This window comes from Pedobacter gandavensis (genome assembly GCF_032677645.1).
GTDB lineage: Bacteria > Bacteroidota > Bacteroidia > Sphingobacteriales > Sphingobacteriaceae > Pedobacter > Pedobacter gandavensis_A.
This window is the reverse complement of the sequence record NZ_JAVTSB010000005.1, coordinates 230,687-288,357: the sequence shown is the minus strand read 5'-3', so window position 1 is coordinate 288,357 and position 57,671 is coordinate 230,687. Positions and strand designations below refer to the sequence as shown.

Genomic DNA, 57,671 nt, shown 5'->3' with positions numbered 1-57,671 from the left:
TGGTCAAAGGCCAATAGCTTATCTAATTCACCTCTATCCAACCATATCCCGCGACATTTCGGGCAGTAATCAATTTCTACATTATTTCTTACGGTCATTAATAAGGTTTCCTGGCAATTCGGACAATTCATAACTTTATTTTTCTTTTAGTATTAACAGATGGTTTAATTATTTTGGGAACTTCTCCTGATCAATAATAGCCAGAACCACAAATAGGGTAGGCTATACCAATCCTGCCTAACCTTTAGAGGTATGGGCGGATCATTTGATAAGGAAATCAATGGATAGCAGTGCTGATCAAATGATAATAACTAAAACGGAGTTAACCTGAAAAGAAAGGAATATTCACCATGTTGAGGCCAGTTCCAGGGTGCAAGGGCAATCTTTGTTGCTGCCTGCGGTACAATCGGACTAACAATAGTATCCTGATTGGTAAGACGAGGTTGGAAATACTTCGCCTTTTTAACAGGAGAAGTATAGCCCATCGATAAGGGGACATCTTCCAACAGCTCCCCCTGGAAATAAGAGCTGTAAAAGAAATCTGGATTTTCATTTGAGCAACCAGCAGAAAAAGCATTTGGTATAAAGCATAAACTCCATACAAAAATGACAGCGGCAAGAATGCCTTTTCTTAAACTAATCTTCTTTTCCAATGATATCCGGTATGAGTTTAAACAGTATCCCAAAATGGGATTTTACTCGCAGCAAGGTAACAACAATTCCAGTACAATCATGACCAATTCCGAAGGAAGAGGCCAAAGTAGCTAATTTTACGTCCTGATGAAATTTCGTTAACGCAAGAAATTAGCGGAAACTCCTGATGTAGTCATCACAACCGGTTTGATCAAACCATCTTTATCAAAATACATTTTATCAATACAAGTTTCTCTTGCATTTCCATTGGTCTGGTCTAAGGGTCTTCGGTGATACACAATGTACCAATCATCAGTTTTTTCATTTCTGATCACGGAATGATGACCTGCACCGTTGGCAATTTTTGCATCCTGTTGCAAAATCTTACCGACTCTTTTAAACGGTCCCATCGGAGAATCTGCAATCGCATAAGCCACACAGTAATCCGGACCTGTCCATCCGCCTTCCGACCACATAAAGTAATATTTATTATTCCTCATGAACATAAAAGGGCCTTCCACGTAGCTGTCTGGAGTGATTTCCTTAAATGTACTGCCATCTTTAAGTGGCGAAAAACCGGTAAACTGATCATTAAGCAAGGCAATGTTGCAATGTTTCCAACCCCCGTAAATCAGGTAATACTTTCCATCTTTATCTTTGAAAACAAATTGATCTATCGGTTGCGCCCCATTGTGGAATTTGTCGACTAAAGGTTTACCCAAATGGTCTTTAAATGGTCCGGCAGGGTGGTTTGCCACAGCTACTCCGATTCCTCCCGACTCCTTATCGCTTTGAATATCATTTGCCCCGAAAAACAAGAAGTACTGGTCTTTTTTCTTAATGATAGAAGGTGCCCAAATTGCCTTTTTTGCCCATTTAACACCTGCCGTGTCTAGTATCCGAGGATGCTTGGTCCAGTTGACCAAATCAGGGGAGGAGAAAGCATCAAAAAACACCTGTTTTTCATAAGGCGCTGAAAAAGTCGGGTAAATCCAATATTTCTTCCCAAATACCACAGCCTCCGGATCGGCATACCAGCCTTTAAATACTGGATTTCCGGAATGGGTCTTTTTTGGTGTAGTCTGAGCATTTGCGCTGTTTACAATTGGAAGTAAAATCAATGCGAGGAGTAATTTCTTCATTTTGGTTCTATAGTTGGTTGGTTTAAAGGCAAACAATCAGACCTCAGCCATTAATTGTCTATCTCTAAAGCATAGAAAAACAATTTAGCAAAGCCATTAAACAAGTATAATATAAAAATCATTAAGGAAGCGTAACAAGTATCCGACAAAACAAGAGAACCAAACCAAACTACCAAACAACCAAACAAATCCCGAAACCAGCTCAAACTCTGCTGTTAAGTAACAAAAACCATGAAATAAGCTCAGCCCGGGTTAAAACCGCGTTTAGTTTCGTCTTTTTTTTGCCATAAAATTATTAACCCTCATTTTTCTAAATCTCTCGGGTCATCTTTGTCGGAATTGATAAGGAACAGCTCCTTATGCTGGTGAACAAACCGGTACAAAAGAAAAAGAAAAACACACGAATGATTACAAGGTTAGGCAAAATTCTCTTTTCCACCCGAATGATGGGTGCTATGTTATTGTTATACGCTTTCTCCATGGCCATGGCCACCTTTGTTGAAAATGATTATGGGACGGCAGTAGCCAAAGCATTAATCTACAACTGCTGGTGGTTCGAGCTGGTGATGGTCATATTGGTCCTCAACTTTATCGGGAATATCGGTAGGTATCAATTGACACAACGCAAAAAATGGCCGCTATTGGTCTTTCACCTTGCATTTGTCATCATCTTTATCGGTGGATACATTACCAGATATGTGAGTTTCGAAGGATCTATGCACATCAGAGAAGGGGAGTCTACAGATGAAATCATTTCTGATGCAACATTTTTCAAAGTACAAATCGGAAAAGGTGATGAAGCATTAGCCTACGATGATCAACCGGCAATTCTAATCTCTAACCGCATTCCAAGCTATTTAAAGCCTTTCAAGAAAACTTTCAAAGGAGAATACGACTACCAGGGACAACGGGTTAAAATCAAAGTGATCGATTTTTACGCCAGAGCACAAGACTCTTTAGTCCGCACAGCTACCGGAAAACCGACTTTACACCTGGTGATTTCTGAGAATGAAAAGAGAGTAAATAAATACATTCCTTCAGGAACAGTACAACTGATTGCGAATATGTTGGTCAGCTATAATAAAGAAACAGCTGGCGCAATCAATATTTCTGATGCCAGTGGCACCTTGCAAATTTCAAGTCCTTTTGAAGGGAACTATATGATCATGGCCACTCAGCAAAGAAATACCGTACCTGCGGAAAGCCCTGCACAACCTTTCAATTTAAGAAGCTTATATACTTTCGGCCGATTAGGGTTCGTAGTTCCCGAAGCACCGATTCCAGGTAACATCATCTATCTGGAAGGCGATAAAATTAAACATGAACATGATCTGGACCTGGTTAAAGTACAGGTTACGACTGGAAATGTAGTTGATACCGTATCTTTTTATGGCGGTAAAGGAATCACGAATTTCCAACATCAAAGTGAAATCGGCGGACTAAGAATCTCGATGGCTTACGGTTCTAAAATCTACAAAACTCCGTTCTCCATTAAATTGGTTGACTTTAAAATGGAGAAATATCCAGGTAGTAACAGTCCTGCTTCTTACTCTTCTGATGTGTTAATTCAGGACGGTGGACAAGATACCCCATACAAAATATACATGAATCACGTGTTGGATAAAGCAGGTTACCGCTTGTTCCAGGCTAGTTTTGACGATGATGAGAAAGGAACAGTCCTTTCTGTAAATCATGATGAACTGGGCACAAACGTTACTTATATCGGTTATACCTTATTATTCCTGGGCATGTTCGTCACTTTATTCTGGAAAGGAACTCATTTTTCTAAACTAAATGAGCAATTGAGAGCACTCTCTAAATCAGCGAAATCAAAATCTCTTTTACTGGCGTTTTTATTCCTTCCATTAGGTGCTGCATTTAGTCAAAAGATCGATATGCACGGTAAGAACGGATCAACCGCGATTCCGGGGCTGGTAAAACCACAAGCGCAAATGCCGGCAGACGATGGTCATAATCATGCGCCTGGCGATGGACACAACCATTCTGCTGATGATGGTCACAACCATGCACCTGCGAGCACACAAACACAAATGCCTGCGGACGACGGTCATAATCATGCACCTGGCGATGGTCACGACCATTCTGCCGATGCAGCAGCACCTGTCGGACAAGCGCACAACCACTCACAACCAAGCAAAGCGGAAATGCAAATGCTGTTGTCTGCAAAATCTGTAGACCCGGTACAATTTGCTTCTTCTATAAAAATCGATCTGGCACACGCTGATAAATTCGGTCATTTGCCAGTTCAAAATATCGACGGAAGGGTAGAGCCAATCAATACGATGGCCTTAGAAATCCTGAGAAAACTCCACCGTAAAGATCGTTTCCACAGCTTAAATGCTAACCAATTCTTCCTTTCTGTTTCTACAACGCCTTTCATCTGGGTAAACGTTCCGATCATTAAAATCGGTGCAAAAGGTGGTCCTGGGTTGTTAAAAGCGGTTAAAGCTGATGAAGGTGGTTATACTTCTATGATTAACCTGTTACAGGTTGGCGAAGATGGAACGCTTCAATTTATCCTTAAAGACGATTATTCGAAAGCTTTTGCGAAGAAACCAGCAGAGCAAAATAACTACGATAAAGAGATTATCGACCTGAATGATAAGTTACAGGCGATGCAATCCCTGATCAACGGTCAATATTTACGCATCTTTCCTATTGCAGGTGACGCAAACAATACCTGGATTGCCATGCCTTCTGCATTGCCTGGATCTGCTTTAGTTGGGGAGTTAAATCCAATTGATCGCTATGCTAAAAGTATTAAAGACGGTCAGGAGACTGGAAACTGGGACGCAGCAAATGCAGCTTTAGATAAAATCAAAGATATCCAGTTGAAATTCGGTAAAGATGTAATGCCTTCTGACACGAAAGTATTCTGGGAAGTAAGCTATAATTCATGGAATATCTTCCTGAACTTAATGATTACTTACGCGATGTTAGGTGCAGTAATTCTTGGATTGGCATTCTTTAAGTTGTTTAAGAATTCCAAAATGCTGGACAAGCTGGTAACATTCGTATTGATTTTAATCAGTATTGCTGCATTCCTTCAAGGATTTGGATTAGCGACAAGATGGTATATTTCTGGTCACGAGCCATGGAGTAATGGTTACGAAGCGGTCTTGTTTATCAGTTGGATCGGTGTACTTTCTGGCCTTGGGATGTATAGAAACAGTAATGCTTTTATCCCTGCCGCAGGTTGTTTAATTGCCGTGATCCTGATGGGATTTGCACATGGTGGATCACAGATGAACCCGCAGATTACACCATTGGTTCCGGTACTTAAATCTTACTGGCTGATGATTCACGTTGCGATTATCACCTCTAGTTATGGTTTCTTCGGATTAAGTGCCCTGATGGGAACGGTAGTCTTAATTTTATACATTATTGACAATAATAAGATCTCTGCGAAAGTGAAATCTTCGATCACAGAATTGACGATTGTGAACGAGATGTCCTTAACTGTTGGTCTGTTTTTACTGACTGTAGGTACTTTCTTAGGCGGTATTTGGGCAAATGAAAGCTGGGGACGTTACTGGAGCTGGGACCCTAAAGAAACCTGGGCATTTATCTCTGTGATCGTTTACGCCTTCGTTTTACACGTTCGTTTGATTCCAGGATTAAGAACTAAATACCTGTTTAACTTGTTGTCGCTATTGGCTTTCTCTACGATTATTATGACGTATTTCGGCGTGAATTACTACTTAACCGGACTGCATTCTTATGCACAGGGTGATCCTGTTCCGATCCCATCATGGGTGTATGTAACAGTAGCGGTGATTTTTGTATTGGCCTTTATCTCTTACAAAAGATATAAGATGCGCAAAAAGTAGTCCAGACTACTCCATATATTTTAGGCTGATCATATGATCAGCCTTTTTTGTTTGCAGGTAAATTTTATTCCTGACTAAATCTTGCATCTTCTATTATGAAATGAGTCTTTTTATAATTTCGACACTGCGCGTTAAATCTTCCAGTGGGGAAGAGGCAAAGCCCAAACGAATGCCATTGCTTTGATACTCGGGATATTGGTGTCCTTTTCCATCAGATAAGTATAAACCTTCTTTAAACGCTCTTTTCGACAATTCTTCCAGGTTAATGGAAGGATCAAATTCAGCCCATACTGACATACCGCCTTCCGGAACACTAAACTTGATGATGTCTTTTAGTTCTGTTTGTAATAGATTACAAAAGAAGTCGCGCCTTTCTTCATATACCGAAAGCGTTTTCCGAAGGTAGCGCTGTACGGTGCCATCATTCAGTAAATCCGCCATGGCATTATCCAGCACATGATCACCCTGTCTGTCTAGCAAAATCCGGACTTTAGCCAGGTGCTCAATCACGTTTTCAGCAGCCACCAGATAGCCCATGCGAAAGGCTGGAGAAAAGCTCTTACTAAAGGAACCGCAGTAAATGACCATTCCATGTTCATCAGCACTAGCCAATGGCAGCAGCGGACGGTGTTTGAAATGGAAATCAAAATCATAGTCGTCTTCAAAAATGATAAAACCATACTCATTTGCGAGCCTGAGCAACTCCAGTCGGCGGTCTATTCTTAAAGATACAGTGGTGGGGTATTGATGGTGAGGAGTAACGTACACCATTCTCACTTTTTGCTGCTTGCAGATCTTGCGAAGCTCATCTACCAGCATCCCATGTTCGTCTACAGGAACCCCAATCAGTTTCGCCCCTGCATGCAGAAAGTTATGTTCCGCGCGTCTCCATCCCGGACGTTCAGAAACCACTACATCTCCAGGGTTGATCAAGGCATTGCAAACCAGGTTAATGCCCATTAAAGTGCCCCTTACGGAAAGTATGTGCTCTGGACTGGTTTTGAAACCCCTGCTGGTATTGAGATAGTCAGACAAGGCTTGTCGGTAGGGATATGGGCCCGCAGGATTTCCGTAACTGCCAAATTTAGGATACAGTCCACTTCTGCTCAGTTGATTGCGGTAAGCCCGGTAAAATTCCTTTAATGGGGCAAGCCTGGGATCCGGGTAACCGTCGTCTAAATGTAGATCTGGCAAAGCTGTTTCTAAAATAGGCTGGAGGTAATCATTAGCTTCAAAAGTAAATCCCGGGATCTTCGGGGGGCTCGCTGCAATGGCCTTTAATTTTTCAGGATCATGATCTGCCACATGACTGGAAACGAAGGTGCCACGACCTACAGCCGATTCCAGCCAACCTTGCGTCAATAGCTCTCCATAGGCTTTAGAAACAGTAATCCTGTTGATCTTTAAAAGATGAGCCAGTTCCCTGCTGCCAGGTAATTTCTGACCAGAACGGACTTGGCCATTCCGGATCATGGATAAAAGCGCATCTGCCAATTGGAGGTACACCGGCCTTTCCGCTGAACGGTCAAGGGATAGGTTTGCAAATATTGGGTTGATAATTGGACTATTCATTATCTCGTAATTGGACTACAAAGGTAATCCAATTGTTAGCTATTTTTGTTCCAGTAAAACATTAATCCATTAACAGATCGCAGGCAATGTATATACCTAAGCAATTCGGGTTTGAGGAGAAAGCAGAAAAGATCGCTTTCATGAAGCAATATAGTTTTGCCACGATAGTGACGGATAAAGATGGCCTTCCTATCGCTACCCAGCTTCCTTTTATCATCACAGATAGTAATGGGGATCTGGTCTTGACGGCCCATTTTGCTTTAGCGAATGAACAGGCCAAATACATCGGGGAAAACACTTCGCTGGTCATTTTTTCAGCACCTCATGCCTATATTTCGCCTGTTCACTATGATAAAGTGGAAAGTGTACCCACCTGGGATTATGTAACCGTACATGCCTATGGAAAGGCGAAAATCGTTCAGGAGGAAGCAGCAAAAATGAAGGCCCTGGAACACATGATCCTGTTTTATGAACCCGGTTACCTGGAACAATGGGATAGCTTGTCGGATAAGTTCAAAAAAGGAATGATACGGGGAATTGTAGCCTTTGATCTGAAAGTAAACGATCTACAGGCGCAGAAAAAAATAAGTCAGAATAAAACCGAAATTGAGCGCCGAAGAATAGCAGACCATTTGGAGAAAAGTGAGGACAGCGCAGAAAAAGCAATAGCAGACTATATCAGGAAAATATAATATGGAACCAATCGAAATCACTAAAGCCTCCCTGGAGGATTATAAAACCATACAGGTATTAGGGCGACAAACTTTTGAAGAAACCTTTGCAAACAGTAACACCGCTGCAGATGTGGCGAAATATCTGGAGGAAAACCTAAGCGAAGAAAAGATGAGAACCGAACTTGCAGACCCAAATTCCAGCTTCTTTATCGCCTGGGAAGGCGAAAAGCCTGTAGGATATTTAAAAATAAATCAGTGCAAGGCACAAACAGAATTGCAGGATGATAAGGCATTGGAAATAGAACGCATTTATGTAAAAAGCAGCCATCATGGTAAAAAGGTAGGTCAGCTGCTCTATGAGAAAGCGCTGGACTCGGCCCGATTGGAAGGGAAAACCTATCTGTGGTTAGGGGTATGGGAAAAAAATCCAAGAGCCATCCGATTTTATGAGAAGAATGGATTCGTCGCCTTTGATACGCATATTTTCAGAATGGGGGATGATGTGCAAACAGATATCATGATGAAAAAGACATTGAATCCTTTGATAGACTTTAGCATTCAGCCGCTGCTGGAGAACGAAAATATCCTGCTCATCCCATTGGAGGAAACTGATTTTGAAGCCTTATACAGCCTGGCTTCAGACCCAAAGATCTGGGAGCAGCACCCCAATAAGGATCGCTGGAAGAAAGATGTTTTCCAGAATTTCTTTGATGGGGCAATGCAAAGTAAAGGGGCCTTTAAAATTGTAGATAAAAACACCAACGCCCTGATGGGAAGCACGAGGTTTTATGATTATAGCGAGCAGGAAAACAAGATTTTCATAGGCTATACCTTTTATGGCACCGCTTATTGGGGGAAAGGAATCAATCCCGCGGTCAAGAGGATGATGATGGATTATATATTTCAGTTTGTATCAAAAGTCCAGTTTCACATCGGCGCTACGAATCTCCGCTCACAGATCGCCATCGGCAGAATTGGAGCAGTAAAAGTAGCGGAAGAGGAGGTTACTTATTTTGGCGAAAGCCCCAGGTTCAATTTTGTATACGAGATCAATCGTTAAGAAAAAAACATAGACAGTGAAAAAGGCATGGAGTAAATCTGCTCCATGCCTTTAATATTAAGTGCTTACTTAGATCTTATTCAGTTCAGTGTTGATAAAGCTCAATTCTTCTGCGTTTAAATCAAAGTTCATCGCTTGCGCATTTGAAATCGCCTGTTCCGCATTTCTTGCCCCGGCTAATACAATCGTAATCCCTTTTTGTAAGGTCGTCCAACGTAAAACCAATTGTGCCAGACTTGCGTTTTTCTCCGCTGCAATCGGACGAATACTTTCTAAAAATGTTTTCACTTTATCCAGGTCAAACTGACCGAAATATCCGTTTCTATGGTCGTCACTTTTCAGCTTCTCATTCTGGAAATATTTACCGGAAAGTAAACCTCTTTCCATCGGACTGTAAACAATGATACCAATGTTATTTTCTAAGGTATAAGGTACAAGGTCCTTTTCGATACCGCGGTTCAGCATACTGTAAGCCACTTGATTTGCTGCCGGAACAAAGGTGTTTCCTGCTTCTTTCAATTGATCTAAACTGTAATTTGAAACTGCTGCTGCACGAACTTTTCCTTGCTGGATTAAGCTTTCCATTGCTTCCATCGTCTCATCGATAGGCGTGGTTGCATCTGGCCAGTGCTGCTGAATTAAGTCGATATAGTCTGTGTTTAAACGTTTCAGACTCTCTTCAACTTCCTTAATGATGTTCGCTTTTGAAGCTAATTTGTAAATCGGAACGTTCTTTCCATCTAAAGGGAGGTCAAAAAAATGCTCGCCTTTACCTTGATTGCTACCATCCCAAACTAAACCGAATTTGGTTAAAAGCTGTACTTTAGTTCTGTCTTTTCCTTTTAACGCTTGCCCGATCAATTCCTCACTTAATCCGAAACCGTAAAAAGGAGCCGTATCTAAGCTGGTCACACCATGATCCAGAGAAGCATGAATGGCTTCAATAGAATCTTTTTCTTCATTTCCACCCCACATCGTACCACCAATTGCGAAGGCACCATAAGTAATTGTCGATAATTCTAATGCTGTATTTCCTAATTTTCTATATTCCATTTTGTTATTGTTTATTGAAGGCACAAAAATCCTCAAAATTAGGCTATCGTCAAAATAACCTATGTTCTAGCTATGTATCATTTAAATGATAGTAATCCAGTGATAAATGATAATAAACTGATGAAATCAAAAGATTTTTTTCATAGCTCTGCCAAAGAACAAAGAAAACATTCCTCTCTTCAATTCATGTTCAGACCATAAAAGGGGCAAATCCTGACTAGTTCGGTTGGTCGGGGATTTTATTCCTGGCAGGAGGCTGAAAAGGAGAGTTTACCTTTGTATTCAGGTAGGAATTCAGTTTGAGTTTTGCAACAACCTTAGTGTTAATTACGGAATTAACCTTAACAGCAAACTGTTTTTTAACGGTTTTAATGGGACTTTCTTTAAAATCAGCGATTTCTGATGTAGCTACAGACAGCGGCTCTTGCTTTGCGATACTTCCCGCATAAACACTATCAGAAATTTCAGTTGCATCCTCATTAACAAAGGAAATATAGGCCTCTACGCGTTGACTGGCAAGATTTTGGTCAATCTGAACGCTTTGTTTTCCATCCTTTCTGTGAGATCCACTGAGGATATGCGTGTGCTGATTCTGATCCGGCCAGTAGAGTAATAACATGGCCCGGTCTTTTTGATTTTTCCAGGGTAGATCGGCAGGAACTTCCCAGCTGAATTCAATTTCTGCTCCTACATGCTGTATGGACGGTTTTTCTGCTTTCAAAAGTGTCCCCATACTCAACATGGCCTTAGGATAATCAAGTTCAGCATCAGGATATACACCTGTTACCGCGTGTTTTTTATTGTAGGAAACAGCTTCATTATAGAAGTTTCTATCCGTACCTACCACTTTTAGCCTAAAGCCGACTTTAATAAAAGAACTGATAGGGCGGAGAAACTTGTTCACGATGGTCATGCGGTCACAATTGATCTTTCTGGCAGGGCTGAGGGGCTTGCCGCTATGCCCAATGGTCCTGATTACGTTTTTACCGTTCAGCTCATAGCCGACTAAGTTGCCTACCCGGCCGTTAAATCCACCAAACAGTCCATTTTGTAAACTTCCCATAGTGTTGTTGTTTATTGATAAGCAGCTTGTTATCGGGGGTTAATGTAGTCATTCTTTCGGCTTCTGCTCTTGTTGATTTTGATAAAAGTTCAAGACATATTCAATCTAAATACAATCTCTGGTCATCCTCAATTCATGGTTAAAAGGTCAATTAGACCTATGAGGGATTAATCAACCATTAAGTAACCATGGTTGGATGATGAAGAGGAGTAATCCGCACATGGAACGCATCTGGAAAGGATATCAGAGGGGGCTGGCCAGGTTTAAACGTTTGCTCAAAAATTTAATAGATCCCGATAGGTAGAAAACAATTACTTTCGCCTATTCAATCTGGAACTATATGCAACAAACGGGAGCGATATCTAAAGATCTGGCAGATTTGTATAAAACGATGGGCTTACCTGTAGATTCCGTTCAGGGATCAACAGGCTTTACCGTTCATGCTTTAAAAGAAACGTTCAAGGACCTGCCTTTTAAATCTATCGCTCACCGCCCTGATTATTTCAGCTTTGTCTTTGTTAAGGATGCCAGGGGGAGTTATGTTATAGATGAATTGTCATTTGACATTAGCCCGGGCACCATCTATTTCACTAATCCCGGAAATTACAGGAGTTTTGAATGGGAAGAAATTACCGATGCCTATCTGATTACTTTTACGGAGTCCTTCCTGAAAACTAATTTTCATGCTAATGTATTTCTGGACTTTTCTTTTTTACTCACAGAGACTGTTCAACCAAGGCAAATACTGGCGGGACAATTTGCCGAAATTGAACAGCTTTACCAACTGATTCTTAAAGAACAGCAAGGGAACTCTCCTTATAAAAATAAGGTTATCGCCAGTTTGTTTGTGGCCTTATTGTTAAAAATCAAAGCCTGTTTCTGGCAGGATTATAACCCCATTATGGAAGGCGACCGTACTTCTGCTATTGTGAGAACATTTAAACAGAATCTGGAAGCACATTACAGAGCCTTAGCTTTAAGAGAAGATAAGGTATTGTTTCGTGTGCAGGATTATGCAGATTTACAGCATTTGCATCCCAATTACCTGAGTACGGTGATTAAAACCAAGACAGGGAAACCGGTAAGCGGCTGGATTGCAGAAAAAACAGTAGCAGAAGCAAAAGCGTTGTTACAGCAGTCGGACGCCTCCATCAAAGAGATCTCTTTTAGGCTGGGTTTTACAGAGCCTACCCATTTTAGCAATTACTTTAAGAAACATACCCAGCTTACACCGATAGCGTATCGCAAGCAGCACCTAAGTGCTTAATATATGTTCCTATCTTAGAATTTAACAAGTAATTCTTTAATAGCTGTCCTTTTCTGAACTGATCATTAGCTGATCTTTGAATCCTCAAATAAAGAAAACATGAATACGTTAAAAGATAAAGTAATCCTGGTAACCGGTGCATCAAGAGGTATTGGCGCCAGCATCGCACAGCACCTCGCTGCTGCGGGGGCTCAGGTAATCGTAAACTATGCAGGGAGCAAGGAAGCAGCGGATCAAACGGTTACTGAAATCCTCGCACAAGGTGGCGAAGCTATCGCAATTCAGGCAGACGTTAGCAATTCCGCTGCGGTTAAATCCCTGTTCGATCAGGCCATTGAACATTACGGTAGGATCGATGTATTGGTTAACAATGCGGGGATCATGATCACGAAATTACTAAAAGACACAACAGATGAAGATTTCGCAAAGCAGTTTGATGTCAATGTAAAAGGAACCTTCAATACCATGCGCGAAGCGGCTACACGTTTAGCCGATAAAGGTAGTATCATTAACTTTTCTACCTCGGTAAACCGAATCATGTTGCCGGGTTATAGTACTTATGTAGCCACAAAAGCAGCGGTAGAACAACTTACGCGTGTGTTTTCAAAAGAAGTCGGGGATAGGGGCATCAATGTGAACTCCATTTCTCCCGGTCCAACCAATACGGAGTTGTTTACCACTGGAAAACCTAAGGAGGTTATAGACCGTCTCGCTTCCCTTTCTGCTTTTAACCGCATCGGAGAACCGGAAGATATCGCCAAAGTGGTCGTATTTCTTGCCAGTGATGAAGCAAAATGGATAACTGCGCAAAATATCGGAGCAAATGGTGGAATGGCTTAAGGCCATTCCACTGAACTTCGACTTGGATAGCTATTTAGCTGTTTTTCGACCAGTTGTAGTAATTATGATCCTGATCTAATTCAAAGCCGCATTTAGGATATAATTTGTTCCCGATATCATTAGTTTTTCAATAGTTTTGTGGCACAACCCTATGCCCGTGTCTCCACAACATAAAAAAGTTTTCCTCCTTATTTTTCTATTAATCTCCAGGATGACATCCGGCTATGCAAGCGTTAGTATACCTGAATTAGACTCCCTGCTAAAAACGCTCGACCAAACCATCCAACACCAAAAAATCTACTCCGACAGGAGGGAAGCCCGCATTGCCATTCTTAAAGAAGAACTTAGGTCTCCAAAAGAATCAAAAGAAAGCCCTGAACTGTTAAAAAGAAACACTTACGCACTTTACACTAAACTTTACGAGGAATACCAACCTTACCAAAGCGATTCTGCGATAAAATTTGTCAACCGCAATCTGGAAATCGCTTATCAGTTAAAAGATCCCTCAAGAATCGCGGAATCTAAACTACAGCTTTCCGCACTTTACGCCATTGCAGGTATGTCTATGGACGCAGCAAGCCTATTGAGAAGTTTGCAATCCAGTCAATTGACCACAAATTTGAAAATCGGTCTATATCAAGCCTACAAAGACCTTTACAGCAATCTTGCGGCCTACCATAACGTCAATACGGAAAAATATCGCCAATACAATACGGCTTACAGAGATTCCTTACTGCAGGTGTTGCCAAAAGAATCCAGAAACTACAAAGGCGTTTACGCAGAAAAACTAAGCAGCTCCGGAGAATATAAAGCAGCAGAAAAGATCTTGCTGAACCTCTTAGCCGGGGTAAAAGCCAACAGCCACGAATATGCAATCTGGAGTTCCGCTTTAGGAAATGTCTATAAACACTTAGGAGACACCCCGCTACAGCAAAAGTATTTTGCCTTATCGGCCATTTCCGATATCCGGAACGCGATTAAAGAGAACACCTCCTTACAGGAACTGGCCATTTCACTTTACGAAACCGGCGATTTAGACCGGGCTTATCCCTATATTAAGTCATCCATGGAAGATGCCATCTTCTGTAATGCCGCATTGCGTACCATCGTGATCTCTAAGATTTTTCCAATCATAGACGCCGCCCACCAAACGAAAGTAAAACAGCAAAGAACCCAGTTACTTCTCCTGCTGGCATTGATTAGTGTACTTTCTGCCGGATTAATTGCCGCAGTCATCTACGTGATCAGGCAAATGAAAAACCTGGAAAAAAGCAGACTGGAGCTACAAGAAGTAAACAAGCTTTTGAAAACGTTAAACCAGGACCTGCAAAATGTAAATCAGCAATTGAACGCGACAAACAGTCAGCTTCAGGAAGCAAACCACATCAAAGAAGAGTATATCGGAAACTTTCTTGACCTGTGTTCGAACTACATCAACAAGCTCGAAGATTACCGGAAATCTCTAAACAAGAAAGCCAGTACCGGTAACATGGAAACGCTTTTGAAAATGTTGAAATCTACAGAACTGATGACCGCAGAGCTAAAAGCATTGTACAAGAATTTCGACGATACCTTCCTGCACCTGTACCCTGATTTCGTAACCGAATTTAACAACCTGCTCATCGCAGAAGAGCGCTTTGAGCTAAAGCCAGGAGAACTAAACACCGAACTAAGGATTTATGCTTTGCTGAGACTAGGCATAAACGACACGGCAAAGATTGCTGCTTTTCTACGCTGCTCGATGAGTACCATCTACAATTACAGAACGAAAGTGAGGAATAAAGCCATCGTTCCACGCGAAAACTTCGAGGATTATGTCAGGGAAATCGGTACAATAGCTGCATCTTAACCACGTTAGTTCTACATTTTAAGGCTCTGTAAATAATGCAACTACCTAATTAAAAGATAAATAACCTAAATTTAGGTCTACATTTTTAAAAACCGGAGGTCGAACAAAGGAATTCGCGGTTACTTTTGAATCGGCAGTCCGCTGTGGGCTCGCCTACCAAATTTAACCTACAGGTATGAGCACCTTTTCATTTCGCAAACCCCGTATCACAAACCTTTCTAAGTTCATTCTGATGATCTGTTTCTGTTATACAACAACTTCCTCTGCCAACGCACAGGAGCTAAAATCTCCGGACAACAACCTGAGTTTAAAGTTTAGCCTCGGCAATGCCGGAACCCCAACCTATCAGCTTTCCTATAAAGGTAAGGCGGTCATCAAACCCAGCACACTAGGTTTTCAATTGAAAAATGTACCGGATCTTTTGAACGGTTTTCAAATTGGAGATACGAAACAAAGCAGCTTTGATGAAAGCTGGAAACCAGTCTGGGGAGAGGTGAAAACCATCCGCAACAACTATAACGAGCTTGCAGTAACGCTTAAACAACCAGAAAGCGACCGCTTTATCATTGTTCGCTTTAGACTGTTCAACGACGGTCTGGGTTTCAGATATGAATTCCCTCAGCAGAAAAACCTGAACTACTTCACCATTAAAGAAGAAAAAACGCAATTCGCTTTAGCTGGAGACCATAAAGCATTTTGGTTACCTGGCGATTATGATACACAGGAATACAGTACCATAACTTCAAATCTTTCTGAAGTCCGTGGTAAAATGAAAGAGGCTGTAACGCCAAACGTCTCTCAAAAGACCTTTTCAGAAACAGGATTACAAACGCCTTTAATGATGAAAAGTAAAGATGGGCTGTACATTAACATCCATGAAGCGGCCCTGATCAATTATTCAACGATGTCTTTAGAGCTGAATGATCAGAATATGGTTCTTGAATCCGTATTGACACCGGATGCCATTGGCGATAAGGGCTATATGCAGGCGCCAACACAATCCCCATGGCGTACCATCATTGTGAGCGATAAAGCAGGGGATATCCTCCTTTCTAAAACGATCTTAAACTTAAACGAACCAACTAAATTTAAAGATACCGACTGGATTAAACCAATCAAATACGTGGGTGTCTGGTGGGAAATGATCACCGGAAAAAGTACCTGGGCTTATAACGATCTGGACAATGTACAATTGGGTGTAACCGATTACAGCAAAACGAAACCAAACGGTAAGCATGCTGCAAACACAAAGAGAGTAAAAGAATATATCGACTTCGCCGCAGAAAACGGTCTGGATGCCGTATTGGTAGAGGGATGGAATGAAGGCTGGGAAGATTGGTTTGGAAAAACTAAAGACTATGTTTTCGACTTCGTAACACCTTACCCTGATTTCGACGTCAAAGAACTACATCGCTATGCAGCAGCTAAAAATGTGAAAATCATGATGCATCATGAAACCTCATCCTCTGTGCGCAACTACGAACGTCATCTGGATACAGCCTACAAGTTTATGGTAGATAATGGCTACAACGCTGTAAAAAGCGGTTACGTGGGTAATATTATCCCAAGAGGGGAGCATCATTACGGACAATGGTTAGTGAATCACTACCAATACGCCATAGAGAAAGCAGCGGGGTATAAAATTATGGTAAACGCGCATGAGGCCGTAAGACCTACAGGATTGAGCCGCACCTTCCCGAATTTACTGGCTAACGAAGCCGCAAGAGGCACAGAATATGAAGCTTTTGGTGGCAACAATGCCGATCATACCACCATTTTACCTTTCACCAGGTTAATGGGCGGACCGATGGATTACACTCCGGGGATCTTTGAAACTAAAATCAGCGCCTACAATCCGGACAATAATTCTTTCGTACACAGTACGCTTGCCCGTCAGTTGGCGCTATATGTGACGATGTATAGTCCACTACAAATGGCTGCGGATTTACCGGAAACTTACAATAAACACAAGGATGCTTTCCAGTTCATCAAAGATGTAGCGGTAGATTGGGACGATACGAAAGTACTCGAAGCAGAGCCTGGAGATTACATTACTTTCGCCAGAAAAGCCAAGGGAACGAACAACTGGTTTGTAGGAAGTACCTGCGATGAAAACGGTAGAACATCTAAAATAAAGCTAGACTTCCTGGATGCCGGTAAAAAGTACACCGCAACGATTTATGCAGATGGAAAAGATGCTCATTATGAGCATAATCCTAAAGCTTATGTGATTAAAAGCATTAAGGTGAATAAAGGCAGTAAATTAAGCCAGTATTGCGCGCCGGGTGGTGGATATGCCATCAGCATTATGGAAACAAAATAACACGCATTAAATAGTACCCTAAATAAATACCTCCCTGAAAAAAAACAAAGGCGCTTTCCTATCCCGGGAGGCGCCTTGTTTTTTAATAACCAGCTTGTATCTTCTCCCGGAATTTATACTTTTGAGAACGATGAACGGGAAACAAGTTTATATAGTCCATGGTTACATGGCAAGCGTAAAAGATCATTGGTTCGACTGGTTAAAGGCCGAACTTGAAACAGCGGGTGTACCTGTTCATATCCTGGCCATGCCGGATTCCAGTAAACCACAACGGGAAGCATGGATCAGTCATTTAAAAGAAAATGTAAAGATCACAGCGCAGACTTATTTTGTAGGTCATAGTCTCGGTTGTATTTCCTTGCTTTTATACCTCAATCGCTATCAATTGAAAGCCACTGGTATGATCCTCGTGTCTGGTTTTTTAGAACCCTTAAAAGATATTCCTGAGCTGGATGGTTTCCTGGAGGAGCAGATTTCTATAGAAAGCCTGATTCAAAATGTACCTGAAAGATTGGTCATAGCTTCTATCGATGATTCAATTGTTCCTTTTGAACTGACCAAAAAACAGGCATGGGCGCTGGATGCTCCACTAATCGAAGTCGCTAATGGGGGTCACTTCCTCGGAAGAGAAGGCTTCAGGGAATTTCCACTGCTTTTGAAGGAGCTGAAAACAATGCTTTCCTAAAATTGAACAGCTTGCGCCGACAGCAATTATTGATTTTGTTCTGGACGAATGGTTGTATGGCGCCGGCCATTGTTCTTCTGATGAATTTCTGGTATATTTATATAGCCGCTTGTAGCTAAATTACAAGCCGTTATATCTTTCGCCCTTGAACTCAATCCTGACTAACTCCAGCCATATCTATGGCGATGAGATACTGAAGATATTTATATCCGTACTTTTTGGCAGTATCCTTGGTTTTGAGCGGGAAATCCGTGGTAAATCTGCCGGATTTCGTACGCTGGCCCTGATCTGTTTTGGCTCCACCATTTTCACCATCTGCTCTTATCTGCTGGGTGTAGATGCGAACCGTGATCGCGTAGCCGCAAATGTCATTACCGGTGTTGGCTTTTTAGGTGCAGGCGTGATATTCAGGAACAACATCTCCGTTTCAGGCATTACTACGGCCGCTTCAATATGGATTTCCGCGGCCATTGGCATGTTGGTAGGAATAGGAGCGTATGAACTGGCAGGAATTTCCATGCTGTTGTCCTTATTTATCCTGTATGCGATGGATTATATCCAATTCTGGATAGACTACCGCTTTCAACACCGCGATTATAAGGTGGTTTTAAATCTTGCAGATTCCAGTTCCTTACTTACTGAGCGGTTGGAAACGCTAAAATTACGTTGTTTAAATATCAAAGTATCGCGCTCGGAAGGGCAGCTGATCTGGCAGGCACAGGTTTCCGGAAGAGGAGACCGGCTTGAGACTTTTAATAACTGGTTGCTCAAACAGCAATCCGTCAGGTCCTTTGAATGGTAAATACAAACAAAAAAATGATGAGTAACACCGTTACAGCGCGTATAAAAGAATTTAATGAAGGTCTACTTCCTGATATGCTGGCCTTGAAATATAAAGCAATGGCCGAAAGCCCTTTTCGCTTTTTCAGAGGAAGCTGTCACCTTTTCTATGAGGACCTGTCCAGGGTAAAAAACTTCCCCGTATCTCCTTTAACCTGGATTTGCGGAGACCTCCACCTGGAAAATTTCGGCAGCTTTAAAGGGAATAACCGGGAAGTCTATTTCGACTTAAATGATTTTGATGAATCCATGCTCGCCCCATTAAACTGGGAAATGGTCAGGATGCTCAGCAGCATATATGTAGCTTTTGATAGTTTTAAGCTTTCCAGAACTCTGGCAGAAGAGATGGCCAGTCTTTTTATGTCCGCCTATGTGGCCAGGTTGAAAAATGGTAAAGCCGGTTTTATTGACCCCCGGACAGCCAGGGGTGTCGTGCGTACCTTTCTTGAAAATGCAGCCCTGAGAAAAGAGAAAGAAATGATTAAGAAGAATACCGACGGAGGACAGGATCAATTGTCGATCAAAATCAATAACGAAACTCATTTTCCCCTGGAAAAGAGCTTGAAAAAAGACCTGATTGTTCATATCACGAAGTACCTGGCGAAGTCTGGTATGTTCTCCGTTCCCTATGAGGTAAAAGATGCCGTATTCAGGCTGGCCGGGACGGGTAGTATGGGCTTAAAACGATACCTATTGCTGTTGCAAAATACCGCAAAGCCAGGTAAATTGATGTTTTTGGATGTCAAACAGGCCATGAAATCATCGTTATTGCCCTTTAATAAGGTGAAACAGCCAGAATGGGAATCTGAGGCACTGCGAATTTGTACTACTAAATATAATATGCAGAATGTGTCTCCGGCTTTACTCAGTCATCTTGTTTTTAACGATGATGATTTTGTAATCCAGGAGTTGCAGCCCTCCGCCGACAAAATAAATTTAGCGAAGCTGGAAGCCAGGGTTAAAGACTTTAAAAACGTCATTCAGGACATGGCTATGCTTACCGCATCCGCACAATTGCGTAGCTCAGGCATAAAAGGATCTGCAAACCATGACGAATTAAATGATTTTGCCTTTTCTGATGCCGATTGGAATGCCGTACAGGATTATGCCAGAGCCTATGCTGCACAAGTGATAAAAGATTACGAATCTTATCTGGCCGGACAGTAAACCCGGTTTGCCACATCCCGTTTATTGAAGCGCCAAAGCCTTTTGAAGCTGCTGTTCCAGTTTTGGTAGATGGCTGCCTGCAAAACTAACAATCGCAGGATCTGGCGCTTTTTCGGCTCCCTTAAAGAGTACGATGTCTTTCCGTAAACGCGCAGTCGTAATTCTCAGGTATAGTTTTTCAAAATATTCGACTTTCATTTTCCGCATCTGACGGAGGCGGTTCTCTTCTTCCTTTGGTAAGGAATCAGGGAGCTTTATCCCTTTTGAATCAGCCAGGAGCTTCAGGGAGGTGTTGATTTCCAGGTAATCTCTGGCCATTTGCAAGCCATAGCTTTTTAGTGCAGGTTGAACAGATTTTTCGGCCGCAAGCCGCCCTAAAGTAATCGCCTGCATCCCATCAATTGCCGCGCGCTGGACAAACATGGCTTCTTGTAGCTGTTCTTCAATGGCTTGATCTCCGGCTATCCTGGGATTTCCGGAAGGACGGCAGCATTGGAAGGCCGTCATCACCAGACAGATCATCATCAATACCCTATAATTCTTCATCCTTAGCGATTTGTTAAATAAACAATGCGCCAGCTGAACTGTTTTATAGGGTTGTAATCAAATCTTATGACAGGTCTTCCCAAGCTAATCAAAGCACAAATACGGAATAATGGGCCGATTTCTTTCTGTGATTACATGGAAAGGTGCCTTTATGATCCAGAGTTCGGCTATTACTGTACGCAGCCAGTTAAAATCGGAAAGGAAGGTGATTTCTATACCAGCGCCTATCTGGGGAATGTATTTGGGGCATTGATTGCAAAAAAAATGGAAGAACTATGGTGTTCCATGGGGAAAAAGCCCTTTACCATCGTGGAGTATGGTGCGGGAACCGGTAAGTTAGCTGAAGATATCCTGATGGCGCTTCAAAACAACACCGAAATGTATCAAAACCTTCGCTACTGCATCATTGAAAGAAGTCCGGTCATGGTAGATCTGGAAAAAGCGAGGCTTAATGAAAACAGGCTCCTGGAAAAGGTAGAATGGCATGCCAATATTGCGGAGATTAAAGACATTCGGGGTTGCGTATTCTCCAATGAACTACTGGATAATTTCCCTGTCCACCGCGTCATCATGAAGGAGCAGCTGATGGAAATATTTGTAGACAAGAATTTTAAAGAAGTGTTGAAGCCCGCATCTCCCGCCTTAACCGACTACCTTTCCGAGTTAAACGTGGTCCTTCCCCCTGGCTATCAGACAGAAATCAACCTCCAGGCAATTTCATGGATCAAAGCAATTGCTGAAGCCTTAACGCAAGGCTGCGTCATGACGATTGATTATGGCGATGTGTCTAAGGAAATGTATAGAAGCAGTAGGGCGGAAGGAACTTTATGCTGTTTTAGAAACCATACGGTTAATGCGGATTATTACGCCAATATGGGCGAACAGGACCTTACTACCCATGTTAATTTCTCTGCATTAAGTTATTGGGGCAGTAAATACGGTCTGAATGATACCGTATTTACCAGCCAGGGAGAGTTTTTACTCCAACTGGGTTTCAATGACTTCCTGATGAAAACCTTTTCCGCTGAAAAAGACATCGCCCTGGCAGCGAGAAAAATAGCGATGCTCAGGCATACCTTTATCATGGATATGGGCTGTAAATTTAAGATCCTGATTCAGGAAAAAGGCGTTTAAAAGTTCAGCACAATCTTCCCGTTTAAGCCACCTGCAGAAACCAGATCCTGCGCTTCTGCGGCCCGCGCAATATTCATTACTTTGGCTACTTCTATCCTGATCTTATTGGATTCTACCAGCCGCTTTCCGAAATCTAACTTTTTATGCGAGCCTACCGAATTGATAAACTGTGCGGTAATTCCATGGTTTAAAGCGAGTTCATCATCAGGGGGCATCACAATGCTTAATAATTTCCCGCCTTTTTTAACCAAAGGATAAGATTTCAACTGTGTTTCTCCGCCAACCAGGTCAACCACCAAATCCAGGTCTTTTACCAGCTCGCTGAAGTCCTGAGTTTTGTAATCGATCACCTCATTGGCGCCTAAAGAAGAGATCAGTTCCAGTCCCTTGCCCGAAGCGGTACCAATAACATCAGCCCCTAATGCTTTTGCCATTTGCAGCACCACCATACCTACAGCGCCGCCGGCACCATGAATCAATACCTTTTCGCCGGGTTGTAATTTAGCGCTTTCTACTAAAATACTGTAAGCGGTATTCAATGGGACAGCGAGTGCAGCAGCTTCATTTATGCTCAGCTGATCCGGAATCAGCGAAGCTGTTTCTTCGTTAATACACACATATTCTGCATAAGTTCCATGGGAGGCCGTTGCAAAAATCAGATCGCCAACCTTAAACCGGGTCACTGCTGCACCAATTTCTAATACCATTCCGGAAACATCGGTGCCCGGAATATAGGGGAAGGTAATCGGAACAAAGGCTTTCATCGCCCCTGAGCGGTTTTTGATGTCGAAAGGGTTGATGGTCGTAGCGACCACATGGATCAGCAACTCATGTGCTTTTGGGACTGGTGTCGCAACTTCCTGTAATTGCAATACTGAAGAATCTCCGTAGGAGTTAAATTGAATCGCTTTCATAAGCTTGATTTTGGCAAACACAAAATACGAATTAATTCCTATCTTAACCGGCAGAACCTTTTATTACCTAAACCAAATTTCGTTACGATGAATAAGAAACTTCTTTTAATGGCTGTAACTGGCATGCTCAGTTTTGGATCAGCTGATGACTTAATTGCCGCTCCGTACCTGACTAGTTCTACCGCAGTACAGGATATCCCTGGGAAAGACCTGATTGGTCGCTGGGACATAACTGTGGATGAAAACGGGAAATCTTTACCTTCCTGGCTGGAAGTTAAATTGTCGGGCAACCGTACCCTGGTCGGCTATTTTGTAGGCTCTTCGGGCAGTGCCAGACCAGTATCAAAAGTAACCTTCGAAAATGGTAAATTTAGCTTTAAGATCCCACCACAATGGGAAAGTGGCGATCAGGATTTTGTGATTGAAGGAACATTGAAAGGTGGAGGAATTGAAGGAACCATCCAAACCAGTGAAGGTAAAAAGTACAATTGGAAAGGGGTAAAGGCTCCTTATCTGAAAAGAACCAGTCCGGTAGTATGGGCAAAACCTATTCAATTGTTCAATGGAAAAGATTTAACCGGTTGGAAAGCCTTAGGGAAAAACCAATGGGTGGTTAAAGATGGCGTGTTGAGTAGCCCGCAGTCGGGTGCCAACCTGATTTCCGACCAGAAGTTTGAAGATTTTAAATTACATGTAGAGTTCAAATATCAGAAAGGTAGCAATAGCGGTGTGTATTTAAGAGGTCGTTATGAAGTGCAGATTGAAGATAGTCCGAAAGATGCGCATCCTTCCAGCGTATATTACAGCGGGGTATACGGATTTTTACCACCAAGTGAAATCGCCGCTTTAGGACCTGATAAATGGCAGACTTACGACATTACTTTAGTCGGCAGAATGGTGACTGTTGTTGCAAATGGCAAAACAGTGATCAGCAACCAGGAGATTCCAGGTATTACCGGTGGTGCTTTAGATAGCAATGAAGGGGAGCCGGGGCCGATCTATTTCCAGGGAGATCACGGACCTATCGAATTCAGGAAAATCGTGATTACACCTGCTAAGAAATAATACTACAGATACCTGTTATTATCGGTTATCAAAAGCGTTCCATGCAATTTGATAACCGATAAAATATTCCAAAGACCAGCGCTTCCGCTCAGTTTTCTACAAAGAATTAGCATATTGCATTCATGTATAAATTTACACTTGAACTGTTGTTTCAGATCATAGGGATAGGCTCTGCCTCTGGTTTATTGTTGAAAAACGACCAGTTGAACATCATTAGCGACAATGGTACTTACCTGTATGCCTATGAAATGAAGGCTGCTCATTTGACCCGTTTTCCTCTAACTGCACATCCGGAGGAAAACATCGCTAAAAATGTTAAACCGGATTTTGAAGCGATGACCAGCCGTGGGAATGTGCTATACCTGTTTGGTTCAGGTTCAAGAGCAAATAGAAATCAGCTGTTAAAAGTAGATGCAAACACTAAAAAGGTGATTTCTACCGCTAATCTTAGTGTTTTACATGAGAAAATGAAAACAGCTGCCCATATCAATTCGGACAACTTCAATATTGAAGGCGCCGTTTTTACCGGTAAGGACTGGTATTTCTTTAATCGTGGTAACGGAGCCGCCGGGAATAATGGCGTGTTTAAAATAACAGGTGCAAACCTTGACAAACCTTTAAAGATCAGTTTTAAGGAAATCCGGTTGCCGGCAATTAAGGGCGTGCCCTGTGGCTTTACGGATGCCATACAGGTAGATGATAAACTTTACTTTTTAGCCGCTGCGGAAGACAGTAATTCCACCTATAAGGATGGGGCGGTGTTTGGAACTTTAATCGGGGCTATTGATATGAAGAAAATGACCCTTGATTTTAGCCATCAAATCAGCGATAAACATAAATTTGAAGGCTTAACCTTACAGCATAAAACCAAAGAACAATACAGCTTTCTCTTATGCGAAGACAATGATACCGAACAATTACAAGCAGATATTTACCAATTGAAACTGAAAAGATAATGAAAGATATAAGGTGGGGAATGATTGGTTGCGGAGACGTAACAGAAGTAAAAAGCGGACCAGCGTTTAATAAGGTGCCAAATTCATCATTGGTAGCTGTCATGCGTAGAGATGGTGCAAAAGCAAAGGATTATGCAGAACGCCATGGCGTACCAAAATGGTATGATGATGCCCAACAGCTCATCGATGATCCGGAAGTAAATGCGATATACATTGCCACACCACCAGCTAAACATGAAGCTTATACTTTAATGGCCTTTGCTGCGGGGAAACCGGTGTATGTAGAGAAACCTATGACTTTAAACGCCGCCTCAGCGATGAGGATGAGGGATGCGTCCTTAAATACGGGTGTCAAACTGAGTGTTGCACATTACAGACGTGCCCAGCCGATGTTCTTAAAAATTAAAGCTTTGCTGGACGCTCAGGAAATAGGAGCGGTACGATTGGTGCAACTCCAGATGTTTCAACCGGAGCTTTCCGATCAGCTGGCAAATTCAGCAACAAACTGGAGGTTAGATCCTGCTATTTCTGGCGGTGGATTGTTTCATGACCTTGCTCCGCATCAGCTGGATCTGATGATTTTCTTTTTTGGAGAATGGATATTCGCCTCGGGATTTTCACTGAATCAATCGGGCACAAGCCTGGTAGATGATCTGGTGACTGGTCAGGTTGGGTTCAAAGATGGCGTAGTCTTTAGTGGAAGCTGGTGTTTCAGCGTTTCCCCGCAGGATCAAATAGATTCCTGCGAGATTATTGGTGCCAGTGGAAAAATTAGCTTCCAGGTATTTGGGCATCAGGTAACTGTAACAAAAGGTGGTGTAGCTAAAGTGTATGACTTTAGCCCCTTACCACACGTACAACAGCCAATGATTGAGCAGGTAACCAATTATTTTTTAGGTCAGACCGATAACCCATGCTCCGCAGGGGAAGCCATATTATCTATGCAGCTCATGGATCGCTTTACCGCGAAACCTTAGCGTTTCTCCGTCTCTGACTGATCTACACCGTCTTTTCCATCTTTAAATTCACGGATTCCTTTCCCTAATCCGCCTAACAACTCAGGGATTTTTTTACCACCAAACAGGAGGAGGACCACAACAAGGATAACCAGGATTTCCTGCGCGCCTAAAGCGGCAAGTAAAGGAGTATGTAACATCGTTTATTTATTTAAGATTGTATATAATTAAGCTGTAACTTCTGCTTGATGAGTTGTAGGTTCTTTTTCTTGAGGAGCCATAGGCTCTTTCGCCTGCTGCTGCGGTATTGTAGCAGCCGCTGTGCTATTGATTTCCTCCTCAATGCCTGCAAGGTTGATGTTTCTATGAATCTCTCTTTTAACACCCTCAGAAGCATCTTTGAACTCGCGAATGCCTTTACCCAGGCCTTTTGCCAGTTCCGGAAGCTTCTTGCCACCAAATAACAGCAGAACGACCACCAAAATCAGCATAATCTCGCCGCTGCCCATATTTAAAAATTCCAATAATACCATGTTCAATAATTTAAAGGTTTTAGCAAAGCTAATTGCAGGAGATTAAAGCCGCATTAAAACGAAATTAAAAATACATGTGAATGCCGCTTTGCCAGGTGTAGATGGAATAAAATACTGGCTTTCATGTGGTTTACACCTGAAATGCATTGATTTAACTAATTTATTAGTGTTATTTGATAAATAATTTTATTTTTGGGTATAAATTAAATTTTAAATAAATCTATACTTATTATTCGCTCTCATGGATCATATACTGGAACATCATATAATGTTTAAGAACTTAGAAATCGCAAATTTATCAATTGGAGACACGCTTGTCAATGTAGGCGAGGTCCTGGAAATCTCAGAAAATGAAGATTGTTATTCCCTGGTCATTGCCAGAAGGGGACAACGACAGGTCTGGACATTCGGAAAAGAAGAAGAAGTCTATATTTCTTAAACGTCTGTTTCATAAATCAAAGAAAATTGCGGGACTTAGCTCTGGTGCTTAAATGCAGCAGGAGTGAGTCCGGTATTCTTTTTAAAGTAGTTGTTGAAATGTGCCGGATAGTCGAACCCAAGACAGTATCCGATTTCAGCGACATCCCAGTCTGTTTGTTTCAATAAGGTCTTTGCCTCCGCTACCACTCTGTTACTGATCATCTGTGTAGTGGTTTTTCCGGTATGCGATTTAATCACGTAATTCAGGTGGTTTACATGGATGTTCAGCTGATCCGCATATTCTGATGCACTCTTGATCTTTAAGGGGTTTGCCGGAGAATCTACCGGGAATTGTCGCTCTAATAAATCCAGAAAGCGAAGGGTAATCCGGTCGGACGTGTTGATCTGGGCAGGAGCAGGGACATCCGATTGGATCTTAATCCCCTCATGGATAATCAGCTTTAAGATATTCCGGATCACTTCAAACTTATGCTCATAATCACTCTTTAATTCCGCAATCAACTGCAGAAAATACCCGTTAATACGGGGGTAGGCATCTTCCGGAAAAAAGCAACAGGGTGAAATGGCCGGATTAAACAAGGGACAGATCCTTTCCAGTCCTTTCTTCATATCCGGGGAAATGAAAGAATCATTAAACAAACAATAATAGCCTTTCTGGTCTTCTGATGTCGATTCCCAGGAGTAAGGAACGGTTGGATTCGAGAAAATCAATGCCGGCCGGTCTACCTCAATAATCTCGGTAGCCATATGGAGCCTCCCGTTCCCTATGTTCAGAAATATCTTGTAATGATCCCTTCTGTTGTAAGGACTCACTTTGCTGCAATAACTGCGCTCCTTAACATTGAAATGGCTTGGATTTCCGGAAAGACTTAGCAATTCCGCAGGAATAATCTGGTTGGTTCTTTTATAAAACTGATCTAAGGTTTCAACAGTTGACATATAAAGGCTGGGCTAATTGGTATTGCAATAAGCGTTATCGGCTTTGTCTGATGGTACCGATTGCATATTTCAAAGAATAAAGGTATAACAATTCTGGTGCTCCATGGCCGGATATTCCCTGAACAGGTAACTTTTACGCGATAATATACTAACCTTTGTATAAGAATCACACTTTTGTGTGCAAAACTAACTGAATGAAACAGACCGAAAACTATAAACCCATGACTAAAACCTTATTCAGTTTATTACTGATGGCAGGTTTAAGTACCCAAGGCTATGCGCAGGAAAACCTGACTTACCAATTACCACCAAAAAGTATTGTAGACCTGGTAGATGCGCCGGGTAGTCCGACAGTGCGTTTTAACAAAAATGGCAGCCTGATGTTGCTGCTTTCCTCACCAGGATATGCTTCCATCGAACAAGTGGCCCAACCTGTGATCGGACTGGCCGGAATCAGAGTCAATCCTGCCAATAATTCTACCGAAGGGGAAGTCTCAGGGATCTATAACGACCTGACGATTAAAGACCTGAAAACCGGAAAAGAAAGTAAAGTAACCGGATTACCGGAGAAAATGAGAATGACCAATATCAGCTGGAATGCAGATGGGAATTTCTTCGCTTTTAGCAATAATACCCTGACAGGGGTCGAATTGTGGTTAGTAGATGTTAAAAATCTTAACGCAAAAAGGCTGACCAATGGTTTGTTAAACGATGCTTATGGCAGCACTTTACAATGGCATCCCGATGGGAAACGCATCCTTGCACAGTTTATATTGCCTGCACGTGGCGCTAAACCCCAAGAAAATATAGTCCCTACAGGACCAGTGGTTCAGGAGAATCTGGGGGTGGTAACGCCTTCAAGGACTTATCAGAACTTGCTTCAAAACAGTTATGATCAGAGCCTGATGGGCTATTACCTGAGTTCAGAATTGCAGGAAGTAGATTTAAATGGGCAGACGAAAAAGATTGCTGGTCCGGCAATTTACCGTAAAGCAGCGTATTCGCCGGATGGGAATTTCCTGATGGTGCAAACGATTGAACAGCCTTACTCTTACCTGGTGCCTATTTACTATTTCCCTTTCCAGACTACCATTCTGGATGCAGCCGGGAAAACAGTGAAAGAACTGTACCATGCGCCATTAGCGGAGAAATTGCCTACTGGTTTTGATGCCGTAGCCATGGGCCCACGTGCTTACGAATGGAGGAGTGATGCGCCGGCAACTATCGTATGGGCTGAGGCTCAGGATAAAGGTGATCCAAATCTGAAAACGGAAGTTCGTGACGCTTTATTTATGCTTAAAGCTCCTTTCTCAGCTGAACCTGTAAAACTATTGACTATGGCTTCGAGGTTTGGAGGTGTAGAATGGGGCAATCAGAATTATGCCGTACTAAAAGAACAATGGAGAAAAAGCCGTACCGCGAAAATGACTTTGATCAATCCTGAAAACGGAAAGACACTGAAAGTAATCACTAATGGTTCTTCAGAAGATACCTACAATGATCCCGGAGATTTTCTATATGGTAAAGGTCCTTTCTCCGCCAGAGTATTGTTATTTGATAAAGCGGGTGTGGTGTTTACCAAAGGCGCAGGGGCTTCCCCACAAGGTGACCGCCCGTTCCTGATGAAATGGAACCTGATCACCAATAAACAGGATACGTTGTTCAAGTCTAAAGCGCCTTATTATGAGGAGCCTGTGTTTTTTGACAATACCGGAAAGGTTTATATTTCCAGAGAATCAACAGAAGAAACGCCTAATATCTTTGCGCTGAACCTGAAAAATAAGTCGGAACAAGCTTTAACCAATTTCTCCGATCCTTATCCGAGCTTAAAAGGTGTACAAAAGACCTTGCTTTCTTACCCTCGTAAAGATGGAATCAAGCTTTCTGCAACCTTATACCTGCCGAAAGATTTTAAGAAAGAAAACGGGCCATTACCTGTATTGATCTGGGCTTACCCACGTGAATTTAAAAGTCTGGCAGCAGCCGGACAGGTAAAAGGTTCACCATATCGCTTTACCAGGCTGGCTTTCCGCTCGCCGGTATTCTGGGTAACCAGAGGATATGCGGTTTTGGATCAGGCAGATATGCCGATTGTTGGTGAAGGAAAAGAAGAACCTAATGATACTTTCCTGACGCAGATTGAAGACAATGCAACTGCGCTGATCAATTATGTAGTCGATATGGGCGTGGCTGATAGAGCCAGAATCGCAGTAGGAGGTCACTCTTATGGTGCATTTATGACGGCCAACTTGTTAGCACATACCAATCTTTTTGCTGCGGGAATTGCCAGAAGTGGTGCTTACAACCGTACACTAACGCCTTTCGGGTTCCAGGCCGAAGCCCGTACCTATTGGCAGGCAATGGACGTTTACAACAAGATGTCGCCTTTCAATTATGCCGATAAAATCAAAACACCTTTACTGATGACACATGGTATTGACGATGAGAATTCAGGGACTTTCCCGATTCAGAGTGAGCGTTTATATAGTGCGATTAAAGGTCATGGTGGTACAGTGAGACTCGTACTATTGCCTAAAGAATTCCATGGTTACAGAAGCAGAGAATCAATCCTGCATACGTTCTGGGAGCAGGACCAATGGTTAGAGAAATACGTGAAGAATAAGAAGTAAGTAGCATAATACTTAAATAGAAAAGCGCCCTCCGGATTAACCTGGAGGGCGCTTTTTGCATTAAAGAGATTTGTTATTAGCTTAATTAACTCCTCCTTTACGGGTAGGTTTAACTTGCGGAGGCCATACGCCAGGTTCTCCGGTTCTCGGATTGATGGGTAAAATACTCTTTTCTCTGGAAGTTTTTTGTGGATCTTCACTCGCCATATAGGCCAGAATTGCGGTCAATATCGCATTGCTTCTCACATCATCAAAAACCACTTTATCATAAGTGTCTCTGTTGGTATGCCAGGTATAAGTGCCATAGGACCAGCTGTTAGAGCTCAAGGAAAACGCGGGAGCGCCAGCTGCTACAAAAGAAGCAAAATCTGAACCACCACCACCAGGCGTACCCGGGAAAGTCGTCGCAATCTGCTTTCTGATATCTTCCGGCACAGCCGATAACCATTTACCTAAATAGGCGTAAGAATTTAAGAACCCTTGTCCGGCAAGGTTAACTACGCGACCGGTTCCATTGTCCTGGTTAAAAACTACCTGAATATTTTTAACGATTTCCGGATGATCTTCCACAAAAGCTCTGGAGCCGTTTAAGCCTTGCTCTTCGCTGCCCCAATGGCCTACAAGGATTGTCCTTTTAGGATTAGGGTAGATTTTTTTAAGAATCCGGATCGCTTCCATCATGGTAATCGTACCTGTGCCATTGTCTGTTGCCCCTGTGCCGCCATCCCAGGAGTCGAAATGCGCAGAAAGAATCACGTATTCATTTGATTTTTCTGTGCCTTTAATTTCAGCTATCGTGTTAAAGGTTGGCACCATTCCCAGTTCTTTAGAGCCTACGTTTACGCTGATTTTAGGTTTGTTGCCCGATTCAGTAAGGCGGTACAACAGTCCGTAGTCTTCTAAGGAAATGTCGATAGAAGGGATTTTGGTGGTATTGGCACCGAATATTTTGTTGACACCAAAGCCTGAAGACCAGTTACTGGTCACCACACCTAAGGCACCGGCACTTTCAAAAGCCAAAGCCAATGCTTTCAGGTTGAGTCCGGTTTTACTGATTCTGGAACGCCAGGCATTGGTTTGTGCTGTACGCTCCGTTTTCATCTTCTCAAAAGATTCCGGTGTCGCAAATTCCTGCCAGTTATAATCCGGTCTGCCGGTAGGTTGGTTCATAGAAAACATCACAAATTTACCTTTGACACTTGGCAACCAGCTCCGGAAAGAAACTGAATCGGGTAGGTCAGGGTAGATGATCATTTCGCCAACCACTGCTTTGCCTTTAGTACTTGGGCTCCAGGCCAGTTGCATGCCTTCCAGTGATTTTACACGTGGATAAACCAGGTCGATATGAGAAATTCCGCGTTCCCAGCCACGCCATTCTCCCCATTGCTCGTTTTTTGCGGGAATGCCCCAGCTGGTATATTTGGCTACAGCCCAATCATTCGCTTGTTTCATTTGAGGGGAGCCTACTAACCTCGGGCCTACCATGTCCAGTAGTTCATGGGCCAGCTTTTCCAGTTGAGAGTTCTCCGTTGCCTCTTTGACAATCAGGTCGATAGTTTCTTTTTTAGTTTGTGCATGGCCGACATTTGCACTGATCAGCAGGGCCATCAAGCATGCTTTTGACGCCCATTTTAATCCATTGTAGGAAGGGTTTGTTGGTTTGGTTTTCATGAAGTTATTGCAGTTAGTTAATAGAGGTATTCCAAAGGAAAGATAAGGATAAATGCTTCCAACCTGTCAAAAAGGAACAAACTTGATACAATCAGCCGCTTTTAAAAATTCAAAAGGTTATCTTCGCAGAAAAAAATAAATGCTGGAAATTGTATATCAGGACGATCATCTGATTGCCATCAATAAACCCCATGGGCTATTGGTTCACCGTTCTTCTATTGCTAGTGATGCCACAGAATTTGCACTGCAAATGCTAAGGGATCAGATAAATAAGTATGTTAGCCCTGTGCATCGTTTAGATCGTAAGACCAGTGGTTTACTGCTTTTTGCTTTTGATAAAGAAACGGAAATCGCGATGCATCAGCAATTTCAAAATGCACAGGTAGAAAAGAAATATCTGGCGGTTTTGAGAGGTTATGCCCCTGATAGCGAAGATATTGATTATCCATTGGCCAAAGAAAATGGCAATATGCAGGAAGCATTTACCGCTTTTGTAACGTTGCAGCGTGCAGAATTGGAAGTTGCCCTTGGTAAACACCCAACTTCAAGGTATTCTTTAGTGGAAGCAACGCCTACTACCGGAAGAATGCACCAGTTACGCCGCCATTTCGCGCATATCTTTTACCCGATTATCGGCGACCGTAAACACGGTTGTAATAAACAAAACAAGTTTTTCAAAGAGCAGTGGGATATGACCACCATGTTATTACACGCTTCTGAATTGAAATTCGAACACCCGGAGACTAAAGAAACCATTCATTTGAAAGCTGACGTTCATGACGAGTTTAAAAGAGTAATGGAATTGATGAACTGGAAATTTTAATCATTATCATTTAAAACCCAATACCATGTTTTCAAAAGATCAGGCTGCACAGTTAAAACAGTCTTTCTGGACTACCTTCGGACAATATATCGCACCTCACCAGTCTGCTGAAGGGATGAGAATCAATTGGGTGAACTATAAAACGGGTGTCAAAAACCTGAATTTCAAGATGCATGTCGATAAGAAATCGGCTTACATTGCTATTGAAATGGCGGATCCTGATCCGGGTATGCAAGAGTTGATCTTTGAAGAGTTTCTGTCTTTTAAAACCATGCTAAAGACTAGTCTGGAAGAAGATTGGGACTGGGAATTGCATACGACTGATGAACATTATAAGACCGTTAGCAGGATTATTAAAAGACTTCCGGATGTCAGTATTTTTAATGAAAAGGATTGGCCGGAATTGATTTCCTTCCTGAAACCACGATTGATTGCACTGGACGAATTCTGGTGTGATGCGAAAGATGGTTTTGATACTTTCAAATAGGGGATAATTGGTGTTGTAAAAACTGGTATTGTAAAAAACTGGTATTGTAAAAAAAACGGTTATCCTTTTCGGACTCAAAATCTTTTGAAGGAAAGATTTTACAGGTCCTTAAAGCACAATCCGGTTTTTTTTACTGCGCTATGGTTTACCGCCCGAAGTTTAGATATACCGCCCAAAGTTTTGATATGCTATCCGAAGTTTAGATATACTGTCTGAAGTTTTGGTGTACTATCTGAAATTTTGATGTATTATCCCAGGCTTTGGTATACTGCCCGAAGCCGCTACTTGCCGGAAATGTTTATATTTGGCCTTAAACCGGAGCTTTTGCTCCTAAATTACTCAGGTGTGAAGAATAACCAGCCAGAACTCAGAACTGTTAATGTGACCAGGTATGTTACCCCGCTACGCGAGGGGGGATCGATGCCTGCAATCGCAGAAGCAGATGATGACTTTTTATATGTACTCAAATTTCGTGGTGCCGGACAAGGACTACGGGCGCTTATTGCCGAGTTAATTGGCGGAGAAATTGCCCGTGCGCTTGGTTTGCGAATGCCGGAATTGGTGTTTGCACAACTAGAGAAAGACTTTGGCCGCATCGAACCGGATGAAGAAATTCAGGATTTATTGCGGACAAGTGTAGGCCTTAATCTGGCTTTACATTACCTTTCCGGAGCGATTACCTTTGATCCATTGGTGAATCAGGTGGATGAAAAAACAGCCTCACAGATTGTCTGGATGGATGCTTTGCTAACCAATATGGATCGTACGGCACGTAATACCAATATGCTGATCTGGCATAAGGAATTATGGCTGATCGACCATGGTGCTGCTTTGTATTTTCACCATGCCATGGAAAACTGGGAAGAACAGGCGGTAAGACCTTTTGGCCTCATTAAAGACCATGTCTTGTTGAGTCAGGCCTCAGAACTGGAAGAAGTTGATGCCCTGTTTAAGGCCATACTGACCCCGGAGAAAATCAGGGGCATTGTTGCTTTGATTCCGGACGACTGGTTGATCAGAGACAACACTTTTGAATCTATAGAAGCACATCGCGAGGTCTATTCCAACTTTCTGGAATTACGCCTGGCAAATTCAGGAATTTTTGTAAAAGAAGCGCAGAATGCAAGAGAAGCACTTATTTGAGTATGCCGTGATCCGCGTCGTACCAAGGGTAGAACGGGAAGAATTTCTTAATGTGGGGATCATCTTGTATTGTTCCAAACAAAAGTTTTTGCAAACCTCATTTGAATTAGATGAAGGCAGGCTTGCAGCATTTGCCTGTAAACTGGACCCTCAGGAGCTGGAAGATCATTTGCACTCTTTTGAGCTGATCTGTAAAGGAGGAAAAGCAGGGGGTACGATTGGTCAGCTGGACATGGCTTCGCGCTTTCGCTGGCTAACCGCTACCAGAAGTACGGTGGTGCAGACTTCTAAAACGCATCCTGGTTTTTGTCTGGATGCTGCCGATACCTTGAAAAAACTATACGAGCAGCTGGTACTTTAAGTGTCGCTGCTTAACTATTGATACCCATGGCGTAAAGAATAATATTTACGCCAAATTTGGTGTTGTCCTCTGCCAGAAAACGCTTGTTTCTGAAGTCATAATCCCATTCGCAGCCATAGTCTTTGTTGCTGTACAATACGCCGATCCGGTTGTTTACCGTAATCGCTTTCAGATAATCGTGTACCAGATCATCGCCCCAGCCATTTAATTCGAAGGAAGTAGTAGGTGGCCCGTTTTCAAAGTTGAAAAAGGAATGATAGATCTTGTGTTGGTTCGAAATCTTTTTCAGCGCTGTGGCTCCAAACAGATTAGTCATTTGTGTTTCAAATGATTTGGCAAACAAGCCGTCGATATCATGGTTGCAATCGTCTACAAATACAAATCCTCCGTTGTTCACGTATTTCTTGAAATTGGCAGCCTCCTGCTGGTCGAATTGCACCAGCTTATGGCCGCTTAAATAGCAAAATGGGTATTTGAAAAGGTCATGACTACTCAGTTCTACAATCTTTTCTTCAGGATCAAGGGGGATAGTGGTGTATTCCAGCAGGGAATTGAGCAGATTGGATGGCATGCGCTGATCCGTATCCCAATTGCCGGATTTATACTTTATTCTCGCAAATGTGAACTTTGATCTTTGCATCGTTCTAAAATAACGTCAATTTTTAGTAGTATCCAGATTATGGAAGAGATATCTTGTAATTTTTTTGATATTCTGGTCGGTGCTTATGGAAAAATACGGGGAGAGCCCTATATTGAATGACAATCGAGACCTCATAAACCACTAAAGCTTTGGAACTTTCAGAAAATAACCTAAAAACCCTGATCCATAAAATCACCCTGTTAAAAACAGAAATTCAGAAAGTAATCGTCGGGCAGGACCTCATTATCGAAGAAATGCTGGTCGCTTTGCTGGCCGGCGGCCATTGTCTGCTGGAAGGGGTGCCAGGCCTGGCAAAAACACTGATGGTGAGAACCATGTCGCAGGCACTGGATCTTTCTTTTAGAAGAATTCAGTTTACGCCGGATCTGATGCCTACCGATATCATCGGTACGGAGATTTTAGAAGAAGACCATGTGACCGGAAAACGGTTCTTTAAGTTCAATAAAGGCCCTTTATTCGCCAATATCATTTTGGCAGATGAGATCAACCGGACGCCACCAAAAACACAATCCGCTTTATTGGAGGCCATGCAGGAATTTGAGGTCACTTATGGCGGTCAGACTTACCCTTTAGATCGTCCGTTTTTTATCCTGGCTACGCAAAATCCAATAGAACAGGCAGGCACTTATCCGCTTCCGGAAGCACAATTGGATCGTTTTCTGCTGTTTATTAAAATCGGTTATCCTACTGCTGCGGAAGAAATCAGAATTCTGAACAGTACCACAGGTACGGTTAAAAACAAGGTGCAAGCGGTAATTGGCGCGGAAGAAATCAAACAACTTCAGGCATTGACCAGGGAGGTCAGCATTTCTGATGACCTGGTTGCTTATGTGGCAGAACTGATCAGGGCAACCAGACCAGATACCAGTCAGGTTGCTTATGTGAAAGAATGGGTGCGTTGGGGCGCTGGTCCCAGAGCCGGACAAGCCTTGATCTTAACCGCTAAAGCCAGGGCTTTAATCCATGGGCGCTATGCCGTAGTCATGGAAGATTTGCAAACGATGGCCTTTCCTGTATTGAGACACCGTATTTTGATGAATTTCAAAGCTGATGCGGAACAGGTGACCGCGGATATGGTGGCGGAAGAATTACTGAAAACTATTTCAAGACCGAAAATCAATATTTAATGAGCAAGTTGCTGGACCCGAAGGTGATGATGGCGATTAAAGAGCTGTCTTTGTCGGCAAAAATGACGATAGACGGCTTTATGAGCGGCATTCATAAAAGCACGGTTAAGGGCCCCGGACTGGAGTTTAGCCAGTATCGGAGCTATCAGCCCGGCGATGATTTACGTTCCCTGGATTGGAAGATGTTTGCGCGTTCCGACCGGTATTATATCCGGGAATCGGAGGTGGAAACGAATATCAGCATCCGTTTATTGGTGGATGCAAGTGCTTCTATGGCACATCAGGATGGGGAATTTCGTAAAATTGATTATGCGCGTTATCTGGCCGCTTCCCTGGCTTACCTGGGTAATTTGCAGGGCGATGCCATTGGTTTATACGTGTTTAAAGATGCCGGCATCTTTTCTATGGTGGCGAAACAGGATTTTCAGCACCTCGCCAGATTGTTCTATCAGCTGGAACAGGTGAAGCCCGAAGGTACTTTTACCAAACCCATCAATTATAAAGAACTCTATGCCGGTGCCCAAAAACGGGAACTGCTCATCTTTATCACAGATCTTTATGAGGTAAACCAGGAGATATTTGATTTGCTGGATACGCTGAATACCCTCAAACACGAGGTGTTGGTGTTTCATTTGATGTCGGGCAATGAGATGAACCTTGATTTTAAAGGATACAACACCTTTGAAGACCTGGAAACCGGGAAAACCATACAGATTGATCCGGAATCGGCAAGGGCAGGGTATCGGGAGAACCTGAACATACACCTGGAGCAAATCCGAACTAAAATGCTGGACAGGCGGATTGCTTACCGCCTGATGCAAACGGATCAGCCATTGGACCAGGCATTGCGGGATTTCCTGAACCAAAGGAACAGGTTAAAGGTATAAGGTCATTTGAAACACGTTAAGGGCTTATGATCATTTGAAAATATAAGAAACAGGTTAAAGACATAAAGATATCAAGGTGCATTTTATTTATCCCATAGGTTTAATCGCGTTAGCAGGACTGTTGATCCCGCTGATCATTCATCTGTGGAAATTAAAAAAGGGACAGACGCTGAGGATCGGAAGTATTGCGCTATTGGGCGCAGGCTCGCCTTTTACTTCCAGAAGTTACCAGATCACCGATTGGCTGTTGTTATTTTTAAGGATGTTGCTGATTGCGTTACTGGCTTTTTTTCTGGCGGAACCTTATTGGTTAAAAAAGGAAAATGGTACTGGCGGGCAAAAAGGCTGGGTGTTATTGGAGCAAGACAATCTGCCCTTTCTTTATCAAAGTCAAAAGAAAAGTATTGATTCTTTGATGCTGGCGGGTTATGAGTTACATGATTTTGGCTTGGGTTTTCAAAAGATCAGTTTAAAGGATACGGCAAATGTGTTAAGTGATAAGGCAAGTGTGTTAAGTGATACGGTAAATTTAAGTTCAGGTCTTGTTAACCGGTCGGATCTTGCTAACCGGTTGGATAAAAGCACTAAACTAAGCTATTATGCTTTGTTAAGGGAATTGAATGGGCGAATTGAGCCAAAGTTCCCGGTTTATCTTTACACGGATCATCGTTTGAGTAATCTGGGCGGAGATCTCCCGCTAATCAACTTTCATTTGATCTGGAAGGAAATCAAGGGAGCCGATACGCTGAGTACCTGGAGTACTTCCTTTGCCCATAAAACTTTTGAAGCGAAATCCAGTCCGGCTTTAACCAGTTTTAAACGATTGGATGAGGCACAGGATAATGCAGCCATCAAGGTGTTGATTTACGCAGCAGATCATCCGGAAGATGTAAACTACCTGAATGCAGCCATTGCGGCAATTGCTCAGGAAACAAAACGAAAAATAGAGGTTGAGGTGTTTAATAATAAGAATTACAGTGCTTTAAGTTTTGATGTTGGGTTCTGGATTTCCGCTAAACCAGTTGATTCTGGCTTTTCGGGAAGCATTCGCAAGGGCGGGCGATTGTTCAATTATGCCGGTGAAAAAGTAAGCCTGCTGAATTCCTGGCTGGAGCTGGAACCGGCAGGGAAAGGAAATATCGGGGCTAGCGTGGTTCGTAAAAGGACAGCTTCGACAGCTGATCCGGGCAGGAAAATCTGGACAGATGGATTTGGTATTCCCTTATTGACGCTGTCAAAAGAAAAGAATTTTGATCATTATCGTTTCTATAGCCGCATCAATCCAAATTGGACTGATCTGGTTTGGAATGAGAAATTTGTAGAAGCCATGATGCCAATTGTGTTAGGGAATGACGGAACTGAGACCGGTTTTGGTTTCGAAATGAGTCCGGATGATCAGCGAAGTACTGCAGTCTCTTTAATGGCAGGGGCACCGGCTCAGCTTTCCGGAGATCAATTGTCCGGAGCTAAAAGCACTATAGAAAAAACGTCAAATGATGAGAACATAGCGAGCTTAAATTCTGGAACTATCCGGTCTGAAAGAGAACAGCCACTTCAAAAAGCATTATGGCTTACCGCGATACTGGTGCTTACTTTAGAACGTTTCCTTTCTTTCCGTCATAAAAACAAGCTGAATCATGGTTGAGCAAGGAGGCATACGTCGTATAGAAAGGCTCCAAAAGCAATGGAGCGTGCTGCTGTTGTTCCGCATACTTGTTTTAAGTTTGGGCTTAACCCTGATTTTTGGCGCTTTTATGGCCTATCTCTTTGATTGGTCGGCTTGGGTAATAGTCGCGGTATTTCTAATTATTTTCTGCCTGTTAAGTTGGTTGAAGCCATTCTGGAAGGTCAGCAGCCATCAGATTTGCCGGCATTTGAACGAAAGATACCCGGAACTGGAAGAAAGTGCAGGACTCTTGCTGAAACCGATAGCAACGACAACAGCATGGGGAGCAATTGGTCAATTGGAACGTTTACAGCAACATAAGGTGAATCAGGTCATGATGAACCTGAGTCCTGCGCCTAAACCACCTTTCCGGAAACTAGCCTGGCCAGCGCTGGTATTGGTAGTAGGCCTTGCTATGACCCTGGGGATTTCCTTTTTAAAGCCTTTAACGAACGCTGACTCTACTGCCACCGCAAAAGAGAACATTGTGAGCGTTAAAGAAAAAGTATTGCCGGAGATCGCTTCTATTACCTTACTGATCAAAGCGCCTGCTTATACTGGTGTTCCGGAAAGGTCGCAAACGCAATTCAGTGTTAAAGCAGAAAAGGGAGCACTGCTAAAGTGGAATATCCGGACTTCTGTTCCGGTGAATGCCTTGAAACTGATTTTTAATGATCAGGAAGTCGCGGTTTTAAAGTCGCAGGATGGAGCAGGAAAAGTATGGACTTTTTCTAAAACTATCAGTAAGCCTGGTTTTTATCAGGTAGAACTGGACGGAAAAAAATCAGAACTATATATGATCACGGTGATACCGGATCTGCCGGCAGTAATCCGGATTACCCAGCCTAAAGCACACACCAGTATTGATTTTGGGCAAGCACAACTAGTTCATTTAAAGGTTTCCTTAACCGATGACTATGGCTTAAAGTCTGCTTATGTTTCGGCAACCATGGCAAGTGGTAAGGGGGAAGGTGTGAGTTTTACGGAGAAGAAGCTGGATTTTGGGGAGCAGTTTGACAACCGGAAATCGATGAGCCTTAGCAAGCTGATTGACCTCAAAGCGTTGGGAATGAAACCAGGCGATGAGCTCTATTTCTTTGTGACTGCCTATGATAATCTTGGGCAAATGAGTCGGTCTGATGTGTATTTCGTGTCGATTGTGGATACAGCGGAGCTGATGAGCATGGCCGGAATGACGAACGGTGTAAATCTGGTTCCGGAGTACTTCAGGAGTCAGCGACAGCTAATTATCGACACAGAAAAGCTATTGGCTGAAAAGAATATGATCAGCGAAGATACTTTTAAAAGCAGGAGTAATGAACTAGGCATGGATCAGAAATTATTGCGGTTAAGGTATGGGAAGTTCCTTGGCGAAGAGTCTGAAACCGAGATTGGAGCCGATCATGACCATAAAGAAGGCGAGAAGCATGAGGAACATGAAGGTCACCAGGAAGGTCATCAGGAAGAAAAAGAACCAGGAAGCGCAGTGAAGTTTGGCGATGTAAAAGCGATCATGGATAGCTATTCGCATAAACATGACATTGCCGAAGATGCGACTTTCTTTGAACCGGAGTTAAAAGCACAGTTAAAGGCCGTGTTGACGGAAATGTGGAAGTCGGAATTGCAATTGAGAACCTATAAAACCCGCGATGCCTTGCCATTTGAATATAAAGCTTTGCGGTTACTGAAAGATCTTCAGCAAAAATCAAGGGCTTATGTGGCTAAGACTACAGTTAAAGTAACGCAGCTGAAAGAAGAGAAACGCTTGTCGGGGGAACTGGATAAGATTGGGAAACCGGTCACAAAAAGCACCTTTGAACCAGATGATAAGCAGGTTTTGCTGTTGAAACAGGTGCTTGCTGTGTTGGAAAACAGGAAAGTTTCAACCGGATTTACAGATAGGGAGTCTGAGCTGTTGAAAGAAACGGAGCAGTATATGATCATTGCGGCTTCCAGTCAACCAGCGCTCTTTTTGCCGGCTTTGGCAGCAGGACGGAGGCTTTTATCGGCAAATGCAAAGGCAAAGACTGAGGTTGAGACCGGGGTTAAGGCTGGGTCAGGGGCCGTGTTAGGAGCTGGTTCCGGGTCTGGGAACGGATCAGTAAAAGACATCGCACTATTACAAAAGGCAATTCTTAAGATGTTAGGGCCGGTAGAGGTAATCCCACAATTACAGCTCACAGCCCCGGCATCTACCATAGGTCAGAAGTATTTTAATCAACTTAAAAAAGCAGCACGTTCAAATGGAATTTAAATACCTGGCTATCGGAATTTGTGTGGCATTGGGCGTTTTTCTCCTGATCAGCGAGACGCGTAGAAAGCGTAAAGCGCATTTGATCTGGCGCTTGCTGGCGAGCACGGTGGTCATGCTTTGCTTTTATTTATTGTTGTATCCGCCAGGGTACAAGACTAAAAAAACAGCTGGTGTTCAGGAGATTAATCTGTTAACTTCAATTGTGTCTGATTCTTTAAGAGGCGTGTCTTATTCTGTAGATTATCAGTTGTTTATGAATGGAAGAAAAGAGGGTGTTCGCTTTGCTTCTGATCTGGAATACTTTCTGAAATCAAACCCTGATCTGCAAGTCGTTCATATATACGGCAATGGACTGAACGCAAATCAGCTGCAATTATTAAAGGAAAAACAGTTGAGTTTTCATCCGGGGCCGGTACAAAATGGCCTGTTTGCCCTGAACTGGAATGCCCGGCTGAAAGCAACCGAGCCATTGGTTTTGCAGGGTACTTATCAGCATGTCGGAACGGAGCCGGTAACCTTGTTGCTGGAAGGTTTGGGAACAAGGATGGATTCTGTGATGATTGATCAAAAAGGGTTACAGTCTTTTAGCTTAACAGCTTATCCGCAGCAAACAGGGAAAGCAGTTTTTCGTTTGATCGGGTTAAAAGGAGATACAAATTCAGGAATGCGAAGTAGCAGAAAAAGCGGGGATACCTTGTTTAGCGCCCCTGTTCCTTTGGAAATCAAGCCTTCCAATCCGGTAAAGATTCTAATGCTGGCTTCTAATCCAGATTTTGAGTATAAGTTTCTGAAGAACTGGTTCTTTGAAAAACAGTATCCTTTGGTCTTTAGAACACGAATTAGTAAAGATAAGTACAGCACAGATTTTTTGAATACCGACCTCAAGGAAATCAATACGATAAATGCGCTGCTATTGAAGAAAATGGATTTGCTGATTCTGGATGAAGAAGAAATGGCGCAACTTTCAGAAGCAGAGCATGCTAATATCAAACTTGCGGTGGCAGAAGGTTTGGGGCTGTTTATCAGAGGTAATAGCTTGAAATCTGCCTTCGGAAAAGACCCTGGGCGCTATGAATCTCCCGCATTAAAAAACAAACCATTAAAAGGCAGTTTTGCCGATCATGCCGGGGTGTTTAGCGCTTTACCTATGGAACAAACGCTGTTTTTGAAATCCGGTAACAACGATCATCCATTATTTCTGGAATCCTCAGGTAAGATACTGGTCAGCACCAGCCGTTATGTTATGGGCCAACAAACGGTATCGGTTTTACCGGCTACTTATCAATGGCTTTTGGAAGGTTCTAAGGCCGATTACGCCAGATTCTGGTCTGAAATGTTACATAAAACAGCAAGACCAACCGAAGTTCAGCAAAGCTGGTCTGTTAGTCCGGCATTGCCTAAAACCGGCGAAAGGCTAAATATTTCCATCTCTTTGCCTCCCGAAAAAGCCCTTCCACAGTTTAAATTGGGAAATGAGATCCTGAGTCCTTTACAGCACAGGGAGCTTCCTACACAATGGCAATTGAATACCCGGGCCAGACAATCGGGTTGGAACACCCTGAGTTTTGGCAACATACAAGATTCCTTTTACGTCTATGAAGCATCCGATTGGCAGCAGCTCCGGGAGGCCCAAAACCGCCTCGCCACTGCTCAATTTGTAAAAGATCATCCCATCCGGACTCAAGTTTTAGAAACGAACATTTTATTAGAGAAAAAACTTTCTTTATGGTGGTTTTTTATCCCCTTGTTACTTTCTCTCAGTTTTTTGTGGTATGAAACTAAAATGTTATAAAATTTCTTCAATATTCCCTTTTTTATTTAGTTAAATTGGAAGTATTATTAACCTAACTAACTGACCACTTGAAAAGAAAAGACTTTATCTACCTATCCGGAATCGGAATGGGGGCCTTGCTGCTTCCTGACCTTTCTGCTTTCGGAAATCCCATAGACCCCTTGCAGGCCTTAGAGGGGGTAGATGTTAAAATTAAAAAGGAGCTCGCCGATGTAGCTTTAAATGCGGCAAAATCTAAAGGCGCCAGTTATGCGGATATCCGGATCGGCAGATACCTCAACCAGTTTGTCTCCACAAGGGAAAAAAGAGTGCAGGGCGTGGCCAATACCGAGTCTTATGGGATTGGCGTTCGTGTGCTTGCCGATGGTTGCTGGGGATTTGCAGCAACCAATAACATCAGCAAAGATGCCGTGGCTAAAGCGGCCGAACAAGCGGTGGCAGTAGCTAAAGCAAATGCTAAGATTCAGGGTGAACCAGTACAGTTGGCGCCACAGAAAGGTTTTGGTGAGGTGAGCTGGAAAACTCCGGTAGAAATCAATGCTTTTGAAGTTCCCGTGAAAGATAAAGTAGACCTGTTATTGAACGTGAATGACATCGCCATGCAGAACGGTGCCAACTATGTAAACTCGGTCATCTTTGCGGTAAATGAGCAGAAATATTTCGCTTCTACCGATGGTTCTTACATCGATCAGGACATCCACCGCATCTATCCTTCCTTCAATGTGACCAGGATTGACAGGGAATCCGGTAAGTTCCAGACCCGCTCTGCCTTAAGTTCTCCAATGGGAATGGGTTATGAATACATGAATGCCCGTCCTCAGGATAAGGTTTCCGGTGTTGTAACCCGCTATAAAGACCGCTATGATATGCTGGAGGATGTAAAATCAGCCGCGCTGAATGCCGCAGAAAAGGTGAAAGCCAAATCGGTAGAACCGGGTAAATACGACCTGGTGCTTGATCCTTCCCATTTATGGTTAACGATTCACGAATCTGTAGGACACCCCACAGAACTGGATCGCGTACTGGGCTATGAAGCAAATTACGCAGGAACGAGCTTCCTGACCCTCGACAAATGGAAATCTAAGAACTTTAAGTTTGGTAGCGACCGCGTCAATGTGGTGGCAGATAAAACGCAACCCGGTTCTCTGGGGGCTGTTGGCTATGACGATGAAGGTGTGAAATGTAAAAAATGGGACATCATCAAAGATGGGGTACTGGTGAATTATCAGGCCATCCGTGATCAGGCACATATCATTGGTCTGGATGAATCGCAGGGTTGTTGCTATGCTCAGGGATGGGATGATGTGCAGTTTCAGCGCATGCCGAATATCTCCCTGCAAGCCGGAAAAGAGAAGTTAAGTGTAGATGATATGATTAAAAACGTAGAAAAAGGGATTTATATCATCGGAAACGGCAGCTTTTCAATTGATCAGCAACGCTATAATTTCCAGTTTGGCGGACAAACCTTTTACGAGATCAAGAACGGAAAGATTGCTGGTATGCTCAATGATGTGGCTTATCAGTCCAATACACAGGAGTTCTGGAATTCCTGTTCCGCCATCTGCGACCAAAGTGATTACCGCCTCGGTGGTTCTTTTAACGATGGTAAAGGACAGCCTTCGCAAAGCAGCGCAGTTTCCCATGGTAGCGCAACCACAAGATTTAACGGAGTTAATGTGATTAATACAGCAAGAAAGATTTAATTATGGCCATATTAAGTAAAGAAGAAGCCCAGGCATTACTAAAAAAGGTACTCAGCTATTCCAAAGCAGATTCCTGTGAACTAAGTTTAAGTGGCTCTGATGGCGGAAATATCCGCTATGCAAGAAATGCGGTCTCTACTGCCGGACAAATCAGTGTGATGGATCTGGCAGTGAGCGCTACTTTCGGCAAGAAAACCGGGGTAGCAACCATCAATGAATTCGACGATGCTTCCCTGCAAAAAGTAGTGAGAAGAGCGGAAGAACTGGCCATGCTGGCACCAGAGAACCCGGAATTTATGCCTTTGTTAGGGCCGCAGACCTATGAGCAGTCGGCAACGTATAACGCAAAAACAGCGGCGATTACGCCAGATACCAGGGCAGAAATGGTAGGTAAGAGCCTCCAGGTCTCTAAAGCCGCCAATCTGGAAGCCGCCGGGTTTTTAGAAAACTCTACCAGGTTTAATTCGATTATGAACTCCAAAGGGCTTTTTGCTTATAATAAAGGCACGGATGTTTCCTTTTCTGTGACGGTCAGAAATCAGGCAGGAACAGGTTCCGGCTATATTGAGCAGGGTTTCAACGACCTGGATAAAATGGATACGCTGACACTGAGTAAAATCGCCGCCTCAAAAGCTACCGGATCTGCCGCTGCAAAAGCCATTGAGCCGGGTAAGTATACGGTGATTCTGGAACCGCTTGCCGCCAGTGATATGCTGGGCAATATGTTCAGGGGATTTGATGCCCGCAGTGCGGATGAAGGTAGAAGCTTTATGAGCAAAAAGGGTGGTGGAACGCGTATGGGCGAACAGTTGTTTTCGGAGAATGTCAATATCTATTCTGATCCGATGAATCCGGAAATCCCTTCTGCAACATGGAATGGGGATGGTTTGCCCGTTAAAAGAACGCAATGGGTACAAAATGGAGTGGTTAAAAACCTTTCTTATTCCCGGTATTGGGCAGGACAAAAGGGCGTTGAACCGGTGCCTTTCAGCAGAAGTATTGTGATGGAAGGTGGTACGCAGTCTCTGGAAGACCTGATTAAAAGCACGGAAAAGGGAATTTTGGTGACGAGGTTTTGGTACATCAGATCGGTTGATCCGCAGACCTTGTTGCTGACTGGTTTAACGAGGGATGGCACGTTTTATATAGAGAATGGGGAGATTAAGTTTCCGGTGAAGAATTTCAGGTTTAATGAGAGTCCGGTGATTATGTTGAATAATGTAGAAGCGTTAGGGAAGCCGGTAAGGACGGGGAGCGGGATGATTCCTCCGATGAAAATCAGGGACTTTACGTTTACTTCATTGTCGGATGCGGTATAAGTTGGGAGCATAATTGAGTGCAAAACCTGGGAACATAATTGGGAGCCTATATTAAAAAAGGGAGTATAGTTATTCAACGGCTGGAACCTTTGCCCTGAAGGGGGCAAAATTCCTATGCCTTTTTAATAACTATGCTCCCTTTTTTTGTTGAACAGCTTTAAAGGGACTTTAATATTAAAGGGAAAATACATTGAGAAGAAGAGACTTTTTATATATGACCGGAGTTGGCCTTGGGGCATCGATGGTACAAGGGATGCCTGTTTTTGGCAGGGAGATCACCGTTGAGGAGGCTTTAACGCCGGTAGAGGTGGTTTTGAAGAAGAGGATGGCTGATGTTGCGCTAAATGCAGCAAAGTCTAAGGGGGCAACTTATGCGGATGTCAGGATTGGTCGTTATCTGAATCAGGTGATTGCGACACGCGAAAAGCAGGTGCAGAATATTTCCAATTCAGAGTCTTTTGGGATGGGTGTCCGGGTGATTGCTTTTGGCAGCTGGGGTTTTGCGGCTACCAATAATCTGGACAATGACAGCATTGCCAGGGCAGCAGAAATGGCGGTCGCGATTGCTAAAGGAAATTCGAAGTTATTGACGGAGCCCGTACAGTTGGCACCACAGCAGGGTTTTGGTGAAGTGAGCTGGAAAACTCCAGTGGAAATCAATGCTTTTGGCGTGTCTATTCCGGATAAGGTGGAGCTGCTGTTAGGGGTCAATAATGAGGCTTTAAAAGGAGGCGCGAAGTATGTGAATTCGAACCTTTTTATGGTCAATGAACAGAAGTATTTTGCTTCTACGGATGGTTCTTATATTGATCAGGATATCCATCGGATCTGGCCAACTTTTACGGTGACCAGGATTGATCCGGCAGGCGGAAAGTTTGAAACCAGAAATGCACTTTCTGCGCCAATGGGTATGGGATTTGAGTATATGACGCCAAAGGATTCGGAGAAAATTAAAGGCGGACCGGTAACGATGTATAAAAAGCGTTATGATATGCTGGAGGATGTTCGGGAAGCGACGGCTCATGTGGCGGAGAAGTTAAAAGCCAAACCAGTGACACCTGGGAAATATGACCTGGTGCTTGATCCAACGCATTTATTTCTCACGATTCATGAGTCTGTAGGGCATCCAACGGAGCTGGATCGGGTATTGGGCTATGAAGCAAATTATGCAGGAACAAGCTTCCTGACTTTAGATAAATGGGAAAGTAAGAACTTTAAGTTTGGTAGCGAACAGGTCAATGTGATTGCGGATAAAACAGAGTCGGGCTCTTTAGGCGCTGTTGGTTATGATGATGAAGGGGTGAAATGTGGCAACTGGGACATCATAAAAGACGGGGTTCTGGTGAATTATCAGACGATTAGGGATCAGGCGCATATTCTGGGTTTAAAGGCTTCTCAGGCTTGTTGTTATGCCGATAGCTGGGAAAGTATCCAGTTTCAGCGCATGCCAAATGTATCGCTGGCACCGGGGAAAGCTCCGCTTACCGCAGCAGATATGGTAAAGAATGTAGAGAAGGGGATTTATATGTTTGGTAGAAATTCCTATTCTATTGATCAGCAGCGCTATAACTTTCAGTTTAGTGCCCAGCTGGCTTATGAGATTAAAGACGGACAGATTGGAGGCATGTTGAAAGATGCTTCCTATCAGTCTAATACGCAGGAGTTCTGGAATTCCTGTACGCAGCTTTGCGACAAAAATGATTATCGTTTGGGCGGGACTTTTGCCGATGGAAAGGGACAGCCTGGTCAGGTGAGTGCCGTTTCTCATGGCAGTGCAACTACCCGTTTTAACGGGGTAAACGTGATCAATACCGGACGTAAACTGAGTTAAGATTTTATTCACCAACCTAAACCACCTTACTTTGAAACGTAGAAATTTTATTCATTTAACAGGGATTGGCGCCGCCGCAGCAATGCTTCCGGCCATTCCGGTATGGGGAAATGAGATCTCCCCGGAAAGAGCGCTCGAATACATCGATCCAGCGGCAAAAAAACTGCTTTCTGATGTCGCACTCAATGCGGCAAGAGCTAAAGGAGCAACCTATACGGATGTTCGTGTTGGCCGGTACCTGAATCAATATGTGGTGACCAGAGAGGATAAAGTGCAAAATATCGTCAATACCGAGTCTTATGGCGTGGGGATCCGCGTGATTGCCAATGGCTGCTGGGGTTTTGCCGCAACAGACCAGATGGACAAAGACAGCATCGCGAAAGCCGCTGCGCTGGCCGTTGCTATTGCTAAAGAGAACGCCAGATTACAAAGCGAACCGGTACAATTGGCCCCTCAAAAAGGCCATGGGGAGGTCAGCTGGAAATCTCCGATAGAGAAAAATGCTTTTGAAGTCCCGATTAAAGAGAAGGTGGATTTACTGTTGTCGGTTAATGATGCCGCCATGAAAGGTGGTGCCGATTACATCAACTCTATCCTGTTTATGGTGAATGAGCAAAAGTATTTCGCTTCCTCGGATGGCTCTTATATTGACCAGGACATTCACCGCATCTGGCCAACGTTTTTCATTACCAAGATCAATAAAGAAACCGGAAAATTTGAAACGAGGAATGCCTTAAGTGCCCCTACAGGTAAAGGGTACGAGTATCTGGATGCCAGACCAGAAGATAAAATAAAAACGGCTTCCGGAACGCTGTATAAAGGACGCTATGATATGCTGGAAGACGCGAAACAGGCGGCAACGCAGGTGGGCGAAAAGCTCAAGGCGAAGTCGGTGGAGCCGGGTAAATACGACCTGGTTTTAGACCCTTCGCACCTTTGGTTAACGATTCATGAGTCTTGCGGGCACCCGACAGAACTGGATCGGGTATTGGGTTATGAGGCAAATTTTGCGGGTACCAGTTTCCTGACTTTAGACAAATGGGAAAGCAAGAATTTCAAATATGGCAGTCCGCAGGTGAACATTACTGCGGATAAAACAGAGCCCGGTTCTTTAGGAGCCGTTGGTTATGACGATGAAGGGGTGAAATGTGGCCAATGGGATGTGATCAAAGATGGGGTTTTGGTGAACTATCAGGCGATCCGGGATCAGGCACATATCGTAGGACTTGATCATTCTCAGGGTTGTTGCTATGCCGACAACTGGAGCAGTGTGCAGTTTCAGCGCATGGCGAATATTTCCCTGCAACCGGGTAAAGAGCCTTTGTCGATTGCCGATCAGATCAAAAATGTAGAAAAAGGGATTTATATCGTTGGCGATGGTTCCTTTTCCATTGATCAGCAACGCTATAACTTCCAGTTTGGCGGACAATTATATTATGAAATTAAGGGAGGTAAGATTGTCGGCATGTTGAAAGATGTGGCCTATCAGGCCAATACACAGGAGTTCTGGAATTCCTGTTCGGCAATCTGCGATCAAAGTGATTACCGTCTGGGCGGTTCCTTCTTTGATGGTAAGGGCCAGCCCATGCAAAGCAGTGCCGTATCTCATGGATCTGCTACCGCGCGTTTTAATGGAGTTAATGTGATCAATACAGCTAGAAAAATCGGATAGAAATCATGGCAATACTAACTAAAGAACAAGCTAAGGCGCTGTTAACGAAAGTACTCAGCTACTCAAAAGCAGATGAATGTGAAGTAAATCTTGGTGGATCAGATTCAGGAAATATCCGGTATGCAAGAAGTTCTGTGTCTACCAGCGGAGGCTCCAGTACCCAAAGTCTGGTGGTGAATTCCGCCTTTGGAAAGAAATCAGGGGTGGCTACCATCAATGAGTTTGATGATGCTTCCCTGGAAAAGGTGGTGCGCAGGGCAGAAGAACTGGCACAGCTGGCACCGGAAAACCCGGAGTTTATGTCCTTTTTAGGGCCTCAGGAATATGGACCGGATTCTCCTACCTTTTCTGAAATCACAGCCGCTATAGGGCCGAAGGAAAGGGCAGATGCGGTAGCTGCAAGTCTGGATCAGGCGAAAAAGAACAAGCTCAACGCAGCGGGTTTCCTTTCTAATCAGTCGGGTTTTTCGGCCATGATGAATAGTAAAGGCCTGTTTGCCTATAATAAAGGCACGGATGTGGCTTTTAACATCACCATCCGTACAGCAGACGGGAAAGGATCTGGTTATGCGACCAGAGGTTATAATGATTTCAGCAAGCTGGATACCAAAACGGATACCGCAGTAGCCGCAAAAAAAGCCATGGCTTCGGTAACCGCGAAGGCCATTGAGCCGGGTAAATATACCGTGATTCTGGAGCCTACCGCAGTGGCGGTGATGCTGGAAAACCTGTTTTTTGATCTGGATGCCCGTACCGCCGATGAAGGCAGGAGTTCGATGAGCAAGCCTGGTGGGAAGACCAAAGTAGGAGAACAGTTGCTGGATGAACGCGTAAACGTGTTTTCAGATCCATGGAATAAAGAATTGCCGGGCGCAACCTGGTCGGGGGATGGCCGACCGCAGCAGAAGGTGAACTGGATAGAAAAAGGGGTGGTTAAAAACCTGTATGCTTCCAGGTACTGGGCAGAAAAGACAGGGATTAAAGCATTGCCTTCGCCTGATGGCTTAATCATGTTGGGTGGTGATAAATCGCTGGAAGAGCTGATTAAAGGGACGGAGAAGGGAATATTGGTCACCAGATTGTGGTATATCCGTTCGGTAGATCCGCAAACTTTACTGCTGACAGGTTTAACCCGAGATGGTACTTTTTACATTGAGAACGGGGAGATCAAGTTTCCGGTGAAGAACTTCCGGTTCAATGAAAGCCCGATTATCATGCTTAATAACCTGGAAGAAATGGGGAAAACGGAAAGAACGGTGAGTGCGGAATCAAATTCGAACTACCTGCTACCTCCTTTGAAGATCAGGGACTTTACCTTTACTTCTTTGTCAGACGCGGTTTAACGAACGAAACAAGCATAATGGTTTAAAATAAACAAAGGGCTGTCCGAATTTCATCGGAACAGCCCTTTTTCATAGGTGGGTATTATAGGGTATTATCTTTGTCTATTAGTTTTCCAGATTACCATTGTTGTTTAATTCCGCGATTGGGAGTGGAACCAGGTAATAAGGGCTGTTTGGTACGAAGTCCTTGCCGTTCGGGAATTTCAAGGTGGTATGTTGTTTGGCAAATACTTCCTTAGGCAGGCCATCAGCACCAATGATGGTTACTTTTAACGGTTGTCCATCTGCGCCTAAAGCTGGTTTCCTGATAACGGAAGCCTGTGTTCTCAGGATATCTGAGATTCCAAAACCTTCTCCCCAAAGTTCCTTTCTTCTTTCGATCAGGATGTTGGCGATCACTGCTTCCTGAGATTGTACGCCTAAAACAAATGGCGTCGCTTTTCTGGCGGTCAGTAATTCATTTAAGGTTTCTGATGCTTTAGGTAGATTGCCAGCTCTGGCAAAGCCTTCCGCAGCGATTAGCGTCATTTCTGCGGAACGCATCATCACGATATCTCCGGTTACATCCGGGCGGAATTTAAACTTCTGGTATCTTAAATAACCTTCTCTACCTGGCAGTGGGTCCCATAAAAACAGTTTCGTTCTGATGTCTGTGGCATCAAATAGTTTTTTGAAATTCGGGTCTGCCATGAAGCTGTAATAGTAAGAAGAAGAACTGCTCACATCCAGGAAATGGAAGGTATAACTGGCATTACTCTGGTCCGGTTGCTGACCTTGACCCCAGATCCATTCGCTGTTTTTAAGGTCGTTAAAGCCATTCGCATATTCATCTACAGGCATGTAGGTGTAGTTTTTCTTTGCTGCTAAAGCCTGTTCTGCGGCCAGATCCCATTTACCCATATTCAGGTAAGTTCTCGCTAAAAGACCATGCACCACATCAATATTGATTTTGTATTTGGTGGTATTTGGACGGATATAAGCGGGTAATAAAGCCTCAGCTTGTGTTAAGTCGGCAATAATTACCTGATAGATTTCCTCCAGGGTTGCTTTTGGCTTCGCTACTGAATTTGGAAGTGTAGGCGTAGTGTACAAAGGAACTGCTTTTGCCTGTGGGTTTAACTGGTAATTGAACTGGTAAAAAGTAACCAGGTTTAAATAACTGTTGGCCCTTAAAGCTAGTGCCTGACCTTTAATCCTTGCTTTTTTATCTGCAGAACCTGCCGATGCGTCGATTTTGGTAATGATGTTATTGGTATTGTCGATCACTTTGTACAGGATCGACCAGATGGCGCTTAAACGGTTTGGGCTGTTGGCGATGGTAAAGTTATAGGCATCTCTATAGCCGTATTTGTTTTGGATAATGGCTACATCATTTCCCATGGCGTCGCTGTTCCTTAAAATGGTGGTATATCCAGGATTGGCCAGGGTGAAATAAGTTTCGTGCATATAAGCCCAGGTTCCGTTCAGAACCGTCTCGATATTGTCAACATTGGCATACACCACCGCCTCATCTACGGATGTGGTAGGGCTGGTGGTTAGCTCTTTCTTGCAACCCAGAAAAGGGAGTAAAAGGGCTGTAACCGCTATATAGGTGATATTTTTGATATTCATTGTCGTAGAGTTAAATTAGAAAGTAAGGTTTAAACCGGCAGATAGGGTGCGCATAGAAGGGTAACGGAAATAAGTAGTTCCTTCAATCGTTTGCTCCGGATCCATTCCTTTATGACCGTAAAAAGTCAGCAGGTTTTCTCCGGTTAGGGTCAGTTTCAGGTTCGCTAAACCCCATCTGTTGGCCAGGGCTTTCGGCAGACTGTAACCCAGGGTCAGGTTTTTCAATCGCGCATAAGTACCACTGTACAGGAAGCGGGTAGAGGCTTGCGTCCAGCCTTTATCGTCTGTAGTCAGTTTAGGAACATTGGTGTTTGGGTTTTCCGGAGTCCAGTGGTTTAATATTTCTGTAGACCATGGGCGGCCAATTGAACTACCGGTATGCATTAAACCAACATAATCATTGTCGAGTATTTTACCACCAATGCTATAGCTCAGTAAAGCAGAGATTTCAAACTCTTTGTAGTTGAAGGTATTGGAAATACCACCGGTTAGGTCAGGTAAAGAGCTTCCCTGGTAGTATTGTGTAGCTGAGGTATAATCGTTTGTGGTGATTTTGTTGCCACTTGCATCGTTTTTATACCAAAGCGGATCTCCGTTTTCAGGATTTACGCCAGCCCATTCTTTCAGATAGAAGTCGGATATGGTCCCGCCAACACGCATAATTTTGGTGGCCGATAAGATATCTTTATTGCCTGGTAATTCGGTAATGGTGTTTTTATAATGGGTTGCATTCAGACTGATGGTCCACCTGAAATCTGTAGTACGTACCGGAACCGCGTTGATTAATAATTCAATACCCTGGTTTTTTAAGGCACCAATGTTTTCATCAATAGCACTAAATCCAAGTGAAGGGGCTATCGGGCGACTAAACAACAGGTCTTTAGATCTTCTGTCGAAATATTCAATGCTACCATTGATGCGGTCGTTGAAAATACCGAAATCAACACCCACATTAAGGTTTAAATTAGATTCCCATTTCAGGTCTGGTGTTGGAAGTCTGGAGCTCACCAATCCATTTTCGCCAAGGTTGCTGATGATTCTGTACAGTCCTTTGTAAGCGTAATAGGTACCGATATTGTCATTCCCCTGTGCGCCATAACTGGTTCTAAGGGTTAAGTTACTCAACCAGTTCGTGTTTTTAAGGAACTCTTCTTCTTTAAGTTTCCAGGAAGCACCCAGAGACCAGAAGGTTCCCCAGCGTTGTTCTGGCGAGAATCTTGAAGTTCCGTCAGATCTTAAAGAGGCAGAGAAAAGGTATCTCTTTTTGTAGTCATATTCTGCTCTTCCGAAGAAACTCAGCAGGGTGTAATCAATAGAGTTACCACTAAAACCGGTTAACTGTGCAGCGGCATCAGGTTCATAAAAACCAGGAAGCACAAAGCGCTGGCGGGAACCGGAAATGACGCGGTAATTGTATTTGTAAAGCTCTTGTCCGGCTAAAACACTCAGGTGGTGATCACCAAAGGTTTTATCGTAAGTGGCTACGTTGTTCCAGGTCCAGGAATACGTTCTGGTGTTTGATTTAGAAACGCTACCACCGTTTTCTTTTCCATCGCCTAACAAAGGATTGCTGTAGGAATGAGAATTGTAGTTCTGGAAATCACCACTATAGGTGGTTTTTAGCTTTAATTCCGGTAGGATCGTGGCTTCTAAGAAAGTTCTGGCAGAAACATTGTCTCTCATGATTTCTGATTTATCCAGGCCAACTGTTGCAGGAAGATTGCTTTTTGGGATGGCTGAACTTGGGCGGTAAGCACCAAAATCATAGATCTTTTGATTGTTTTCGTCTAGTTTAAAAGAACCATCCGGGTTGTGTTCATAGATCGGGTAAAAGCTTGGAATGGCTCTGGAATATTGAATCACATTGGCCGTATTGCTATCTTCCGAAGTTGGGTAATCCTGTACGCTGTTGGAAGCGGATAGGTTTAAACCTGCGGTTAACCATTTTTTGGCTTGTGTAGTCAGGTTTATTCTGGTGTTATAGCGTTTAAATCCTGAACCAATGGCGATACCACGATCGTTCAGGTAACCACCGGAGATAAAGTACTGGCTTTTTTCGCCACCACCACTAAAACTCAGGTCGGCCTGTGTTCTTCTGGCCGATTGTTCGGTAGCCTCGCCCCAGTTATCGTCCCATAAAGCCACTGCTCCCGGTACGATTTTTCCATCCAATCCTACAGGATTCGGGAAATTGATACCATAAGGGTTAATCCCTAAATCACCGATCAATTGTCTGCTGGCAGCTTCTCCGGCTTGTTGATCTGTATAAGTTGGGTTAGAGGTCTTTTGTTTGTTTTTAACGGCTAACCAGAAGTTCTCAAAATACTGGTCGGTAGTGACCTGTTTGTAATCTTTCACTGAGCGGTCTGAAACGCCTTGCGAAAAGCTCGCGTTAATCTGCGTTTCACCGTTTCTTTTGCCGGATTTGGTAGTGATGATGATCACCCCATTTGCACCTCTGGAACCGTATAAAGCACTGGAAGCCGCATCTTTTAGCACACTGATCGATTCTACATCGGCAGGGTTGATCGCACTCAGATCGCCTGAATAAGGATTGCCATCCACCACATAAAGCGGAGCGCTGGAAGCATTGATCGAGCCAATACCACGGATCCGGATGGTAGCCGAGGTTCCCGGTTGTCCACTGGAAGCCACAGCCTGTACACCTGGTGCCAGTCCTTGTAGTGCTTTGGTGATGTTGGAAACTTGTCTGTTTTGCAATTGCTCGCCATTGATGCGGGATACAGCGCCGGTAATGTCTCGTTTTTTAGACGTACCATAAGCGACAACCACTACCTCATCTAAATCATTGGCCGCATCGGCAAGGGTAACTTTTAATTGGTCTCCTGCTTTTGCAGCAATTTCCTGACTGGTAAAACCGAGGAAAGAAAAGATCAGGGTTTCTTGTTCTTTTGGGAGTAGGATACTGAAGTTTCCGTTATGGTCTGTGGTGGTGCCAACTTTAGCACCTTTAACCAATACGCTTACTCCAGGAAGCGGCTGTTGTGTTCCTTTTTCAATCACGGTGCCGCTCACTTTATAAAACTCCTGAGCATTTGCGAATGAAATGAATAAGAACAGGAATAAAATAGATAATCTTGTTTTCATTTGAATATTTTATGGTTGATAATAGGATTTAGCTCCGCTGATTCCCAGCTCCTAAGGGCCAGGTGAAAAGGGGCTTCAATGAATGTTTCGGGTAGAAAATTTGGGCAATAGTTTTCCCTCACCGGAAACCGGTGCTGAGGTCAATCTAAAGAAAATCTACAGGCTTAGGCCGGGCAACAACACATTCGGCGTGTTGCAGGAACATTGGAAATTAAGCAGGCAAAAGATGCTGCCTGAGGAAAAGTTTGAAGTAGAATTGGATACATAATCGTGTCTTTACTTGAACATATAATCGTTTCGCCAGCAAAGGTAATTAAAATACACTACTAAATCCCTAGACTTTGAGTAAATTATTTTAGACAGGACTGTAATCGCTTGAATTGTACGCCTTTATTTATGGAATTTACAGGAGGAAGGGGCATCAGCATACAGCCTGGTATTTAGCAGTAGGTTGATTGTAAATATCAGTTGTTCAGTATGTTACGTGCTTTGTTTTGAGATGTGCAATATAGCGACATCTTGGTGCTCAGGAGGAAAACGGTCTGAAAGGTTAGCTAAATTAGACCGACTATTAAATAACCTAAATTACTATTTTATGAAAAAACTTTTACAAAGTTTGTTTCTTCTCCTGTTCGTTGCCGCAACGGCAATGGCCCAGGAAAGGACAATCAGAGGAACAGTTACAGACGCGGGCGACGGAAAGCCGCTTCCCGGAGTAACGATCAAATTCCGCGGTGTTAAAGGAGGTACTCAATCCGGCGCGGACGGTAAATACCTGCTTAAAGTTCCTTCCGGAGTAACGGGATTGGAATTTTCTTATCTGGGCTACATCAGCCAAAACAAAGCCATCCCTGTATCCGGACTGGTCAATGCCGTGTTAACTCTGGAATCTCAGGATTTAACAGAGGTGGTGGTAACCGGTTACGGAACGATGAAGAAGAAAGATTTTACGGGTTCTGCGGTTAGCCTTAAAGGAGAGGATCTGAAAGATAAGCCGGTTCAGAGTTTTGTACAGGGGATGGCCGGACAGGCCGCAGGTGTGAGTATCATTTCGCCGAATGGTTTATTAAACAACCCACCTGTGATTAGGGTACGGGGTGTCAGCTCCATCTCTTTGAGCTCCTTCCCCTTGATCATTGTAGACGGAATACCTTTTCCTTCCGGCGATGCTTCAGCGAATTCAGCAACGAATAACACGCTTGGGGACATCAATCCGGCAGATATTGAATCTATTGACATTCTGAAAGATGCGGCTTCTACAGCCTTATATGGTTCCAGAGCCGCAGCGGGTGTATTGGTGATCACCACTAAAAAAGGGAAATCAGGAACCACAAAAATCACGTATGATGGCTGGTTTGGGATTAACAATGCGGTTCGTTTACCGGAATTGTTAAATGCGCAGCAGTATATGGATGTGAAGAACGGAGCTTTGAAAAATGCCCTGGCCTTAAATCCAAACGTGGTTGGTGCCACACAAAGAGATGCTGCCGGAAATGCTTTCTTCCCTGATTTTAATGCCGATGGTTCCATGATTGATACCAAATGGTATGATGAAATTTACCGGACAGCCTATTCGAACAACCACAACTTAACATTGAGCGGTGGAACCGATAAAACTACTTATTATGCTTCGGCGGGTATTTCTGCTCAGAATGGATTCCTTAAAAAGAATGAGTTCAGCAGGAATTCTGGTCGGGTAAATTTAACGCATAAAGCAACGGATTGGTTGACGCTGAATTTGAATATGAACTATAACAACAGCACAAACCAGGCACCAAATAGTGGCTCATCTCCGGGATCTGCGTTTAACTCCGCTGGATTGGGACGTATTGCGGTGGCTATCGCTCCGAATATCGCGCCCCTAAATCCTGATGGAAGTTATAATGTGGCCTTTTCCGCCAATGGCAATAACAAAAATCTATTGGCAACCAGCTGGGCAAATCCGAGGGTGTTAATTGATAAGGATATGAATACTTCGGAAACGACGCGTTTCCTGACTAACCTGGGCGCAGAAGTGAAGCTCTTACCGGAATTGATCTTTAAAACGAGTTTTTCCTGGGATAAGAGTAACACCGAAAA

46 protein-coding genes (2 of these 46 running past the window's edge) are annotated in these 57,671 nt (G+C 43.4%); 31 read left to right on the top strand and 15 right to left on the bottom strand.

What is annotated here, in order from left to right:
* From R2Q66_RS10595 to R2Q66_RS10585, 3 genes are all read right to left on the bottom strand, one after another.
* Positions 1-98 carry the beginning of a zf-TFIIB domain-containing protein gene (locus tag R2Q66_RS10595; protein ID WP_410479411.1) on the bottom strand. It extends 199 nt beyond the left edge of the window, so 98 of the gene's 297 nt are visible here — the first part of the coding sequence; the start codon lies at positions 96-98; the stop codon falls past the left edge of the window.
* 213 nt (positions 99-311) lie between these two features.
* On the bottom strand, positions 312-653 hold the full coding sequence (locus R2Q66_RS10590) for a hypothetical protein (RefSeq protein WP_316748636.1): 342 nt from the start codon (positions 651-653) through the stop codon (positions 312-314).
* A gap of 138 nt (positions 654-791) precedes the next feature.
* Positions 792-1,775: a glycoside hydrolase family 43 protein gene (locus R2Q66_RS10585; RefSeq protein WP_316748635.1), complete on the bottom strand. Its 984-nt coding sequence runs from the start codon at positions 1,773-1,775 to the stop codon at positions 792-794.
* A gap of 404 nt (positions 1,776-2,179) precedes the next feature.
* Between R2Q66_RS10585 and ccsA the strand changes: the two genes are divergently transcribed.
* Entirely contained in the window at positions 2,180-5,626 is a 3,447-nt protein-coding gene (gene ccsA, locus R2Q66_RS10580) for a cytochrome c biogenesis protein CcsA (RefSeq protein ID WP_316748633.1), read from the top strand.
* A gap of 93 nt (positions 5,627-5,719) precedes the next feature.
* Here the strand turns inward: ccsA and R2Q66_RS10575 are convergent, their stop codons facing one another.
* On the bottom strand, positions 5,720-7,198 hold the full coding sequence (locus tag R2Q66_RS10575) for a PLP-dependent aminotransferase family protein (RefSeq protein ID WP_316748630.1): 1,479 nt from the start codon (positions 7,196-7,198) through the stop codon (positions 5,720-5,722).
* A gap of 86 nt (positions 7,199-7,284) precedes the next feature.
* On the opposite strand from R2Q66_RS10575, the gene R2Q66_RS10570 reads away from it, so the two are divergent.
* Positions 7,285-7,890 (top strand): FMN-binding negative transcriptional regulator, encoded by a 606-nt coding sequence (locus R2Q66_RS10570; protein WP_316748628.1) that lies wholly within the window; start codon positions 7,285-7,287, stop codon positions 7,888-7,890.
* Between the two features lies 1 nt (position 7,891).
* Complete coding sequence (locus R2Q66_RS10565) at positions 7,892-8,932, top strand: GNAT family N-acetyltransferase (RefSeq protein ID WP_316748626.1); 1,041 nt, start codon at positions 7,892-7,894, stop codon at positions 8,930-8,932.
* A gap of 69 nt (positions 8,933-9,001) precedes the next feature.
* Here R2Q66_RS10565 and R2Q66_RS10560 read toward each other — a convergent pair whose 3' ends face one another.
* Both R2Q66_RS10560 and R2Q66_RS10555 read right to left on the bottom strand, forming a co-directional pair.
* Positions 9,002-9,985 (bottom strand): aldo/keto reductase, encoded by a 984-nt coding sequence (locus R2Q66_RS10560; protein WP_316748624.1) that lies wholly within the window; start codon positions 9,983-9,985, stop codon positions 9,002-9,004.
* A gap of 217 nt (positions 9,986-10,202) precedes the next feature.
* Entirely contained in the window at positions 10,203-11,048 is an 846-nt protein-coding gene (locus tag R2Q66_RS10555) for a DUF6266 family protein (RefSeq protein ID WP_316748622.1), read from the bottom strand.
* A 340-nt stretch (positions 11,049-11,388) separates the two neighbouring features.
* Between R2Q66_RS10555 and R2Q66_RS10550 the strand changes: the two genes are divergently transcribed.
* The 7 genes from R2Q66_RS10550 to R2Q66_RS10520 all read left to right on the top strand — a co-directional run bounded on the left by R2Q66_RS10550 (position 11,389) and on the right by R2Q66_RS10520 (position 20,019).
* The gene (locus tag R2Q66_RS10550; RefSeq protein WP_316748620.1) at positions 11,389-12,315 is read left to right on the top strand and encodes an AraC family transcriptional regulator; all 927 of its coding nucleotides are present in this window, start codon (positions 11,389-11,391) and stop codon (positions 12,313-12,315) included.
* Positions 12,316-12,414: 99 nt separating this feature from the next.
* Positions 12,415-13,155, top strand: coding sequence for an SDR family oxidoreductase (locus R2Q66_RS10545; RefSeq protein WP_316748619.1), 741 nt, complete (start codon positions 12,415-12,417; stop codon positions 13,153-13,155).
* Between the two features lie 211 nt (positions 13,156-13,366).
* Entirely contained in the window at positions 13,367-15,004 is a 1,638-nt protein-coding gene (locus R2Q66_RS10540) for a DUF6377 domain-containing protein (protein WP_316748617.1), read from the top strand.
* Positions 15,005-15,179: 175 nt separating this feature from the next.
* A complete protein-coding gene (locus R2Q66_RS10535) occupies positions 15,180-17,327 on the top strand; it encodes a glycoside hydrolase family 97 protein (RefSeq protein WP_316748614.1) in 2,148 nt (715 codons plus the stop codon).
* Positions 17,328-17,457: 130 nt separating this feature from the next.
* Entirely contained in the window at positions 17,458-18,012 is a 555-nt protein-coding gene (locus tag R2Q66_RS10530) for an RBBP9/YdeN family alpha/beta hydrolase (RefSeq protein ID WP_316748612.1), read from the top strand.
* Positions 18,013-18,157: 145 nt separating this feature from the next.
* Positions 18,158-18,814 (top strand): MgtC/SapB family protein, encoded by a 657-nt coding sequence (locus R2Q66_RS10525; RefSeq protein WP_316748610.1) that lies wholly within the window; start codon positions 18,158-18,160, stop codon positions 18,812-18,814.
* A gap of 14 nt (positions 18,815-18,828) precedes the next feature.
* Positions 18,829-20,019 (top strand): DUF2252 domain-containing protein, encoded by a 1,191-nt coding sequence (locus R2Q66_RS10520; RefSeq protein WP_316748608.1) that lies wholly within the window; start codon positions 18,829-18,831, stop codon positions 20,017-20,019.
* A gap of 21 nt (positions 20,020-20,040) precedes the next feature.
* Here the strand turns inward: R2Q66_RS10520 and R2Q66_RS10515 are convergent, their stop codons facing one another.
* Entirely contained in the window at positions 20,041-20,565 is a 525-nt protein-coding gene (locus tag R2Q66_RS10515; RefSeq protein WP_316748606.1) for a DUF4142 domain-containing protein, read from the bottom strand.
* 135 nt (positions 20,566-20,700) lie between these two features.
* On the opposite strand from R2Q66_RS10515, the gene R2Q66_RS10510 reads away from it, so the two are divergent.
* A complete protein-coding gene (locus R2Q66_RS10510; RefSeq protein ID WP_316748604.1) occupies positions 20,701-21,699 on the top strand; it encodes a class I SAM-dependent methyltransferase in 999 nt (332 codons plus the stop codon).
* On the opposite strand, the gene R2Q66_RS10505 is transcribed toward R2Q66_RS10510, so the two are convergent.
* Positions 21,696-22,613, bottom strand: a complete 918-nt coding sequence (locus R2Q66_RS10505; RefSeq protein ID WP_316748602.1) for an NADP-dependent oxidoreductase — start codon at positions 22,611-22,613, stop codon at positions 21,696-21,698. The genes R2Q66_RS10510 and R2Q66_RS10505 overlap by 4 nt on opposite strands.
* 87 nt (positions 22,614-22,700) lie before the next feature.
* Between R2Q66_RS10505 and R2Q66_RS10500 the strand changes: the two genes are divergently transcribed.
* The 3 genes from R2Q66_RS10500 to R2Q66_RS10490 all read left to right on the top strand — a co-directional run bounded on the left by R2Q66_RS10500 (position 22,701) and on the right by R2Q66_RS10490 (position 25,611).
* Positions 22,701-23,678 (top strand): DUF1080 domain-containing protein, encoded by a 978-nt coding sequence (locus R2Q66_RS10500; RefSeq protein ID WP_316748600.1) that lies wholly within the window; start codon positions 22,701-22,703, stop codon positions 23,676-23,678.
* A gap of 122 nt (positions 23,679-23,800) precedes the next feature.
* Positions 23,801-24,634: a DUF6929 family protein gene (locus tag R2Q66_RS10495; protein ID WP_316748598.1), complete on the top strand. Its 834-nt coding sequence runs from the start codon at positions 23,801-23,803 to the stop codon at positions 24,632-24,634.
* Positions 24,634-25,611, top strand: a complete 978-nt coding sequence (locus tag R2Q66_RS10490) for a Gfo/Idh/MocA family oxidoreductase (protein ID WP_316748596.1) — start codon at positions 24,634-24,636, stop codon at positions 25,609-25,611. Before R2Q66_RS10495 ends, R2Q66_RS10490 begins: the two co-directional genes overlap by 1 nt.
* Here R2Q66_RS10490 and tatA (R2Q66_RS10485) read toward each other — a convergent pair.
* On the bottom strand, positions 25,608-25,790 hold the full coding sequence (gene tatA, locus R2Q66_RS10485; protein WP_316748594.1) for a twin-arginine translocase TatA/TatE family subunit: 183 nt from the start codon (positions 25,788-25,790) through the stop codon (positions 25,608-25,610). The two genes, R2Q66_RS10490 and tatA (R2Q66_RS10485), sit on opposite strands and share 4 nt — an antisense overlap.
* Before the next feature lie 27 nt (positions 25,791-25,817).
* Complete coding sequence (gene tatA / locus R2Q66_RS10480) at positions 25,818-26,123, bottom strand: twin-arginine translocase TatA/TatE family subunit (protein WP_316748592.1); 306 nt, start codon at positions 26,121-26,123, stop codon at positions 25,818-25,820.
* Between the two features lie 268 nt (positions 26,124-26,391).
* Here tatA (R2Q66_RS10480) and R2Q66_RS10475 point away from each other — a divergent pair, with 268 nt between their 5' ends.
* Positions 26,392-26,562: a hypothetical protein gene (locus tag R2Q66_RS10475; protein WP_316748590.1), complete on the top strand. Its 171-nt coding sequence runs from the start codon at positions 26,392-26,394 to the stop codon at positions 26,560-26,562.
* A 35-nt stretch (positions 26,563-26,597) separates the two neighbouring features.
* Here the strand turns inward: R2Q66_RS10475 and R2Q66_RS10470 are convergent, their stop codons facing one another.
* The gene (locus R2Q66_RS10470; RefSeq protein WP_316748587.1) at positions 26,598-27,503 is read right to left on the bottom strand and encodes an AraC family transcriptional regulator; all 906 of its coding nucleotides are present in this window, start codon (positions 27,501-27,503) and stop codon (positions 26,598-26,600) included.
* Positions 27,504-27,697: 194 nt separating this feature from the next.
* Here R2Q66_RS10470 and R2Q66_RS10465 point away from each other — a divergent pair, with 194 nt between their 5' ends.
* Complete coding sequence (locus R2Q66_RS10465) at positions 27,698-30,133, top strand: S9 family peptidase (RefSeq protein WP_316748585.1); 2,436 nt, start codon at positions 27,698-27,700, stop codon at positions 30,131-30,133.
* Between the two features lie 81 nt (positions 30,134-30,214).
* Here R2Q66_RS10465 and R2Q66_RS10460 read toward each other — a convergent pair whose 3' ends face one another.
* Positions 30,215-31,804: a M20/M25/M40 family metallo-hydrolase gene (locus R2Q66_RS10460; RefSeq protein WP_316748583.1), complete on the bottom strand. Its 1,590-nt coding sequence runs from the start codon at positions 31,802-31,804 to the stop codon at positions 30,215-30,217.
* A gap of 139 nt (positions 31,805-31,943) precedes the next feature.
* Between R2Q66_RS10460 and R2Q66_RS10455 the strand changes: the two genes are divergently transcribed.
* The 4 genes from R2Q66_RS10455 (at position 31,944) to R2Q66_RS10440 (ending at position 34,618) form a co-directional block, all read left to right on the top strand.
* Complete coding sequence (locus R2Q66_RS10455) at positions 31,944-32,627, top strand: pseudouridine synthase (RefSeq protein ID WP_316748582.1); 684 nt, start codon at positions 31,944-31,946, stop codon at positions 32,625-32,627.
* Positions 32,628-32,652: 25 nt separating this feature from the next.
* Positions 32,653-33,114: a DUF4268 domain-containing protein gene (locus tag R2Q66_RS10450; RefSeq protein ID WP_316748581.1), complete on the top strand. Its 462-nt coding sequence runs from the start codon at positions 32,653-32,655 to the stop codon at positions 33,112-33,114.
* 345 nt (positions 33,115-33,459) lie between these two features.
* Entirely contained in the window at positions 33,460-34,257 is a 798-nt protein-coding gene (locus tag R2Q66_RS10445; protein ID WP_316748579.1) for a HipA family kinase, read from the top strand.
* Positions 34,235-34,618 (top strand): DUF3037 domain-containing protein, encoded by a 384-nt coding sequence (locus R2Q66_RS10440; RefSeq protein WP_316748577.1) that lies wholly within the window; start codon positions 34,235-34,237, stop codon positions 34,616-34,618. Before R2Q66_RS10445 ends, R2Q66_RS10440 begins: the two co-directional genes overlap by 23 nt.
* A gap of 10 nt (positions 34,619-34,628) precedes the next feature.
* Here the strand turns inward: R2Q66_RS10440 and R2Q66_RS10435 are convergent, their stop codons facing one another.
* Complete coding sequence (locus R2Q66_RS10435; RefSeq protein WP_316748576.1) at positions 34,629-35,258, bottom strand: DUF4159 domain-containing protein; 630 nt, start codon at positions 35,256-35,258, stop codon at positions 34,629-34,631.
* 149 nt (positions 35,259-35,407) lie between these two features.
* Here R2Q66_RS10435 and R2Q66_RS10430 point away from each other — a divergent pair, with 149 nt between their 5' ends.
* The 10 genes from R2Q66_RS10430 to R2Q66_RS10385 all read left to right on the top strand — a co-directional run bounded on the left by R2Q66_RS10430 (position 35,408) and on the right by R2Q66_RS10385 (position 50,873).
* On the top strand, positions 35,408-36,406 hold the full coding sequence (locus R2Q66_RS10430) for a MoxR family ATPase (protein WP_316748573.1): 999 nt from the start codon (positions 35,408-35,410) through the stop codon (positions 36,404-36,406).
* Positions 36,406-37,293, top strand: a complete 888-nt coding sequence (locus R2Q66_RS10425; RefSeq protein WP_316748571.1) for a DUF58 domain-containing protein — start codon at positions 36,406-36,408, stop codon at positions 37,291-37,293. The genes R2Q66_RS10430 and R2Q66_RS10425 overlap by 1 nt, the downstream gene beginning before the upstream one ends.
* Before the next feature lie 76 nt (positions 37,294-37,369).
* Positions 37,370-38,938, top strand: a complete 1,569-nt coding sequence (locus R2Q66_RS10420; protein ID WP_316748570.1) for a BatA domain-containing protein — start codon at positions 37,370-37,372, stop codon at positions 38,936-38,938.
* Positions 38,931-41,213 carry a DUF4175 family protein gene (locus tag R2Q66_RS10415; protein ID WP_316748567.1) on the top strand — a complete coding sequence of 761 codons (2,283 nt, stop codon included), beginning with the start codon at positions 38,931-38,933 and terminating at the stop codon, positions 41,211-41,213. Before R2Q66_RS10420 ends, R2Q66_RS10415 begins: the two co-directional genes overlap by 8 nt.
* Positions 41,203-43,005 carry a hypothetical protein gene (locus R2Q66_RS10410; protein WP_316748565.1) on the top strand — a complete coding sequence of 601 codons (1,803 nt, stop codon included), beginning with the start codon at positions 41,203-41,205 and terminating at the stop codon, positions 43,003-43,005. Before R2Q66_RS10415 ends, R2Q66_RS10410 begins: the two co-directional genes overlap by 11 nt.
* A gap of 68 nt (positions 43,006-43,073) precedes the next feature.
* Positions 43,074-44,708 (top strand): TldD/PmbA family protein, encoded by a 1,635-nt coding sequence (locus R2Q66_RS10405; RefSeq protein ID WP_316748563.1) that lies wholly within the window; start codon positions 43,074-43,076, stop codon positions 44,706-44,708.
* 2 nt (positions 44,709-44,710) lie between these two features.
* Positions 44,711-46,027 (top strand): TldD/PmbA family protein, encoded by a 1,317-nt coding sequence (locus R2Q66_RS10400; RefSeq protein ID WP_316748561.1) that lies wholly within the window; start codon positions 44,711-44,713, stop codon positions 46,025-46,027.
* Between the two features lie 190 nt (positions 46,028-46,217).
* Positions 46,218-47,858, top strand: a complete 1,641-nt coding sequence (locus R2Q66_RS10395) for a TldD/PmbA family protein (protein WP_316748560.1) — start codon at positions 46,218-46,220, stop codon at positions 47,856-47,858.
* A gap of 31 nt (positions 47,859-47,889) precedes the next feature.
* Positions 47,890-49,530, top strand: a complete 1,641-nt coding sequence (locus R2Q66_RS10390) for a TldD/PmbA family protein (RefSeq protein ID WP_316748557.1) — start codon at positions 47,890-47,892, stop codon at positions 49,528-49,530.
* Between the two features lie 5 nt (positions 49,531-49,535).
* Positions 49,536-50,873 carry a TldD/PmbA family protein gene (locus R2Q66_RS10385; RefSeq protein WP_316748555.1) on the top strand — a complete coding sequence of 446 codons (1,338 nt, stop codon included), beginning with the start codon at positions 49,536-49,538 and terminating at the stop codon, positions 50,871-50,873.
* 105 nt (positions 50,874-50,978) lie between these two features.
* Here R2Q66_RS10385 and R2Q66_RS10380 read toward each other — a convergent pair whose 3' ends face one another.
* Positions 50,979-52,484, bottom strand: a complete 1,506-nt coding sequence (locus tag R2Q66_RS10380; RefSeq protein WP_316748553.1) for a RagB/SusD family nutrient uptake outer membrane protein — start codon at positions 52,482-52,484, stop codon at positions 50,979-50,981.
* Between the two features lie 15 nt (positions 52,485-52,499).
* The gene (locus tag R2Q66_RS10375) at positions 52,500-55,592 is read right to left on the bottom strand and encodes a TonB-dependent receptor (RefSeq protein WP_316748551.1); all 3,093 of its coding nucleotides are present in this window, start codon (positions 55,590-55,592) and stop codon (positions 52,500-52,502) included.
* A 595-nt stretch (positions 55,593-56,187) separates the two neighbouring features.
* Here R2Q66_RS10375 and R2Q66_RS10370 point away from each other — a divergent pair.
* Positions 56,188-57,671 carry the start of a SusC/RagA family TonB-linked outer membrane protein gene (locus R2Q66_RS10370; RefSeq protein WP_316748549.1) on the top strand. The gene runs 1,675 nt beyond the window's last position, so only the first 1,484 of its 3,159 coding nucleotides appear in the window; it begins with the start codon at positions 56,188-56,190; the stop codon falls past the right edge of the window.

Excerpts from the sequence above, each read along its gene's own strand:
- R2Q66_RS10570 (WP_316748628.1), top strand. The coding sequence starts at position 7,285 with ATGTATATACCTAAGCAATTCGGGTTTGAGGAGAAAGCAGAAAAGATC.
- R2Q66_RS10540 (WP_316748617.1), top strand. The coding sequence starts at position 13,367 with ATGACATCCGGCTATGCAAGCGTTAGTATACCTGAATTAGACTCCCTG.
- R2Q66_RS10410 (WP_316748565.1), top strand. The coding sequence starts at position 41,203 with ATGGAATTTAAATACCTGGCTATCGGAATTTGTGTGGCATTGGGCGTT.
- R2Q66_RS10400 (WP_316748561.1), top strand. The coding sequence starts at position 44,711 with ATGGCCATATTAAGTAAAGAAGAAGCCCAGGCATTACTAAAAAAGGTA.
- tatA (WP_316748594.1), bottom strand. The coding sequence starts at position 25,790 with ATGTTACATACTCCTTTACTTGCCGCTTTAGGCGCGCAGGAAATCCTG.
- R2Q66_RS10535 (WP_316748614.1), top strand. The coding sequence starts at position 15,180 with ATGAGCACCTTTTCATTTCGCAAACCCCGTATCACAAACCTTTCTAAG.
- R2Q66_RS10560 (WP_316748624.1), bottom strand. The coding sequence starts at position 9,985 with ATGGAATATAGAAAATTAGGAAATACAGCATTAGAATTATCGACAATT.
- R2Q66_RS10455 (WP_316748582.1), top strand. The coding sequence starts at position 31,944 with ATGCTGGAAATTGTATATCAGGACGATCATCTGATTGCCATCAATAAA.
- R2Q66_RS10510 (WP_316748604.1), top strand. The coding sequence starts at position 20,701 with ATGGAAAGGTGCCTTTATGATCCAGAGTTCGGCTATTACTGTACGCAG.
- R2Q66_RS10515 (WP_316748606.1), bottom strand. The coding sequence starts at position 20,565 with ATGAAGAATTATAGGGTATTGATGATGATCTGTCTGGTGATGACGGCC.
- R2Q66_RS10385 (WP_316748555.1), top strand. The coding sequence starts at position 49,536 with ATGGCAATACTAACTAAAGAACAAGCTAAGGCGCTGTTAACGAAAGTA.
- R2Q66_RS10565 (WP_316748626.1), top strand. The coding sequence starts at position 7,892 with ATGGAACCAATCGAAATCACTAAAGCCTCCCTGGAGGATTATAAAACC.
- R2Q66_RS10375 (WP_316748551.1), bottom strand. The coding sequence starts at position 55,592 with ATGAAAACAAGATTATCTATTTTATTCCTGTTCTTATTCATTTCATTC.
- R2Q66_RS10495 (WP_316748598.1), top strand. The coding sequence starts at position 23,801 with ATGTATAAATTTACACTTGAACTGTTGTTTCAGATCATAGGGATAGGC.
- R2Q66_RS10380 (WP_316748553.1), bottom strand. The coding sequence starts at position 52,484 with ATGAATATCAAAAATATCACCTATATAGCGGTTACAGCCCTTTTACTC.
- R2Q66_RS10555 (WP_316748622.1), bottom strand. The coding sequence starts at position 11,048 with ATGGGAAGTTTACAAAATGGACTGTTTGGTGGATTTAACGGCCGGGTA.
- R2Q66_RS10530 (WP_316748612.1), top strand. The coding sequence starts at position 17,458 with ATGAACGGGAAACAAGTTTATATAGTCCATGGTTACATGGCAAGCGTA.
- R2Q66_RS10500 (WP_316748600.1), top strand. The coding sequence starts at position 22,701 with ATGAATAAGAAACTTCTTTTAATGGCTGTAACTGGCATGCTCAGTTTT.
- R2Q66_RS10425 (WP_316748571.1), top strand. The coding sequence starts at position 36,406 with ATGAGCAAGTTGCTGGACCCGAAGGTGATGATGGCGATTAAAGAGCTG.
- R2Q66_RS10460 (WP_316748583.1), bottom strand. The coding sequence starts at position 31,804 with ATGAAAACCAAACCAACAAACCCTTCCTACAATGGATTAAAATGGGCG.
- R2Q66_RS10545 (WP_316748619.1), top strand. The coding sequence starts at position 12,415 with ATGAATACGTTAAAAGATAAAGTAATCCTGGTAACCGGTGCATCAAGA.
- R2Q66_RS10450 (WP_316748581.1), top strand. The coding sequence starts at position 32,653 with ATGTTTTCAAAAGATCAGGCTGCACAGTTAAAACAGTCTTTCTGGACT.
- tatA (WP_316748592.1), bottom strand. The coding sequence starts at position 26,123 with ATGGTATTATTGGAATTTTTAAATATGGGCAGCGGCGAGATTATGCTG.
- R2Q66_RS10585 (WP_316748635.1), bottom strand. The coding sequence starts at position 1,775 with ATGAAGAAATTACTCCTCGCATTGATTTTACTTCCAATTGTAAACAGC.
- R2Q66_RS10465 (WP_316748585.1), top strand. The coding sequence starts at position 27,698 with ATGAAACAGACCGAAAACTATAAACCCATGACTAAAACCTTATTCAGT.
- R2Q66_RS10520 (WP_316748608.1), top strand. The coding sequence starts at position 18,829 with ATGATGAGTAACACCGTTACAGCGCGTATAAAAGAATTTAATGAAGGT.
- R2Q66_RS10490 (WP_316748596.1), top strand. The coding sequence starts at position 24,634 with ATGAAAGATATAAGGTGGGGAATGATTGGTTGCGGAGACGTAACAGAA.
- R2Q66_RS10470 (WP_316748587.1), bottom strand. The coding sequence starts at position 27,503 with ATGTCAACTGTTGAAACCTTAGATCAGTTTTATAAAAGAACCAACCAG.
- R2Q66_RS10505 (WP_316748602.1), bottom strand. The coding sequence starts at position 22,613 with ATGAAAGCGATTCAATTTAACTCCTACGGAGATTCTTCAGTATTGCAA.
- R2Q66_RS10550 (WP_316748620.1), top strand. The coding sequence starts at position 11,389 with ATGCAACAAACGGGAGCGATATCTAAAGATCTGGCAGATTTGTATAAA.
- R2Q66_RS10575 (WP_316748630.1), bottom strand. The coding sequence starts at position 7,198 with ATGAATAGTCCAATTATCAACCCAATATTTGCAAACCTATCCCTTGAC.
- ccsA (WP_316748633.1), top strand. The coding sequence starts at position 2,180 with ATGATTACAAGGTTAGGCAAAATTCTCTTTTCCACCCGAATGATGGGT.
- R2Q66_RS10415 (WP_316748567.1), top strand. The coding sequence starts at position 38,931 with ATGGTTGAGCAAGGAGGCATACGTCGTATAGAAAGGCTCCAAAAGCAA.
- R2Q66_RS10475 (WP_316748590.1), top strand. The coding sequence starts at position 26,392 with ATGTTTAAGAACTTAGAAATCGCAAATTTATCAATTGGAGACACGCTT.
- R2Q66_RS10435 (WP_316748576.1), bottom strand. The coding sequence starts at position 35,258 with ATGCAAAGATCAAAGTTCACATTTGCGAGAATAAAGTATAAATCCGGC.
- R2Q66_RS10440 (WP_316748577.1), top strand. The coding sequence starts at position 34,235 with ATGCAAGAGAAGCACTTATTTGAGTATGCCGTGATCCGCGTCGTACCA.